Genomic DNA, 57671 nt, shown 5'->3' with positions numbered 1-57671 from the left:
GTTCGAGTCCGGATGCGTACTGGTACTACTGGCGCGGTCTGTGGAGGACTCGAATCGTATCATAGTATCTCATCCGATCCGGATCGGGGGCGGGGGTCGGTCGAAGAAGCGTCCCCAGAGCGGATCGAAGTGAGATGAACGAACAGCATCGAGCAGATTGACCGGCGGGCTTTGGTACTCCGGTCGTTTAAGACAGCGTATGAGCGGCCCTGAGCGTTCGGAATAGAAGCTATTCGGCTGTAAGAACAGGTTACCGACAGCAACCGTCTCGAGCCCCCGACCGGTAGACCCCGATTGCGATCGAGGTCTCGACCGAAGCCCGTTCGCTCGTATCCGACCCCGTCGAAAGGACGAACGTCGCCGTCGAAACCCTCGAGCGTAACTCTCGAACCGCTCGATGGAAAGCGCTCGCGCACCGTTCGTATCGAAGCAATAACAAACGACCGATCGCTCGAGGGGACTTGCACAGATGTCCGTCGGACGAGCGGTCGACATGCGAGAGGCCGAAGACGAAGCCTTCGCCAGCGCCGTGATCGGCGCGCTCATCGCCGGGTTAGTGTTCGGAGTCTTCCTGCACCGAACCGGGCGAATGACGGCGGTCGCCACCCTGTACAGGCAGGACGACGTGGCCGTCGCGTGGGCGTTTCACTTCCTCCACAGCTTCGTCGCCGGGATCGCCTTTCTCGCTGTCGTACTGTTGCTTTCGCGTCTCGATCCGTTCGGCGTGACGAGTCTCGAGCGTCCTATCGGTTTTCCGATCGCGACGGCCGTCGCCGGACTCCTGTACGGGATCGTTCTCTGGGGATCGCTCGTCGCCACGCTGGTGCCGCTGTGGGGGAGAGTCGTCGGCTTCGAGCGGCCGTTCCCGTATTTCCACCGACCGACTCTGATCGGCCTCGTGGTGTTCGGCGGGATTCTCGGATCGCTCTACGGCATTTGCTTTCTATTGTCGACCCGCCAGTGAGGGCGTCTCGGTGTGGGTCGCTCGTCGAACGGCGACGACCTCCGTCACGTTCGTTTTCCGACCAGTGACCCAACTGACTTGCACCCCGAGTCCCAATGTGGAGTATGGGCGAGGACGCGAATTCGGTGTCGGTCGACGAACTCCTCGAGTACTGCCGGACGCAGGCGGGCTTGCTCTCGGGATCCGTCGAGCGGATGGGCGCGGAAGCCGACGCATTACTTGACGAGATCGACGACGAGATGGCGGCGATCCGAACGCGCCTCGAGGAGCGTCCGGACTCGGTGACCGGCCCCGAATCCCCTTCCTCGGCTGTCGGTCCCGGCGGTCGCGAACCCGAGGTCGACCTCGAGGCGATCGAGGAACTCGAAGCAGATCTCGAGCAAAAACAGACCATCGTCGAGGCGAAACAGGCCCGAATGGACGCCTTTCAGAGTCTCGCTGCCGACTACACCGATCTCGCGACGACACTACAACAGGGCGACGAGGAGTGGCGGGACGCACTCGAGCGAGTGATCCAGTTCGAAGCCGACCACGACGCGCCAGCGTACTTTCAGGATCGCCAGACGTTACTCGAGGCCGCGGTCGCCGACTCGGACGCTGACCCGGAGTTAGGCGTGGACGAGTAGTCCTGCCGAGCGGTGTGGGTCGCCATCTCGTCTGAATACTGCGAGATCGCTCTCTCATATAAATCGAGAAACGACCGATTCGCCCACCCGGCAGGCAGTCACACGGACGTGACGAAGATCGTGTCAGGCAGTACTATATTCTAGCAGCGAAACGACACGACCATGTCCACTCGAGCAGCGAGTCTCCGCCTTCGGATGGTCGCCGCCATACTCGGGTTGTCGGTCGTGACGATCGGACTACTCGCGGGCGTCTGGATCGTTTTCTACGCGCTCTTGGCCGTCGTCGAGAGCTCTTTCGCACCACAGATTGCCTTCATCGTTACCGCTGGGGCGCTACTGACGATCGGGTATCTCGAGTACACGCATCTCGGAACGGTCGAACGGCTCGCGGACGCCCACCCCGTGGACCGAGAAACGGCACCGGACCTCTACGAGACGACGACCCGCGTCGCCGCCCAGCTCGACGTTCCCGTCCCGACCATCGCGGTCTCAGAGCGGGAGACGCCAGAGGCCCTGACCGTCGGCTTTCGGCCGGACTCTGTCCACCTGATCCTCTCGCTCGGGACGGTCGAATCGCTCGAACCCGCCGAACTCGAGGCGGTGATCGCCCACGAACTCGCACACGTCAAAAACAGGGATGCGATGGTGATGACTGTCGTTTCCCTCCCGGTCGTTCTCGCCGACGGGATGCGATCGCGGATCACGGCGATCGAGCGGCCCGGATGGACGATCGTCATCATCGTTCCGCTTGCGGCGCTGTCGGCCGTGATCTGGGTCGTCGGCAGAACGATCACGGCCCACCTCTCGAGAGCCAGAGAGGTCGCCGCCGATCGAGCGGCGGCGGAGATAACTGGGTCGCCGGCCGCCCTCGCCGATGCCTCGGGAAGTTAGACCATCACATATCCGAGACGCCCGCTCGTGACCTCCGGCAGGTCTCCGGGGTTTCCTCGTTGTCGATCCTCCCGCTCGAGCCGACGGAACTGGAGAAGGTCATGCTCGGGCCCGACGGTGAGACCGAGCCAGCCTACTGGGAGCTTCGACGGCGACTCCACCGACTCGAGCGACGACTGTTCGGCAGCCACCCGTCGACGGAGGATCGAATCGCCGCGTTGCGGGACCGACAGCGAGCGGTGGAGGCGAGCTAATTACGGGGGATACGGAGAACGCTTGGTTTCAGGGCGGGGAGGATGTCAACGCGGCCGTTTCAGAGGGTATCGCCCTGCCTCGAGTTGTCGGTGACGTCGCTCGAGGCGAAACGGCACGGTTGACGTCACTCACTGGGCCTGTGTTACGGACCCTTCTTCGTTCGGCTGGACGACGACGAACCCCTCCGATCCAGTGAACTCCATCTGAACCGATTCGCCGGAGGTCTGACCGATCTCGAACAGCTTGTTCGTCTCGAACGACGGGGAGAGATTCGCGCTCCACGCGACCGTCGCATCCGGATCCGTGTAGACCGGCGGCGTCACGACGAGCGGATCGCCGTGGGTCGAAATCGCGACTTCCCCCGGACCCGAGAGGTAGACGTTCGTCAGGCCGCCCGCCGCCATCCCCGAGATGCTCTTGACGGTGTTGATCTCGTAGTCGACGCTCGTTTCGAACGCGAGAACGTCGTTTCCGTTGACCGAGATCGATTCGTCGGCATCGAGGTCGAGTAACTGGACCTTCTTGCTCTGTTCGGCGATATACAGGTGGCCGTTTCCCGTCGCCTCCATGATAGGCGTCCCTTCCCCGCTGACGGCCTCCTTTACCATTCCGGTGAGACCACCTTCGGCAGACGATTTTCCCGTGAACGTGATGTCGCCGGTGTAGGCGACCATCGATCCGGCTTTGACCATCACGGTTCCGTCGAGCGGGATATCGAGCAACCGGTTGTTCTCCTTTTGAAATCCATCGCCGCCTTCGTCTGGTGCGTTAGACTGCGTAAACTCTTGTAACTCCATGATAACAGACGTGAGGTTTCTCGTCCGGTCATATAGGTTTTCATTAGTAGTTTCTGTGTCGGCAACAGGTGTCGGTCGCAGCTGTTACTGCTGGATCTCAATCTCCCGAAGACCGACGGATTCGCGGTCCTCGAGAAACTCAGAGAGAACGGCGATCACCCCCGGATTCCGATCCTCGTTCTCACGAGTTCGAACGCCGACGAGGACATTCTCAAGAGCTACGAACTGTCCGCCAACGCGTACCTCACGAAACCGGACTGCCCCGACGAGTTCGTCGAGATGGTCGAAACGATCGAGTCGTTCTGGTTCGACGAGGTCCACCTCCCGCCGTCGCCACCGTAGTTCGACGAGGTTCCTCCCGCCGTCGCCCCCGTAGGTTCGACGAGTTCCATCCCCCACCGTCGCCGCCGAGACACACTCGCGTCACTCGCACTGTCAGGAGACGTTCGACTCGCTCGAGGGAGCCTCGAGGCACCCACCGCTCTCGAGTAACGCTTCGAGAACGTCGCGGTCAGACGGCGCGTCGATGAGGTGTCCCGCACACTCACAGTCCGACGAACCGAACCCCCGAAATCGATCGCCGGGAATCGACCGGGCGAGTTCGCACTCTCGTCGTTCGTCCGGAAAGAAGACGGGGCTCTCGAGGGTCGCGTCGGGGCACCCGAGCAGGTAGTCGACGTGCCAGTGGCGCGTCTCGCGCTCGCCGCGGGCGAGTTCGGCGTGGCGATCCACGCGGCAGAATCCGCCGGGGCCGAACGCGCTGCCGACGTAGGCGTAGGTTCCGGCGTCGAACGCGATCGGTCCCAGCGACCCGACCTCGAGGGTCGTCGGTCGCTCAAGAGAGAGAACGAGAACGTAGGTTCCACGCATGCGTTCGAGTCGACGGTCGGTTCCGACGGCAAAAACGGAGTCGGTTCGATCGAGTCCCGATTCGGGCAATAGGTTACGTCTCGTCGGTACCGGGGTCCTCGACGGCGGGCAACCCGGTCGCCATCAGGCGGCGTGCGATCGCGACGAGGCCGTTGTCGAACCCGCGGCCGAAGACAGCTTGCTCGCGTTCGTGTTCGCCCGACGACGATTCGTGGAAGGTACTCACCAGAATCGAACTCTGGTCGACCAGAAGTAGCCGACTGATCTCCGTGTCGTCGCCCGACCAGAGAGAGCCCGAAAGCCACGCAAGACCCGACACGAAGACCTGGGTTCCCGGTAGTTCATCCTGTACGCGTTCGCGGATCGACTCCGCCGTCGTTCCGATGATGACGGTGACACCGCGCTGTTGGGCCGCCCTGATCCGCTCAATTAGTTGTTCGGTGAAAATGTCATCGTCCCCGAGGACGAAGACCAGTTCCTGATCGGCGTCGTCGATCAACTGCTGTGTTCGGCTCGTGATTCCGGCCATTCCTGACAGCGACCACACCTCATGGGTGACGTCCGTTTCGGCGTTCGTGGATAGTGAATCGATCGCCTCGAGCGAGTCTCTGAGCGAGTCCGTCCGCGAGTCGTACTTCTGCTGGAGCGTGTCGTCCGCTTCGGCGACGGAAACGGCCCGAAATCGCTGCGGGTTCGAGTGTTGGATCTCGACCAGTCCGCTCGACTCGAGCACTCGCACCGCGTCGTACACGCGAGTACGAGGAACGTCCGAAACTTCGCTGATCTCCTTTGCAGTCCCCTGTCGGAGACGGGTCAGTGCGACGAAGGCCTTCGCCTCGTATTCCTGTAGCCCGAGCTGTTGGAGCAGTTCGACTGCCTCTTCGTGGTTCGATAGCTCATCCATGGGTCCCAACCCCACCACCGGACATCCAGTAGCTGAGTACCATTTACCGCTCCACGTGAAAACACCTTCCGCTTGGCACGATCTCACGGAAACGCCATGTTAGTCCGGTCTGCTACGAACCCCAGAGAGACTCCGTTTCCGCCCCCAAGAGGGGGTCTGATACAACGCGCGAAGTCGACACGACCCTCGAATGTGTGGCGACCGAACGAATCGGTAGGTGTTTTCACTCAGATAATCACAACAGAGATATACGGGGTGACTGTGAAGTGGGAACCGGTACGCGGCTTCAAGTAGGGTCCCAACCACGCTGTCGCCGTGTACCGGACTCCCTTCGGGGAGATTTCCATACCGACGACCCATTTCGATTATGTCCCAGAATACGGGAGATGAACCAGAGTCTCGCGCCGCGACACAACTCGAGGCGTTCGGACTGAGCGCCTACGCCGCCCGGACGTTCGTCGCGCTCGTCAGCCTCGGCGACGGAACGGCCCAGGACGTGAGCGACGTCTCCGAGGTTCCGCGAACGCGCGTGTACGATGCAGCCGCGGAGTTGCGCGACCGCGGCCTCGTCGATGTACAGCACTCGAGCCCCAGGCGATTCGTCGCCATCTCCGCGGAGACCGCCGGCCGGCGGTTCAAACAGGACTACGTCCACCGAGCGAACGAGCTGACGGACGCGCTCGATTCGCTCGAGCCGAAAACGCTGTCGTCGGAACAACGAGGCGTCTGGACCGTGACGGGGCGGGAAACGATCACCGAACGGCTCCTGTCGTTCATCGAGGAGGCGACGGACGAAATCGTGTACATGACCGTCGAAGCCCTCCTCTGTGAGACGCTCACCGACGCGCTTCGGGCGGCGTCCGATCGGGGCGTTATGATTCGGGTTGCAGGGATGTCGCCGGCTGCGACCGCGGAGATTCGCCAGTCGATCCCGAACGCCGAACCGTTCGACTCGCTGTGGGACTGGTCGGATATGCCCGCCGGACGCCTTTCGATGATCGATCAAGAGAAGACGCTGGCGAGCGTCCTCGTGGCCGAAGACGGCACAGAGCCGCCCGGACATCGCGACGAGACGGCGATCTGGGGGACGGGTGAGACGAACAGTCTGGTAATGGTGCTGAAGGCGATATTCACGTGGCAACTCGACGGGAATAGAGACGAGTGAGTCACGTCGAAGACACGATTGGCGCTGTGGGAGCACTAACTCGCTAACTACTATTCGAGTCACTGACTCAGCCGCTGGTACTTGGGCCACGAACTCAGCCGCTGGTACTCGAGTCACTAACGCGACGACTACTCTTCGAGGTCACTACCGCAGCAACTACTCTTCGAGTCGCCTCGAGACGAATCCGAGGAGCGCTTCGACCCGCTCGTGAGAGCGGTACCTGACGGTCCCGGTTCGGCTATCGTATTCGATAACGCCCGCATCGGCTAACTGCGGGAGGTGAGTGTGATGAAGTTCGGCTCGAGCGATTCGCTGGTCATCCGTGTTCGAGGTCGGTGGATCGGTCTCTGTGCTCGGACTCGACCGAGCGGACCGCTCGGTGACGACGTCGGCGAGGGTTTCGATTTCGATGACACCACCGTTCTCGCGGAGTTGGCGGAGGATGGTTCGTCGCCGGGGGTCGGCGACCAAATGGAGTACTGTCTCGGTCGAGATAGTCCGTGTGTTGACGTTCATAGAAAGTCCCACCATGTTCAGACGGGACATTCGCTCGCAGGAACATGGATGTGAATATTCGGCCCCACTGGGGAAAGCAGTGGTGTTAACCCGAATCCTCACACCTCGTCATCCAGCGGTCTTCACTATCGTTTTCCCGGTGACCGTCCTTGGGACGATCATGGAACGCGCACTCGTTATCGGCGGCACCCGCTTTATCGGCCGCCACCTCGTCGAGGAACTGCTCGAGCACGACTACGACGTGACGATATTCACCCGCGGGACCCACGAAAACCCGTTCGCGGAGGACGACCGGGTCACCCACCGCGAGGGCGACCGAACGAACGACTCGGCGCTCGAGGCCACGGCCACGGCCGTCGACCCCGACGCGGTCTTCGACTGCGTCGCCTACCACCCGAAGGACGTGCGTGCGGCGACGCGGCTGTTCGCTGACGCCGACGCGTACGTCTACGTCTCGAGTGGCGCAGCGTACGGGAGCGAGGAGATTCCAAAGCGAGAGGGCGAGACGGCCCTCGAGCCCTGTACGACCGACCAGGAGACCGACGACTCGAGCGAAACGTACGGGAATCGAAAGGCCGAGGGCGACCGGGCGGTGTTCGCGGCCGCAGAGCGCGGCGTCAACGCCATGTCGGTTAGACCCTGCATCGTCTACGGGCCCCACGATTACACCGAACGGCTGGACTTCTGGATCGACCGCGTGAACGAGTACGATCGGGTCCTCGTCCCCGGCGACGGGACGAACGTCTGGCACCGAGCCTACGTCGAGGACGTCGCCAGCGCGCTACGGATCGTCGCCGAGCGCGGCGAGCCGGGCGAGGCCTACAACGTCGGTGACCGGCGACTCGTCACGCTCGAGGAATCGATCGAGCTAATCGCGTCGGCGCTGGACACGTCCGTCGAGGTCGTCGACGCGGGCCGCCGCGAACTCGAGGCCGGCGAACTCGAACCCGCCGACTTTCCGTTCTATCGGTCCTACCCCCACGTCCTTTCGACGGCGAAACTCGCCGATCTGGGCTGGGAGTCGACGCTGCTGTCGACCGCCGTCGACCGGTCGGTCGCCGACCACAGAGAGAGCGACCGTGACGGAGCGGACCACGACCCGGGGCGGGAAGCGGAAGAACGCGTCCTCGGGATCCTCGAGACGATGTGACGAGATCGATGGCGGCTCGAGACAGCGCGGACAAATCGGCGTCTACGATTCGGACGACATCGCCTAGATACCGTGGCTACACCGCGCCTACACGGGGAGCGGCAACGAACGTGCGTCGTCCGTCCCGACTCTCGCAACGACCCGAGAGCAAAGGATCGAACGTTTACGCGTTCACAACTCTCTTAACATATAGATAATTAGTCTGGTAGGAAAAGGCTTATTACGCCGTTCAAGGGTTCGAGGATCATGGCAACGCCGATCCAGCGTGCCGTCGATATTTATCGAAACGAGGGTGCCGCGACACTCTCGACCAAGGCGCTTCGGAGCCTCCGCAGGCGGGCCGCAATGGCGTACTGGCGCGCTCGCAAGTCGCGGACGTTCGAGATCGCCGGCGTCGAAGCGACATTCGACACCCGCGGTCGCGCCGCGCGATCGCTGCGGATCTTCGATAGCGGCGAGCGAATCATGGTTCGGGACCTGGTCTCGGAACTCGAGGAGTCGGACGTGTTCTGGGACGTCGGCGCGCACATCGGATTTCACTCGAGTCTCGCCGGTCAGCGAGCCCAGCGTGTCGAGGCGTTCGAGCCGACTCCACACACCGTCCGGCAGGGGCGAGCGAACCTCGAGCGAAACGAGGTCGACGGCCAGATGCACGAGTGTGCGATGTGGGACGCCGACGAAACGCTCACGCTCGATCCCGACAGTTCCGCGACTGGCGGCGGCGCGATATCGGTGCCCGCCCGCAGGGGCGACAGCCTCGTCGACGAGGGGCTACCACGACCGAACGTCGTAAAGATCGACGTGGAAGGAGCCGAACCACGCGTGGTCGACGGGATGGCCGAAACGCTGGCCGACGATGGCTGCCGGACCGTCTACTGTGAGGTTCACCGCCCCGCGGACACGCGGCCGTCGGTCGAGGACCACGGCTCCTCGGTCGAGGGATTCCTCGACTCGCTCCGTGACCTCGGCTTCGCCCTCGAGACGCTCGCGGATCGGGGCCCCGACTTCCACATCAAAGCGACGGCCCTCGAGTGAGGTGACACTCGTTCGCGACGAGAACGCCTTTATATCGCGGCCGCCCTCCACAGAGATATGTTCGATAAGTCGACGTGGATTCGCCTGCCGCGAAACGTCGTCGTCGGCAAGGGCGTTCGCTCGCGGTTCCTCGAGGTCGTCGACGACCTCCACCTTCGGGGGCGACCCCTGTTCGTGACGAGTCCGACGCCGCGGTCGATCGCGGCGGAACCGATCGCCGCCGACCTCGAGGCGGCTGGGATCGATCCGGCCGTCGTGACCGTCGAGCGGGCGAGCTTCGAAGCAGTCGAGGAAGTCATCGAGACGGCCGAGGCCGAGGAGGTGACCTACCTCGTCGGCATCGGCGGCGGGAAGGCGATCGATATCGCGAAGATGGCCAGCCATCACCTCGAGATGGGCTTTTGCTCGGTGCCGACGGCGGCGAGCCACGACGGCATCGTCAGCAACCGCGGCTCGGTACCGGACGGCGATACGCGCCACAGCGTCGCCGCCGAACCGCCGCTCGCGGTCGTCGCAGACACCGAACTCCTCGCGGACGCCCCCTGGGAGCTCACGACCGCCGGCTGTGCGGATATTATCTCGAACTACACCGCCGTGATGGACTGGCGGCTCGCCCACCGGCTCAAGAACGTCGAGTACTCCGGCTTCGCCGGCGCGCTGGCGGAGATGACCGCGGAGATCCTCGTCGACAACGCCGATCACGTCCGCCCCGGCCTCGAGGAGTCGGCCTGGATCGTCACCAAAGCGCTGGTCTCCTCGGGCGTGGCGATGTCCATCGCCGGCTCCTCGAGACCGGCAAGCGGTGCCGAACACCTCTTTTCGCACCAGCTCGACCGGCTCGAGCCCGGTACCGCCCTCCACGGCCATCAGGTCGGCGTCGGCTCGATCATGACCGCCTACCTCCACGACGGCGAGCGCGGCATCTGGCAGGACATCAGGTCGCGCTCGATAGCATCGACGCGCCGACGACCGCGGCCGAACTCGGTATCGACGACGAGACCGTCATAGAGGCGCTGACGACCTGTCACGCGATCCGCGACCGGTACACCATCCTCGGCGACGGGATGAACGAGGAGGCCGCTCGAGAGGTCGCCACGACGACCGGCGTCATCTCCTGACGCGGCTCCACCGAAGCGGGCCGGGTCACAGCCGAGAATTACACGTGCTCGTCGAGGAAGTCCGCGATTTCGGCGTAGGCCTCGATCCGGTTGTCGAGTTTCGAGAAGCCGTGACCCTCGTCGTCGAAAAAGAGCTTTCGGACGGGAACGCCCTGCTCTCGAGCCTGGTCGACGATCTGTTCCGCCTCGCCGACGGGCACCCGCGGATCGTTCTCGCCGTGGAGGACGAAAAGTGGCGCCTCGAGCGACTCGACGTTATTGATCGGCGAAATTTCCTCTAAGAACTCCCGATCGTCGGCGAGCGAGCCGTACTCCGCCTCTCGGAGTTTCCGCCGCCAGTCGCCGGTGTTCTCGAGGAAGGTGACGAAGTTGGCGATGCCGACGACGTCGATTCCGGCCGCCCAGAGGTCGGGGTACTCCGTCAGCGCGGCGAGTACCATGAACCCGCCGTAGGAACCACCCTTGCAGGCGATTCGATCGGGGTCGATCGCCAGGTGATTTTGCAGCCACTCGACGCAGGCGCGGATGTCGGCAACCGAGTCCATACGCTTTTCGACGTCGTCGAGGCTCGCGTACTCGCTGCCGTAGCCCGCTGAACCGCGAACGTTGGGTTCGAAGTAAGCGTAGCCTCGATCGAGGAAGTACTGCTTGACGCTCGAGAACGACGGCCGGCGCTGGCTCTCGGGGCCGCCGTGGATGTCGACGATGACCGGCGTCGCCCCCTGCCCGGTCGATTCGGGGAGTGTGAGAAAGCCGGGCACCTCCAGTTCATCGAAGCTCTCGACGTGTTCGATCGTCGATTCACGGAAGCGCTCGCGGGAGATGCCGGCCGTCGGTGCCGCGGTCCACCGGTCGGACTCACCGGTCTCTACGTCGACGACGAAGACGTTCGTGTTGATCGTATCGCCGGACGTCGAAACCGCGAATCGCTCCGCGTCGGGGCCGAAGCTCACGCCGCCGGCGATACCGCCCGGCAGATCCGGTTCGGGAAACGTCTCGAAGTTCGTCGGTGCGTCAGAATCGAACTCCCCGACCGTGAGGTCGGTGTAGCCCTCGACGTTTCGGGAGAAGACGAACCGGCCGGTCTCGTCGTCGACCGCGATACCGTCGACGTTCCACTCGCCGCCCGAGGCGACCGTCTCGAGCGTTTTCGTCTCGAAGTCCAGATACGCGAGCTCGAGCGTGTCGGACCCGCGATCCGTAATCAGATAGAGTCCCGGACTCTCCTCGCCCTCCGGCGGTATCGGTGCCCAGCTGGCACTCTGATAGCGAACGTTGCCCTCGTGTGGGGTGAGGTGCTCGAGTTCGGTCGAACCGGGGTCGATGGACTCGAGGTCAGTTTCGCCGTCGCCCGGTGCTAGGTCGAGCACGTAGAGGTCCTGATCGAAGTTCGAGTAGGCCTTCGAGACGAGCAGTTTCGAATCGTCGGGGCTCCAGCCCGCGAGCGTGAGCCAGCCGTCGCCTTCGAAGACGAGCGTCGCGTCGGCGGGAGACGACGACTCTTGTGCGCTCGAGTTTCGCCCGTCGACGTCGCCGCTCTCTGCACGCCGCTGGACGTACACGTCGAACACGGACTCGTCACGCCGATTTGAGGTGAACGCGAACCACTCGCCGTCGTGACTCCAGCCGCCCCAGCGGTGTTTCGCGTCGGGCGCTCGGGTCTGGTTCTGGACGAGGCCAGTTTCGGCGTCGAGTCGGAACAGTTGGGCGCGTTCGTTGCCGCCCTCGTCCATCCCGAAGAGCAACTCGGGCCGTTCGGGCGACCACGAGGCGAAGCTCACCTGTTCGTCCGTGAACGTGCGCTGTTCGGGCCAGGAGAGGGGGTCCTCGAGCGTCCAGACCTGCGGGACGCCGGTCGTGTTCATCAGAAACGAGAGGGACTCGCCGTCGGGGCCGAACGACGCGCCGTAGGCGCTTCGGATGTTGAGATAGCGTTCGATATCGTACATCGGCTACCTCGACTATCTCGGGTCGAGTCAGTAACCGTTTCCCCTCGAGACCGCGGGTATGCCGTGGCGAAACCCCCTCGTAGGTCCGGCCTAGTTCGTCCCGCCGAGACCAACGGTCTGTCACGTGGTCGTGGGAGGGCGATTATCTGATCGGGCCGCCGGACCGAGTCGCCCGAACGCGTGTTGGGTACGGTTAACGAAATACAGGAATACAGAACAGTAACGGACGATGCCAGACGAGGCCGAATCCGGCGGCGAAGAACAGCCCGCAGCAGTTACGACGGTCGTCCTCACGGTGCTGGTCGTCCTCGTCGCGTTCGGGCTGACGGTCGCGGTGATCGGCCCCGGGTTCTTCGACGAGGGAACGGCCGGCGACAACGATCCTGAATCGCTCGGCGACCTCGAGGGGTCCTCGAACGTCAATTCGACGGATAGTGCGGCCAACGAGACTACGAGCGACGGTGAGTCGTCCAGCGGCGGTGACGGTGACGAGCGCGGCGATGAACCAATAGACGCGATAGAGAATAGTTCGGGCGGAGCGCAAGCGGACGATGGAGACCCAGAGGGAGAAAGCGACGAAGACGACGGATCGGACGAGGCGGGCGAATCTGACGACGAAGACGAAAGCGACGACGAGGAAGAGACTGGCGGCGAGAACGATACCGGGGAACGTGACGAAGATGACGAAACGGACGAAGAGACCGATGCAGATAGCGAGCGAGAGAGCGGCGACGAGGAGGCAGGGGAAGACGACGAGAGCGAGGAAACTGACGACACAGAAGACGACGAAGAGAGTGCAGCGGACGAGGAGACCGGAGACGAAGCCGACGAGGAAGATGGCCTGCTCGATGGACTCGACGAGTTCATCGACGGGACCATCGAGGACGTGATGCCGGACGACGAGTGATCTGATGGACAGGCGCGACCCCAGTCGTTCCCGCGCAGGGGGCCAATCGTGCGGATTCTGCGGACGTTCAGTCCTCGAGGTGAGCCGTACCGACCGCCCGCTGATCAGATAACTTAGGTGATTTTTTAATCCGGGGCTGCGTCCCGACGGCATATGCACGTCGCGTTCGTCTCGTTCGAAACGCTCGAGCACCGAGAGAGCGAGACGAACCGGCGATTTCGCGAGGTCGTCGAGGGGATCTGCGACGGCGGACACGACGTCCACGTCTTCTGTGCGCAGTTCTGGGCCGGCGAGGAATCGATCTACGAACGCGGTGGGATCACCTATCACGCCGTCTCGACGGGTCTCGACGCACGTGCGTCCTTTCTGCTTCGACTCCCGTTCGTCCTCGCGTCCGCTCGACCGGACGTCATCCACGCGAGCGCGACGCCGCCGGGGCAGGTGATCGCCGCCAACTGGGGCTCGAGACTTGCCCGCTGTCCGTTCGTCCTCGAGTGGTACGGCGACGGTGGCGTCGCCGAGGACAGACTCACCCGGTGGGCGACGAGCCAGCCCGATCGGATCGTAACGCCCTCGGAACTCGTCGGCACCTGGGTACAGGAGACCGGGGCCGAGACCGAACAGGTGACGCCGATCCCGAACCGGATCGATACCGATCTGATACGAGATGTCGTGCCGGCAGCACAGGTGGAAGTCGTCTACGCCCGACGGCTCGACGAGGGCGCGAACCTAGAGAGTCTCCTGCTCGCACTGGCGGAGATCCGCCAGCGAGGCTGGAACGCCGTCGTCATCGGCGACGGTCCCGAACGCGAGCGCTACGAGGAGTTAGCGAGCGACCTGCGGATCGACGACCGCGTCCGCTTCGCCGGCGAATGCTCCCGCGAGGAGCGAGTCGCCGTCTACCGCGGCGCGCACGTCTTCGCTCAGACGGCCGAACGCTGTGTCTTCCCGACGGAGATGCTCTGGGCGCTGGCCTCGGGCTGTGTCGGTATCGTCGAGTACCACGCCGACTCGAGCGCCCACGAACTCGTCGAGGGCTGGGACCGCGGTTTTCGCACCACCAGCGAACAGGAGTTGACGAACGCGATCATCAGCGCGGGCGACCTCGAGTACCGCGACTTCGACGACCGCTTTACCGCGTTCGACCGAAGCGCGATCAGAGACCAATATCTCGAGCTCTACCGGACGCTACAGGACCAGTCCGGCGTGTTGTAGGGCATCGGCTGACGTTTCGGTACCAACAGTACCACAGGAACGGCTACAGCCCCTGCGCCAGCGACCAAGCGAGCGCGCCGCCGAGGACGAGAAAGGCTCCGACGCCGACTAGGACGAGGAGGTTCGGAAGAACGGGCAGGACGAGAAGTGCGAGGACGGCGACCAGAAGGACGATGACGATGTTGAGGCGACGAACGATCGCAGCTTCTGTCATTACTCGTCTAATTCGCGTACGCCGATAAATAGAGTGGGCACGAAGCGGCGCTCGCGTGAGCCGGCGACCGGTCAGAGATCGAACTTCTCGGCTGCGGTCTCCATGTCCTTGTCCCCGCGTCCGGAGAGGTTGACGAGGATGCGCTCGTGGTCTGTCTCCTCGGCGAGTTGAATCGCTCGAGCGAGCCCGTGGCTCGACTCGAGGGCGGGGATGATCCCCTCCGTTTCGCTGAGTTCCCGGAACGCGGCGAGCGCCGCGTCGTCGGTGACGCCGCTGTACTCACAGCGGCCGACGGCGCGGAACATGGCGTGTTCGGGGCCGACGCCGGGGTAGTCGAGACCTGCCGAGACCGAGTGGACCTCGACGTCCTCGTCGATGACGCGCGTTTTCATCCCGTGGATGACGTCGTCCGCGCCGCTCGCGAGCGGTGCCGCGTGGCGACTCGAGTCCGAGCCCTCGCCGCCGCCTTCGGCCCCGTAGAAGTCGACGGGATCGTCGCGGAAGGCGTGAAAGAGCCCGATGGCGTTCGAGCCGCCGCCGACGCAAGCGACCGCGGCGTCGGGCAGTTCGCCCGTCCGGTCGACGAATTGCTCGCGAGCCTCTCGGCCGATGACGCTCTGGAAGTCCCTGACCATCCGCGGGAACGGGTCCGGACCGACGACGCTGCCGACGAGGTAGTGCGTGTCCTCGACGTTCTGGGCGAAGTCCTCGAGGGCGGCGTCGACGGCGTCTGCCAGCCCTTCGCCCCCGCGGGTCATTTCGTTGACCTCGGCTCCCATCAGTCGCATGCGGAAGACGTTCATCTCCTAGCGCTGGACGTCCTTTTTCCCCATGTAGATCTCCGTCTCGAGGCCGAGCAGCGCGCCCACCATCGCCGTCGCGGTGCCGTGCTGGCCTGCGCCCGTCTCGGCGATCAGGCGATCCTTGCCGGCGCGTTTGGCCAGCAGCGCTTGGCCCAGCGCGTTGTTGATCTTGTGTGCGCCGCCGTGGAGCAGATCCTCGCGTTTGAGGTAGATCTCGGCTCCGTAGCGCTCGCTCAAGTTGCTCGCGTAGTAAAGCGGCGTCGGCCGGCCCGCGAACTCCTCGAGCAGGGAGCGCAGATCGGCCTGAAATTCGTCGCTCGTTCCGATCTCGTCGTACGCGTCCGCGAGTCCCTCGAGCGGTTCCTCGAGTGGCTCGGGGACGTGCCGACCGCCGTATCCGTCGAAGTCTCCGGAAGACATCTCTGCCACCACTTGTGACCTCACCGTAATGTATGTTTACAATAGACCGCTTGATTCGTCTGGCCAGTCACCGGCGCAGAAATCAGGCGACAGCGGAAACGGCTTACCGAGCTACCACTCGAGGTCGCCGTCAGCCACCAGATCCGGATTCGCGGGCGTCACGTTCAGGATGCCCATCACCGCCGTTCGGTCCTGCCACGGGTACTCGCTGTCGGGCTCGGACCCGCCGATCTCGAGCGTCTCGCGCAGTTCGCGGGCCACCTCGGCCAATCCGTAGGGCTGGGCCTCGAGTTTGTCGGTCAGGCGCTTGAACTGGGAAAGCGTCCCCATCAGGACGGCGTCGGTCCGCTCGTCCTCGCGCTGGAGTCCCGAGAGGGCACACTCGCCGCCGAGGCTCAGAAGCTCCTGTTTCAGGTAGGAGGCCTGTCTGTACTGCAGGTTCGTCTTGACGACTCGGTGGACGGCCTTGCCGCGCATCCGGTAGACGCCCTTTTCGGTGACGTCGGCCCCTTCGAGCGTCTCGCGGGCGTCCTCGAGGGACTGGATGCGCTTTGGCACGTCCGGTGAGGTCCATCGGGACCGGGCTTCGGCGACCGCGAAGAGCGAGCCAGTGACGACGACCGCGTCGCCGTCGCCCGCGCGCTCGAGCGCGCTCGAGAGGGCGTCCTGCACGGCCGAGTCCGTGTGGACGTCGTCGGCGTCGACGCCGGCGTCGGCGAACACCTCTGCGAGGACCGCTCGGTCCTCGGCCCGGTCCACCGTCGGCTCGCAGGTGACGACCGAGTCGGGCGTCGGCAGGGCGTCTGCCATCTCGCGGTGATCCTTGTCGTGCATCGCGCCGAACACGAGGTGAAGGTCGTCGTACTCGTACGTCGAGAGGGTTTCGGCGACCCGCTCGCACGCGCCGGGGTTGTGCGCGCCGTCGAGGACGGTAAGCGGGTCGGTGTCGAGCACCTCGAATCGGCCGGGCCAGTGGGCGTTTCGCAAGCCGCGTGCGAGTTCGGCGTCGGTCACGTCCGTGACCTGCCGGGCGAGCGCCGCCGCGATACCCGCGTTTTCGGCCTGGTGTTCGCCCGGGAGCGGGATCCGCGTCTCGACGGCCCAGTCGTCGCCGGCGAGTTCGATGTCGGCCTCGACGTGGTTCGCCCGGCCGTCGTAGGTCACTCGAACGTCCGGCTGTGCAACCGACCGGGATCGCTCGTCCATCTGGCGATCACCCGCGCCGTGCTCGACCGTCTCGCCGTCGTGGCCGACAGTCAACACGTCACCCGCGACCGCGCGGACTGACTCGAGCGTGTCGTCGGTGACGCCCGTCACGAGCGGCGCGTCCGCGGGGGCGACGTGGGCCTTGTCGCGGGCGATCTCCGCTTTCGTCTCGCCGATGATACCGGTGTGCTCGAGGCTGACGCTGGTCACAGCGCTGGCGACCGGGTCGACGACGCTCGTCGCGTCGAACTTGCCGCCGATGCCGACCTCGAGGATCGCGACGTCGACGTTTTCGCGGCCGAAATACCAGAGCGCGAGCGCGGTCATCGTCTCGAAAAACGTCGGCGATTCGCCGTCGGCACCCCGGCTGGTCACGTAGGGTTGACTCGCTTCGACGAACGAACTGACCGCACTCCGGGGGATCTTCCGACCGTCGACGCGGACGCGCTCGCGCAGGTCCTCGAGATGTGGCGAGGTGTAGAGCCCGACGGAGAGACCGGCTTCGCGAAGCGTTCGCTCTACCATTCGCGCGGTCGACCCCTTGCCGTTCGAGCCCGCGACTTGCACGAAATCGACGCCCTCGTGCGGGTCCTCGAGGTGGGCCAGGAGGTCGGCCGTCGACTCCGTCCCCGGTTTCGGACGGAACCGCCGCAGACCAAAGAGGAAATCCGCTGCCTCGTGATACTCCATATCTGATCCACAGAGTCCGTCCGCTTTAGGGTTGCGCAACCGCATTTGCCACGACACTTACGTGTCGCGAACGAGCCGTTTCGGATTGACTGATGGTCAGGTTCGACCGACGTTCGGACTTTCTTACCGTTGTCTGAGAGAGAAAACTTATGATCTGGTGTTCGAATCTGTCCCGTGTATGACGCAGTTACTCAGCCGCTTCGATTTCTATGTCTTGGCTGTCTCGGCTATCTCCGAATTCTCTAGAATCATCGGCATCTAACCGAATTTCGGTGACCGAACTATCTCCTTCTTCAGTTCCGATTTCGAAGGAGATCTCTTCTTCTTCGTCAGGATCGATAACAACGTAATTTTCACCAACGTCACTCCACTCGCCGGAATCTCCATCGTACCACGAAAGTGTGGGTGTTCCAGTGAAGTACTGAAAACCATCGTTACTGATCGTCGCGTTGACGATCAGGTTTTCTCCTTCAGCAGGGTCATTGATGTTGGTTATTTCCGACTCGAGAACGGGTTCACCGAAATTTCGGTAGGTGATCTCCTCACCATTTTGAGCGTCAACGATGGGGATCCCTTCAGTTGCCTCCGCTGCTCTGGTCTGAAGCGTTCCAGTATTTGGATTGATTTCGATCGGCGTCGATGAATCTTCGGTGATTAAATCGGGTGACTCGCCATCTGAATACACAATATGCTCTTCCGAATCTCTCACTTCAATAGGTTCGCCATTGTACTGTACAACATCTTGGCCCCTCCACCCAGAGACCACTAAGTTTTCTTCCCTAATGTTACCAGATTCGTGTCGCAAGAAGGTTTGATCCGACGTTTCATTTACTGATTTCCCACTGACGACGAGACCGTCTCCTAGGCGAACTACTACGATATTATCTGGATGGCTCGACGTTGTGGCTGTTCCCGCAAGCGTAACTTCCGTCTCGTTCGATGTCCCTACAACACCCTGCTCAATTGACCCGGTCGAGGCGTCACTAACGGCACCCGCTGCTCCGACCCCGATACCAGCCCCAAGAATTGCGCCGATCACGGCCAGAGACGCGATCAACCCGACGAGGGCGTGTTTCGGACGCTCGGACACACGACACGACCGGATCGACCGGGACCAGACGTTCGCGAACATGGTGGTGACTCCGGAGGGACGGGCGGGCGGCTTCGTTGGCTGATTCGCATTCATCGAAACGACACCGATACTCTGATTCGACTTATTTCGATGGCGTGTTGAAATACTCTCTGGGCGATTATTATAACATATCTGTTGTTTTAGCTATTGGTGGATTGGGTATTCTGCTCGAATAAACACCTATACAGTCGTTTGAGCCGGTTCGCGACGGAGAACGGGTCTCGAGCGATCGATCCGTGACGTTCTCGAACCACCGGCGGCCGGTGAGAACGACCCATTTCGGAACGGAGTCTATTCGAAAGAGGTCACGATACCACCACGCACAAGCGGCGACCCAGAGTCAGGTAGCGCCCGATCGTTCACGTTCGCATGGCTGTCCGCCGAGGGAGACGGTTTCGGCCAGTTACGATCCGTTTTCTCGCCGAAATAAGTCCGATCACTTCGCAACTACGTCCCGTCAAGCGATCGCTCGGAAACCGTACCACGGTGTATCCATCATGTTCTGTCGTGTATCTCTCGGTGAACTCGATGGTGATAGAATAACGTCATATTGGCTCGATCATAACATAACAGGTGTTATGTACGTTCCGTCTGTCCTGACGAACGAATGTTGACCGGATGGCGCTATCGACTCGTCAGCGCGGCCGGCGTGGTCGGAGTGACCACTCTCTCCGTGCTCATAGCGAACCATCCAGCGGTCCAACAGCAGTTTACCACCTACGTTCCGCTCTTCAACCGCCTGGACGTACACACGCTCTCCGGCGGGATGCTCCTGTGGGCCGTCGGCCTTTGTTCGATCGTCATGGTCGGCTGCCTGCTTCCGCTTTACAAACCGCGACCACGGCGCGTACTCGATACGGTGTTCCTCGCGCAAAAACGCGTCGTAACCGGCGGGCTCGCGATCGCGGCGTTCGGGTTTTTCAAGTGGTCCCACCGGCTCCCGCGAGCGACGCTCGTGATGGTGGTCGGCCTGCTTTCGGTTTCGATTCCGGCGTGGTTCGTCCGAATGCGCCGGCGTCCGGCGAACGATTCGGGTCGGACGCTGCTTGTCGGCGACGATCCGGAGCAGATCGAACAGATCTCCGTACAGCTCGAGGGTCCTATCCTGGGGTATCTCTGTCCGACCAGTGCCCTTTCCAGTCAACTCGTCGCGGAGGGGGACTCGACGGGCATCGAGGCCGTCCCCGACGGCGGGTCCATCCCCAGGGACGGCCTCGTCCTCAAGTACGACGAATTCACTGACCTCGACCGACTCGGCGGCCTCTCGAGGATCGAAGACGTACTGGTCGAGTACGACGTCGACACCGTCGTGTTGGCGTTTCGACGAGCCGACCGCGCCGAGTTCTTCGGTTCGCTCGACGCCTGTTACGAACACGGCGTCGACGTGAAAGTCCACCAGGAGTACACCGACTCGGTCCTGATTTCCGACGACCAGATTGGCGAACTGGTGACCGTCGATCTCGAACCGTGGGATCCGATAGACCATCTGTTCAAGCGCGGCTTCGACGTCCTGTTCTCGCTGACTGCGCTCGTCGCGCTCGCGCCGGTGATCGCGCTGATCGCCGTCGCGATCAAACTCGATAGCTCCGGTCCCGTCCTGTACAAACAGGAGCGAACGGCCGTGTTCGGCGAGTCGTTTCAGGTGTACAAGTTTCGAAGCATGGTCCAGAACGCGGAGTCAGAGACTGGAGCGAAGATCAGCGACGAGGACGCAGGCGGCGTCGATCCGCGCGTCACGCGTGTCGGGAAGATCCTCCGAAAGACCCACCTCGACGAAATCCCGCAGCTGTGGGCGATTCTCGCCAGTGATATGAGCGTCGTCGGCCCACGGCCGGAGCGTCCGGAACTCGACAGTGAAATCCAGAGCGACGGGGTCGACTGGAGCAAACGGTGGTTCGTCAAACCCGGACTGACCGGACTCGCGCAGGTCAACGACATTACGGGCCACGAAGCCGAGAGCAAACTTCGATACGATCTCGAGTACGTCCGCCGCCAGTCGTTTAGGTTCGACCTCAAAATCGTTATTCGCCAGATCTGGAAAGTGTTATCCGATGTCAGGGAATTCGTCGCTAGTAGATGAGTGACGAGTCGCCGGTGGCGATTTCTGGACAGGACGTTCTGGTGACGGGCGGGGCGGGGTTTATCGGAAGCAACATCGTCGAAGCGCTCGTGCCCGAAAACGACGTTCGCGTGCTCGATAATCTCTCGAGCGGGGCTCGATCCAACGTTCCCTCGGGCGCGACGTTCATCGAGGGCGATATCAGAGACGACGCCACCGTACGTCACGCGACGGAGGGTATCGACATCATTTTTCATCAGGCTGGACAGATAAGCGTCGAGCGGTCGTTCGAGGCGCCGGAGTTGACCCACGAGGTAAACGTCACTGCGACGCTAAAACTCCTCGAGTGCGCTCGACGTGAATCCGCGCGGTTCGTGTTCGCCTCGAGTGCGGCGGTCTACGGGCATCCCGAGTCGATTCCGCTGTCGGAAGCGGCGCCGACCGAGCCGACGTCGCCGTACGGGGCGTCGAAACTCGCCGCGGAGCAGTACGTGCGGTTGTACGACGACCACTACGACCTGCAGGCGGTTTCGTTGCGGTACTTCAACGTCTACGGAGCCGGGCAAGTCGGTGGCGATTACAGCGCCGTCATTAGCGTCTTCGTCGACCAAGCGCTGAACGGCGATCCGATTACGGTAGACGGCGACGGCTCCCAGACGCGGGATTTTGTCCACGTCCGAGACGTGGTGCGAGCGAACCTCCTCGCCGGGGCCGCAGACGACTGCGACACCGTGTTCAACGTCGGGACCGGTGAGAGCCACTCGATTCTGGAGTTGGCAGAAGTCGTCCGATCCGTCGCCGGATCGGAGTCGGAAATCGTCCACCGGCGCGAGCGGACCGGCGATATCTCCGACAGCGAGGCCGATCTCGCTGCGATCAGGTCCCAGCTGGGATACGAACCGACGATTTCGATCGAATCGGGAATGGAGGAACTGATCACATCACTGGAGTGATCACACAGCGGCTACGACTATCGATTTTTACCTGTACTGACTTATCTATCAGGCTGACTTATATGCTGCTCTCACTCTTACACCTCGAGACGACGTCCTGCGATTTAAGACGGCGCTCGCGGTAGGACGTATCGACCGCAGTTCCCGCTGCTCGAGGATCGATGGCTCCCTCACTCGTACACTTCCTCGCAGGCGCGACGCTCGCGCTGTTCGTAGCGACGCCGCTCGCGCTCCGCGGTCGGCTTGCGCGGCGACACCTGTGGCTCGTCGCCATCGGTGGCCTCTGGGGAATGCTCCCGGACGGAAACTACGTGACGCCCGTCTTCGAATCGCAATTGGCCGCCCTGCACGGTTCGCAGTGGGCGAACGTCTTCGCCGGCCACCACGCGCTCGACCGACCCGCGTTCGCGACTCGAGGCCTAATCAGTACCGGCGTCGCCGTCACGGGGTTCGTCGTCGGCGTTTTCGGATTTTCCAGCGCCGCGATCGTCGGCGAGCGAGATCGCCGCGGCACTCGCTCGCCGCGAAATCGGTTGCTGACTCGAGCACTGCTGTCCGGGTACGCAGCGATCCTCTCCGGTGCTCTCGCGGGCGTCTGTGCGGGTCTCGTACTCGCACACGCCGGTCGAATGGAGCCGCTGGCCGCGCTGTGGGGTCGCGAGAGCGCGACCGCGGGCTGGGTGTTCCTGCTCGCCTGCAGCCTCGGAGCCAGCGGCGTCTTCGCACTCGTTCTTGAGGTACTCGATCGCCGATGGCCGGTTCTGCACCCGACGTTCGGTGTAGGGATGGGGCTCGCGGGCGCGGTGATCGCCTGGGGGATGGTCGTCGCGGTGGCCGTTCCGATCTGGATGCGCGTCGCGTTGGATCTTCCGCGTCCGATTCCATCCCTTCATCTAGCGAGCCTGGCCGGACTCGTCGTCTTCGGGCTGGTGATCGGTCTCGTCTACCCGACCACTCGACGGGTTCTCGACTCGCCGGTCCCGTCTCGCTAGCGATTTCCGAACCGACGAAGCTGGTAGGGCTCCGCTCGAGCAGCTATCGCTTCGATCGAAAACCGAAAACGGAAACTGCTCACGGCTATCGCCGCCGTCGGTATCAGGCCGTGTCGACGGCATTGCCCTCGAGCACGTCGGCTTCGTCGACGGTCACCGTCTGTCCGTCGACGGTGTACTCGCCGCTGTAGGGGACCGTCACCTCGAGGGTGCCGTCTCGTGGCTCGACCTCGCGTTCGTAGGTGATCGACTCGCCGTCGATTCGCTGTTCGGTCGTGACCGTCACCGGGCCGTCGGCGTCGGTGGTCGTCTCGATAGTGGCACCGGGGACGACCGCGAAGGCGCTCGCGTCGTCGCTCGTCGCGAGGAGCCGGTAGTGTGAGAGTCCGTCGCCGTCCTCGCCACCGGTACCGAGTTCGTCGTGGAGTTGGGACTGGGTCGCGTTCTCTGGCACCGAGGCCCCGGTGTCGCCGACGACGACGTACCCCACGTCGTCGCTTCGGAACTGCTCGTACCAGCTATCCGGATCGTCGGCCGCCTGGAACTCGTCGTAGTGAGCGTTCGCGTACGCGAAGCTGTCGGCCTCGCCGTTGACCAGATAGTTGTACAGTCGGTTGTCCGGCCACTCGCTCAGGACGAAGTTCTGGGGATACTCCCGGTCGATCGCTTCGGCGTGGTCGTCGATCGCCGTTGCGGCCTCGTACTGACCGTCGGTGTGGGCGGTCTGGGCGACCAGCGAGGGGACGAAGATGAGACTCATTCCGCAGACGATCAACGCGATGACGGTCAAATAGGCGATCGTCGAGGTGTCGGTCGGAAGGATAATGGTCGGATCTGACTCGCCGCCGTCGGTATCCGCCCTGCGAGCCCCGCCTGCGGTGGACGGCCCGGCTCGAGTCGACTCGCTATCCTCGCGAAACGGGACGGGGAGGCGGGCCAGATCGACCCAGGCCGTCAGGTGGACGAGTCCCAGCCCACCGAGTACCGAGAGCGGGATCGCAAGCTGTGCGGCGAAGCGAACCTGAATCGCGGCCATAGCGACCCAGAAGACGACGTAAACGCTGAGTAACAACCAGGCGGGTTCGTAGCGCTTGTAGGCCACCCAGCAGGTCCACAGGAGGACGACGAGCGCGACGTAGAACTGGATGCCGAGCTGGGACATCGGGCCGTGGATCACGGCGAGGTCCGCCGAGAACAACGACGCGGATTCGGTGAACCCCTCGCGGAGGAAGAGGTCGTCAGCGCGTTCGGTCAGGCGTGCCCAGTCTGCCGGTCGCAGCTGTCGGAAGATAAGGAGTCCCGCCACTGCACAGAGCACCTCGAAACCGACTAGTCCCGTCGTTGGCCACTCGAGGCGCGCCCACCCCTCGGCGAGCGCTGCGATCACGAGGGTGGCGGCGACGGTGAGGACGGGAACGATGGCGACAAACGAGTCCTGCCAGCCCCACCGGAAGTGAAAGAAAGCAGTGAGCCCGCACGCGACGAGCAGGCCGGCGACGATCGGCGCGACGGCCGCCGCGGGGGAGACGCCGTCTCGAGCATCCATCGCGACTTTCAGACCGATGTAGCCCGCTGCGGGGACGAACATGAGGATCGAACCACCCCAGGCGAGCGCGGAGAAGCTGAGTCCGACCCCGAGCGCAACGGCCGCGACCCAGGTCCAGGGCGTTCGAAGGTGTGCGGAAAGCGGTGCCGAGAGCGGTCGATTCGGATCCGAATCCGGCTGCTGGAGTCGCCGACGGCGAATGTCGACGGCGAGCCAAGCGAACGCGACCAGCGTCACGCCGAGCCAGAGGTACTGATGGAGGCGGTGCTCGAGGAAGCCGACGCCGGAGTAGACCGCGTGAACGGGCGTCAGCGCGAGCAAGACGACTGCGGCGATACCGACACGAACGTCGTCGGTGACGATCACGGCGAGCCAGTAGATGAGCACGCCGAGGAGCAGCGTCGCGACGACGGGGAGCCAGGCGGCGACCACGTCCGGGCCGACGAACTCCGCGAGAAACCAGTTCGTCGCATGTGTGAGCGGACGTCTGAGTGCAGCGTCGCCGGGCATATTCGCGAGGAGGCCCACATCAGTTGGACCGTTCGATTCGGCGAGAAATCGGTCCATCCAGTAGCGATAGTAGTACGGGTCGTTTCCCGGCGAGAGGATCGTCCCATCGCGGAACACCGCCGGCGCGTTCAACAGACGCATCGCGACGAGAAAGACCAGCGAGGCGAGGACGGCTCCCACGGTTCGGCGCTCGAGCGAGACCGGGAGCTCGAACTCGAAACCGTCGTCTGCGTTCGACGACGACGCGACGGACTCGCCCGTCAGACCCGCCCGGATCCCCTCCCGGCTCTCGACGCGGTACTCGCCGTCGACTTTCGTCACGAGATCGCGAGAGACGAGTTCGCCGAAGGTACCCGAATCGACGGGAAGGTCGTCGAACGTCCACGTCTCGTGGGCGTCGTCGACCTCGAGCAGCGTCTCGAGGGTCGCTTCGCCGTCGGACCGCTCCTCGCAAAAGCGTGCCGCCCGTCGTGCGACCTCGGCAGGATCTGCGGCCATTATCGCGTACGTCCGAGTGTGGCCTGATTATCCTTTCGCTCTGTTTGACTGTTTGAGAAGGGTGTGACTCTGGTTCTCGGATTCGGTAGCGGGTCGGGCGACGGACGTTCTCAATACAGATGAACGAAGCCGTGGTCCCCGTTTCTCGTTTCCGCACCTGATCTCTCTGCGCTTCGTTCGAAGCCAGCAACATCGTGTATCAGGACAAAACACCTATAGTACTGCAAAAGACGTACCACGAACATGAACTCCCCGGGGAAACTATGGAATTAATCGACGAAAACGGGAACCTCTTCGGCGTCGTGAACGTCATCGACGCGCTCGTCGTCGTCCTCGCGCTCGCGGTCGTCGCCGCCGGAATCGCCGTCATCGGCGTCCTCGGTGTCGGAGGCGGACCCGCTGGGAACGACGACGAAGCCGGAGCGTCCTCGACCGAGACCAAGTACGCGACGCTCTCGCTCGGCACGCAGTCAGTCGAGACCGCCGAGTCAATCACCGCTGGCGACGAGATGATGGCCGGTGACGAACGACTCTCGATCACCGACGTGTACGCGATACGGACCTCGAGTGACACCGCCGACGTCACCGTCCGAACCGAAGTCGTGGCCACCCACCACGAGAACGGAACCGTCACGTTCGACGGCGATCAGTTTGCATCCGGCCGGAACGTCTCGGTCCAGACCGACGAGTACGACGTGAACGGCAGTGTCGACGCCGTCGAATCCAATACGACGACGCTCTCGACCACCGAAACGGAAGTACTGTTCGAAGATACCGTCGGTCGGGAGACGGCCGAACAGATACGGGCCGGGGACGAGTCCGCAATCGGCAACGAAACGGTTGCGACGCTCGAGTCGACCTCGGCGTATCCGATCGGCGACGATAAGTATCGCGTCACCGCCGGGGCGACGCTCACGACGCTCGAGACCGACGACGGCGTTCGATACGGACAGCAACCGGTCGAATCCGGCGCGACGATTCCGTTCGCGACCGACTCCTACACCCTCGAGCCGGCGACCCTCGAGACCGGAACAACAGACGAACCTGGCGAAGCCACGACGACCACAGTCGAACTCGATCTGGACGAACTTTCAGACCGTGAAGCCGACCTGTTCGAACCCGGACTAACCGAGACGACCAGCGGGGAGACTCGGGCAACGGTCACGAGCGTTGACCGCGAGCCCGCCACCGTCGTCGTCGAGGCCGAAGACGGTTCGCTCAACGAGCAGGCCCACCCGACGAAAGACGACGTGACGCTCACCGTCGAACTCGAGACTCGCGAGACGGATCTCGGAACGGAGTTCAAAGGCGAGACGTTGCGTACCGGTGACACCGTCTATCTCGACTTCGGCGTCACGACCGTCGAAGAACGCGCCTGGGTCGTCGACTGAAGCGGCGTCGTTCTCTTTGGCAGTAACCGCTCGAGACCAGCCAAGAGCGCATCTTTCGCGAGGACACGATCGGTGAGTAGCGAAGCGAGTTGGATAGGTCTCCTCGTTCGAGACATCGCGTTCGCAGTTGCGATTCGAGCGGATACGACTCGAGTACAGATCCCACAGAGCAGTCTGTCTCTGTGGGCAGCCTCGGCCTGCTCCTCCTGTTGATCACTGGTTTGAAAAACACCGACACCTGTTGCCGACACAGAAACTACTAATGAAAACCTATATGACCGGACGAGAAACCTCACGTCTGTTATCATGGAGTTACAAGAGTTTACGCAGTCTAACGCACCAGACGAAGGCGGCGATGGATTTCAAAAGGAGAACAACCGGTTGCTATTAGCATCTGCGCTCGCCGCTCGAGATCACGGCGATGCGCGTCGGGCGCTGGATATTCTTCGATCGGCTGGAAAGCTGGCCGAAAAAGGTAATAGTAATCAGGTGAACGAAGAACACGTTCGCGAAGCTGACGAGTACAGCGACCTGAATCGATCCGTTCAGATCATTAAAAACGGGACGCCACATTCGCGTTATGCACTGTATGCGCTCGCGTATCTAACGAAGACGAAACTCAAAGATTCGTTTTCGACGGGCGAACTCTACGATACCTACTGTATCGTAGCCGAGGTTATGACCGGCGAGTCGTTAACCCACCAGCGGATTCTCAGTCTGATGAAAAAGTGGACACTTCCCGAGATTACCGAAAGTCGACACACGGGCGGTGGCAAAAGTGAGGGGAGCTACCGGACCCACCGGTTACTGCACGATCCGGATGTCGTGATGAGTACGTGTATCGAGTCAGCTGACGATCAGCGGACCGTATTGGACACACTCTCGAACTCGACCATATGAGTGGAGGTTTCACTGAAAACGAGGGGTGTCCGTCTCGCGTTTTTCATTGAAAACGAGGGGTGTCTCCCAATCGAGACACACCCACACAGGGGCGAACACTGCCCCTCGAGCACTCGCAAAGAGTAACCGACCCAAGACAGTACACACCGCCGACGGGTCCGTGGCGGGATTTTGGCGGTCGGATCCGTACGAACACGTATGCCCGACGACCGCCCAACCGACGACACCCTCGAGCGCGAGGACCAGGAAATCGCCGCCGAAATCGCAGGCGACGCCGAGTCGCTGCTCGATGCGCTCCCCCACTACTACAGAGGTGAAGTCGCCCAGACGACCACCGCGCAGGATCGGATCGACCAGACGACCAACTGGGCGATCACGGTGCTCGCGGCCCTGCTCTCGGTCGTCTTCTCGAGTCCCGACATGCCCGCCTACCTCTTGCTGGTCGGCATGGTCATCCTCGCTATCTTCCTCTCGTTTGAGGTTCGCCGGTACCGGTTTTACGACCTCTATCGGTCTCGAGTGCGATTCGTCCAGGAGAACGTCTTCGCGAACGCCCTCAATCCCCGGGGCGTCGAGCACGCCAACTGGCGCGAGGAGCTGGGCGAGGACCTCCGATATCCGACGTTCAAAGTGACGCTACTCGAGGCGCTCTCCAGACGCGTGCGTCGCATCTACGCGCTGTTGTTCGCGGTGCTCGGGGTCTCGTGGGTCGCGAAGGTCACGCTGTTTACCCCGGAATCTCGGTGGACAGAGGCCGCCGAACTACCGGGTATTCCCGGACCCGTCGTGGCCGGGCTCCTCGCTCTGTTTTTCCTCGGGCTCGTCGTGCTGGCGAGGTGGCCGGGGGCGCGCGAGGCGAAAGGGGAGATACACGGCGAGGAGCCCGGCGAGTGGAAAGAGACGGATGAAAACGAACCGAAACCCTGACTCACTTGCTGTTCATCGACTCGCTGGCGATGTTTCGTCCGCGGGGTTTCAACGCGACCTCCCGACGGATTCGGACCTCCTCTAACACGTCGAGTTCGATCATGCGCTCGTACATCTCCTCGACGTCATCGGTATCGATGTCGAGGAACTCGGGCACTTCGAACGGCGACACGCCGGAGTAGATCGCCATCAGCACCTCCTGTTCCTGACTCGAGAGGTCGATCTGCGAGGCGTTTTTCTCCGCTCCTCGGTCGAGGACGGACTTGAGCATCGCGCAGTTTTGCGCGCCTCCCGAGAGGTACGTCTGGACGCTGGTCCCCTCTTCCGTGTGTTCGGCTTCGACAACTGGGCGCTCCTGGCCCCGGACGGCTCGTTCGTCGCTCTCGACCGTGCCGATGTCGTCGACTTCGATCTGGACGAAGTTGCCGTTCTCGACGGCGAAGTTCGCCACGCCCTCGTTGATCTTGACGCGGGCTTTCTTCCAGGAGGAATCCTGCACTACGCCGCCTTTGACCGCCGGGTGTTTCACCAGGACGATCTCGCCGTCGAGGATCGCCTTCTGGATCTGGAGTTCGAACTCCTCGACCTCGCCCATCGAGACCAGGTACACGTTCTGGCCGGCGTTGACGCTGATGTAGTCCGATACTTTCGCGATCGTTCGGTTGACGTCGTACCGACCGCGGATTGACTGGATCTGTGCGAGCGGGATCGTCCGCTTGCCGCTGTTGCTCGCGATCACCAGCCGCTTGTTCGAGAGGACGATCCGACCGTTCGACCAGTCGGTGTCGGAGAGCTTTCGCCCGTCCTTGACGACCTGGGTGAACTGGCCGGTCACGTCCGCGAGTTTGGTCTCGGATTTGCTCATGCGAAGTCACCAGTCGGCGCGCCGACGCCGCCGAGTTTCGACAGCGCCGAGAAGCCACGCTTTCGCAGTCGGTCATTTTCGACTCGGTCGACGAACCCCGAGAGTCGGTCTCGCGATACGTCCCCGCCGATCTTCCCGAGGACGAACAGAGCCCGGACGCGCGTCTCAACGTCGACGTACTCATTCTCGACGAGGTCGAGCAGGCGCGTCTCTAACCCGTCTCCGTCGAGCATCGAGAGACTCGTCGCCGCGAACTTCGAGGTCATCGTATCGTCGTCGCCGAGCGTGTCGATCAGCGCGTCCTGTGCCTGGCTTTGGTGATCGACGTCGGCTACGCGACCGAGCAACCAGGCGGCGTTCCGGCGCTGGGCGGTCTCGGTGCTCTGGGTCAAAATGTCGACCAGCGGCTGGACGGACTCACTCGCATTGGCTTGCTCTAGCTCCCCGACGATCTTCTCGCGGACCTGGTGGCTCGCGTCCGCCGGCGCTTCCGAGAGCAGTTGTACGAGCGAGAACATCGCCGTCCGGCGAACGGTCTCGGAGTCGTCGCGCAACGCTTCCGCGAGCAGTTCGACCGCCTCGACGCTCCCGAGGCGGCCGAGCGCGTCGACCGCGATCCGCCGGAGCGTCTCGTCGTCGGCGTCTGCGACCCCCGAGAGTTCTCGGATCGCGTTGTCGGTCCCGATGTCCGCGAGCGCGTAGGCCGCCTCGACGCGGACGTCGTACTGATCCTCGTGGAGGATCTTCGAGAGCCCCGGAACGCTCTCTGCGGCACCGATGCGACCGCAGGCTCGAGCGACCCGTTTTCGCACCCGCGGGTCGGGATCGCCGAGCTGATTCACCAGCGGCCCGACGACGTTGTCCTCGCCGATCTTGCCGAGTCCCGTCGCGGCGGCCATCCGCAGTTCGGGTCGGTCCGCGCTCAGACTCTGTGCCAGCGCCTGGGCCTTCTTCCACTCGGCGACATCCTCGAGCGGCTGGCCGATGATCTCGCCGATGAGCTGTTCGAGCGCCGCCTGTCCGTACTGATCGAGCGCGTCGATCGCGGTTGCGCGGACGTCCTCGCTCTCGTCTTCGTTTGCCGCCCCCACCAGGGCGTCGACGATCTCACCTCTGGGAAATTTGCTGTCTGCCTGCTCGGATTCGAGACTCCCGATGATTTCGGCGGCTCGGCTCCGAACGCTCGGATTCGAGCTCGACTCGAGGAGCTCGACGAGTTTCTTGAAATCCGCGTTCCGCTCGAGTTCGAATAGCGTCATTGTTTCCTTGTTACCTTCCCCGCGGGGAGTGTCCCACCAGCCGATACACGGCCAATTATTCCCCCCACCGATCCTTAATCTTGCCTTCGACAGTTGACACGCCCGGACTGACGTAGCTGCCGACCAACCGCTTTCTGGACCGACCGTGCCGGAAAGCGTTATTCCACATCGCTCTCGTTGTCAGCCGATCCGCCGTCTGCCGACGAGTCGCTTTCCTCGGACGAGTCGGTCCCGTCGGCCGAGTCAGCATCGTCTGTCTCGTCGGACGTCTCGTTCCCGCTCGATGCAGACCCATCGTCATCCATCGACGGATCACTTTCATTCGAAGTCCCGTCTGACTCGTTGCCGTCATCGTAGGCTTTCGACTCCACGATCGTCCCCCACAGCTCGTTTTCGTCGATTTCGCCGTCGAGGTACCGCTCGACCCACTCGGTGTCGACGCCCCAGCCGCGGGCTTGTTCGTCGAACGGATCGACGATTTCGGTGTAGAGGTTCTCGAGCGAGGAGCCGTGGTCGATCAGTTCCTGATAGGCCTGATAGATAACGACGATCTCCTCGTCGGATTCGGCGACCGTCTCCGCGCTCGAGTTGTAGAACAGATCGAGTCGATTTTCCTCCGGCGTGTGATAGAGTTCGTCGACGACGATATCGTGTTCTTCGATTAGGTGATAGAACTCGCCCGGCGTCGCGTCCGGATTCTCGCCAGGGTCCTCCGGCTCGACAAGTCGCTGTCCTGATGCGTTCTCGAGACCTAGAACGGATCCGAGACAGCCGGCGACTGCTCCCAGCGAAAGCGCTCCGAGACCCGCAAGTGCTCCGCGGCGACTGAGCGAGTCTGTCGCTCGAGTCGTCTTGGTCGTTCCGCTCGGCCGTGACGACCCAGAATCGGCGCCCAGCTCGCTACCGTCGTCGTCCCTGCTGGGAGAGTCGGCTTCCCGTGACATCTATACGTCAGCGTAGCACCAACTACGTGAAAAGCGCGTTGGCCGTTCGAGAGCTTATTGTCAAGAAAAACATACCAATCGCCCAGAGAGTATTTCAACACCCCATCCAAACTACTCGAAACATACGATTGGTGTCGTTTGGATGAACTCGAACCCGCGCTCGCACTCGCTAGTCAGTTCCGACAGGTACGCCGCTATAAGAGAACGTCTTCGATCGAAAAGACGTGGGCTACGAGCGGTCCGGCCCCGATTAGCGATCGGTGTCTTGTTGACTGTCGTCCTTTGCGGACTGGTACTCACGGTGGGTATCGGCGCTGTGGCAGGCGCGGAGACTGGTAACACGACCGGCGACCTCGAGTCCGTTGAACTGCTCGAGACCGAGAATCAGATCGACGCGTCACTGGCCACGATATCGTTCGACGACACGGGATACAGCGATTACCACGCGGTGGTGACGTTCGATGGCGATATCGTACGCGGCGAGAACGCGGCGGCGGACGAAACGCCCGAGGACCCGACCATCACCGTCGACGGCGAGAAACTCATGGTCGCAGACGACGGCACCGTCGAAACGATACCCGACGGACGGGACGTGACGACGAGCGATGGCGGCGAAACCGTCACCATCGACGACGAGCTCGTCGTCACCGGCGACGGAATCGTGGAGTTAGCGGACGGTACCTCCCTCGAAGTCGATGGGGTCTCGATCGAATACGACGCCTACGATCGGGGAATCCCGTCCGCGAACGTGTCCGCGGGTGGGGATTACTCCGAGGGCGAGCAACTGTCAGTCACCGCCGACATCACGAACGTTGGATACGGAAATATTCGAGACGAGATCGAGCTATACGGGGTTGCTACCGACGGAGACGCGAGGATCGACGAATCGGTGAGCGAGAATTCGTCAACGCCTCCGGTGGCAGTACCGAGTCGCTGACGTTCGAGCGCGAACTCGTAGCGGGAGACCACCGGATCGACGAACTCCGCCTCGAGGTCGGCGCCGAACAGTTCACGATGCCGATCACCATCACGGAATCGGAAATCGCGATCACGAGACTCGAAACCAACGATCCGGTCGCGGGCGAACCACTCATCGTCGAAGCCGACTTCGAGCGACGCGGTGCGCTGGATCTCGGCGATCGGACCGTGACACTCTCGGTCGACGGGACCGAGGTGGAGTCGCGGTCGATCGCCCTCGCACAGGGTGCGAGCACCACCAAGGAGTTCAGCTACGATACGGACGAGATCAACGCCTCGGAAATCGGCGTGGAAGTCGCGGTCCCGGCGGACTCGAACGCCGAGCAAGCGACCGCGACGGTCGTCTCGCAGGATGCTCACAACGAACGCATGTCCGCAACGATCACCAACGAGCCGACCGCGACCCTCTCGACGCAACTCGAGGTCGTCGCGAGCATCGACTACGACGGGACGGTTCCGGGCGGCGAGACCGTCGTGCCCACGACCTTCCGCATCGACGGTTCGGTCGAAGACGAGCGCAACGTCACCGTCGAGGACGGCTCGGCCACCGAAACGACGTTCTCAACGTATCTCGACGACGCGTCCGTCCCGCTGACGAACGTCTCGGTCGAAACGCCGGGTCGGAGCGACGCCCTCGAGTTCGAGCGAAACCTGTCAACGACGTTTACCGAGGTCGACGAGTCGTTCGGATCCGAAGAATCGCTGGATGCACTCGTCACGATCGAGAACGACGGCGAGACACCGGAGGTCGTCGAACTCACGGTGTCGGTCGGCGATCCCAATGGTGTCGAGGGCGACGGCAGCGAGACAGAGACGGTGTCGGTGAACCCGGGCGAATCGGTCGAATCGGAATTCTCCTTCGAACCGACCGAAGACGCACCGTCGAATCTCGAACTCACCGCGGAGGCGAACGGCTCGAGCGATACGACGACGGCGACGCGACCGGTGTTCACCGTCGAAGACGCCGTTCTCGAGGGAGCCGACAGCGCGAATTCGGAACTGAACATGAGCGGAAACGTGACGAATTCGGGCGAACTACTCGATACACAGACCGTGCAGTTCACGCTGGACGGCGAACTCGTCGGCGAGGAGAGCGTGACGCTCGCGGCCGGCGAGTCGAAGACGGTCGAAACCGCGATCGAGCCGCCGGCGGAAAACGGCGAGTACGAATACGGGATGACGGCGAACAACGAGAGCGCAGGCGCGGCCGAATCGGCCGAGGGAAGCGCACAGATCGACGTCTCCGGTCAGTCGGTCCTCGATCGACTCGCCTCGTTCGCCCTGCCGCTGGCGCTGCTTGCGGTGCTCGCATTGCTCGCGGCCGGTGCGGTCGCACTCAAATACCGTGACGATCCCGACGCGCTTCGGGCGCAACTACTCACGGCGAAGTCGCGTGTCCAAAGCGCCGTACAGGGAATCGTTGGAGGTGGCGGCAGCGTTATCGTCGAAAACGGTCTGCCGAGGGACTCGACGGTCCGACTGCAGATCAAAGACGAGAGCGGAGTCGTGTTCCAGGAGGACCTCCAGCTCGCGGACGGAGAACAGCGCGAGTTCCCCTCGCTTCCGGGCGACGGACGATTCGAAGTCGGCGTCGGCGTTGACGATGTCGCGTCGCACTCGGAGGTCTTTCAGGACACCGCAAGCGACATCGGCGTCGTCCTCCAGCCGGACGGCATTCGGATCGGGGAACTATAACCCAGTCGAGGTCAGACTCGCGTTCTATCGAGACGCTCGAGAGGCACCGCGACCGACTCGTCGGGCGGCCGCTCGAACCGGTCGGGAGAGATAATCGGTGCGAGGGTCTCGAGCGTCTCGACCAGCCGGGGACCGGGACGGTTGAGATAGTGGTTGCCGTCCATCGCCCAGACGCGGTCGTTCCGAACGGCAGAAAGCTCTGCCCACCCCTCGAGTGCCGTCAGATCCGACAGGTTCGCGGCCGTCTGCGCGAGGTCGAACCCGCACGGCGCGACGACGATGACCTCGGGATCGTACGCGCGGATCTCGCCCCACTCGCGGGGCCTCGAGGCCTCGCCGGGGTCTGCGAGTCCGTACTCGCCGCCGGCCCACTCGACGAGGTCCGCCGTCCAGTGGCCCGCGACCATGACCGGATCGGTCCAGTCGAAGACGGCGACGCGCGGTCGGTCGCTCGAGCCGCTCGGTTCAGTGCTCGAGTGGGTTACAGTGGCGCTCGAGTCGGTGACGGCGTCACTCGAGTCGCGGCGTTCGTCGTTCGCCCGGGAGCGGACCGATTCGATCCGATTCTCGAGGTCGTCGACCACTGCGCGGGCTCGTTCGGCCTTTCCAGTCGCCTCGCCGATGCGCTCGACGTCGTCCAATACGTCGCCGACGGTGTGGGGATCGGTCGTCAGAATCTCCGGCTCGGCGTCGATCCGTTCGACCGCTCGCTCGACGACGACCTCGTCGACCGCACAGACATCGCAAACGCCCTGCGTGACTATCAGCTCGGGCTCGAGTTCTTCGAGCGTCTCGAGGTCGACATCGTAGACGCCGTCGCCTTCGGCGACCGACTCGAGGACCTGTCGGTCGATCTCGGAGCTGCCGGCGTCGGCGTCGACGCTCGAGGCCGTGACCGCGGGCAGCGATCGAACAGACGGCGGATAATCGCACTCGTGGGAGACGCCGACCGGCTCGAGACCGAGCGCGGTCACGATCTCGGTCGCCGACGGCAGCGTCGTGACGATTCGCATAGCTGGGTCGTCGGTTTACAGGCTTAAAAACGGGACCCTCGACGTCGACTCGAATCTCGAGCCGACGACACTGCCAGCACTTACCGCTCCGGAGAGTTCGCCTCGATGTCGAACTCGTCGGTCTCGAGTTCGTCGCCGCCGACGTCGACGGTGCCGTCCTCGATCTCGATGACGACGCCCTCCTCCGAGGGTTCGCCGCGCCCGAGAACGCGCATGGCGGCCGACTCGGTTTGCTCGTTGATCGCCCACACGAATCGCAGGACAGTCTCGAAGTCGGTTCCGGCGGCGCGACCGACGCCGTCGTTCGCGAGTTCGCCGAGGCTCTGTGCGCCCTCCGGATGGAGGTACTGGATCGGGTGATCGTTCGGCACCTCCTGCAGGTCGACGTCGAACGACCAGAGGTACGGTAGCAACTGGACGGCGTACCCGTGCGGTTTCGGCGCTCGTCGCCCGGCGGCGGTCAGCGCGACCGTCGCGGCCGTGCTTTCTGCGCTCGTGTCGTAGTAGACTCCCTCGAGGCCCGGAATTGAGACTTTCACGGGAGAACCCTAGGGGCACCCGCTCGAGAGTCTGTACCCGGCACAGCCAACCTCGTTTTATCGGGGTGAGTACGCCGAAGATTGCTGTACGTTCGACGGTTGCCGTACGTTCAGAGATTGCTGTACGTTCGGCGGTTGCTCGACGGCGATGGCTCCGCGGCCGGCCTACTCGAGGTCGTAGAGGTCGCCGTACTTCGCGTCGACGTACTCGAGAAAGTACTCCGCTGTGAACGGCTCGCCGGTCGCCGACTCGATCAGGTCGGGCGTGGTGTAGCGCTTTCCGTGCTGGTGGACGTTCTCGCGGAGCCAGCCGTTCAAGTCGTCGAACTCGCCCGCACGAATCCGGTCGTCGAGATCGCCGAGTTCGTCCTCGGCGGCCGCGTAGAGTTGGGCCGCGAGCACCGATCCCAGCGAGTACGTCGGGAAGTAGCCGAAGGAGCCGTGCGACCAGTGGATGTCCTGCAGACAGCCCTCGCGTCGGTCTCGGGTCGCACGCCGAGGTACTCCTCGTACTTGTCGTTCCAGACCGCGGGGACCTCGGAGACCTCGAGGTCGCCGGAGATCAGGTCCCGTTCGATTTCAAAGCGGATCACGATGTGGAGGTGGTAGGTCAACTCGTCCGCGTCGACGCGAATCAGGTTGTCGTCGTAGACCTGATTCGCGGCCTCGTAGGCCTCCCGCGGGGAGACGTCCTCGAGTTCGGGGAACCGCTCTCTGGCGGTCGGCAGGAAGCGATCCCAGAACGGCCGGGAGCGCCCGACGTGGTTCTCCCAGAGTCGCGACTGAGACTCGTGGACCGTGAGGTCTCGAGCCTCGCCAAGCGGCGTGGCGTACTCCTCGTCGGGGAGGCCGATCGTGTAGTTCGCGTGGCCGAACTCGTGGATGACCGACGTGATCGAGCCGAGCAGGTCCGCCGGCTCGAACCGGGTCGTCACCCGCGCGTCGAACTGTGTCCCCGACGAGAACGGGTGCGGCGCCGTATCGAGGCGGCCACGATTCCAGTCGTAGCCCAGGACATCGAGGGCGTCCCGAGCCAGCGCCTCCTGATCGTCGTCGTCGAACTGGCCGGCGAACGCGTCGGTCGCGAGGGCCGCGTTGCTCTCGTCGATCGCCTCGAGCAACGGCACGAGCGTATCGCGCAACTGCTCGAGGATTTCCTCGGCGGTCTCGAGGTCTATGTACGGCTCGTATTCGGCGAACAGGACTTCGTAGGGATCCGCGTCGGGGTCGATATGGGCGGCGTACTCGCGTTTGAGGTCGACGAGTTTCTCGAGCGTCGGCGCGAACTGCTCGAAGTCGTCCTCCTCGCGAGCCTGCATCCACGTCGGGTGCGCGTTGGAGGTCGTCTCCGAAATCTCCTCGACGAGTTCCTGTGGCACGCTCGTCGCGCGGTCGTACTGCCGACGGACCTCGCGGACGACCGCCCGCTGGTCATCGGTGAGATCCGCATCCGCGGCCTCGAGTTCCGCGAGACGGTCGCCGGTCTCCTCGTCGGTTAGCAGTTCATGGCTGAGCGCAGAGAGCGTTGAAAGCTGTTTCGCTCGCGCCGGGGTCCCCGCGTCGGGCATGATGACCTCCTGATCCCACCGCAGAATGCCCGCGGCGTTGCCGATGTTCGAAATCCGCTCGATACGCTCCTCGAGGCGGCCGTACGCCTCGGTTGCGTCGGTCGCCGTCTGTGTCTGATCTGCTGTCATTAGAACACAGTATGAGTGACTCACCCATCAACGTCCGGGTTCCGGTGGAAGCGGCGAACCGACGAGACTCGCCGTCACTCGTCGATATCGTGTTGATAAATCGCGAGGTATATAGAGCCGATCGCACAGAGAATACCGCCGGCAAAGAGCAGCGAGTACGGCGATTCCTCGGGCGCGAGCCACGAGTCAGTCAGCGTCAGCCCGATGAATCCGATGGGAAGCAGGACGAGCGCCCCGTTTTGCATCGCCATCGCGATGCGCCAGAGCCACCCCCTCGAGGCCGACGAACTCGTCGAATCGTCGAGTCGCTTACGGTCGGTTCCACCGGCGTCCATTGAACGAGTTGACAGTCTCGAGGAGCGTAAATCCACCGGAGAACGACACTCGCGGACGACTGACTCATCAGGTGTCGTGGACGACCACGACCGTCATCGGCGCGGTACGGACGACCGATTCGGAGACGCTGCCAAAGAGGAGTCGCCCGGCTCGTTTGCGGCCGTGACTGCCGATCACGATCTGCTCGACGTCGTTTTCGACGGCGTACTCGACGATCTCGTGTGCCGGTTTGCCCGTTTCGACGACCGTCTCGACGTCGCGGTCGGCGTCGGACGCCTGCTCGACCGTCTCCTCGAGCAGGTCCGTCGCGTGACGGTTCGCGCGCTCGTAGCCGGGAAACTCCTCCGCAGAGGAGGTAAACGCCGCCCAGTACCCCTCGGGGAGTTCGATCACGTGTATCGCCGTGATCGACGCCTCGGGAAACTCCGCGAGCGCGTACTCGAGCGCGGCCGTCGCCTGCGGCGAATCGTCGATCGGAACCAGAATTTGCTCGACCATGTGATCACCCACCACGGACGATGGCTTAAACCATCCCTACCGGACGAATCGACCGCACCCGACAGGGCGACGTTCCACATCAGCCCTACCCGGGTGGGGCGTCGTCGAACTCACACCCACCGCGCTGCGAGTCGCCGATAGGTCTCGAGACACCGCTCGAGGACCGAGATCGAGACGCTCTCGGTTTTCGTGTGCGCCTCGCCGGGCTCGGACGCGCCGTAGATGACACACTCCGTGCCGGCCCGCGAGAGCCACCCCGCGTCCGTCGCGTGGGGTTTCGTCGCGAGTTCGGGAGCGGCCGATTGGGACCGGCCTGCGGCCTCGCGGACCGCGTCCGCGAACGCGCCGTCGTCACACCGCATCGGCGGCAGGTCCTGGTCGACCGTCCATTCCACGCCCTCGAGGTCCGCCACCGTCTCGAACGACGCCCGCTCGCCTGGCACCGTTCGCTCGTCGACCGTGATCGCACAGTTCTCGGGGACGACGTTCCACGCCGAGCCGCCCTCGATTTCGGTGACGACGAGACTGCCCTCGAGTCGGTCGCCGGCAACCTCGAGCGACGGAGCCTCGAGATCCCGAATCGCATCGACGGCGTCTGTGGCGCGGTAGATCGCGTTCTCGCCGGCCTCGGGTTCGCTCGCGTGGGAAGCGGTGCCGCGGGCGGTGATCGTGCTCGCGCGCCGACCCTTGTGGGCGACTGCGACGTCCGTGACATCGGGCCCGGAGTAGTTCGTCGAGCCTTCGCCGACGACGGCGTAATCGGGCGCGAAGCCGTTCTCGATCGCGTGGCGAGCGCCGATACCGCCGTCTTCCTCGCCGACGAAACTCGCGAAGACGAGTTCGCCGGGCCAAGGGTCGGCGTCGGCGTTCGAACCGGAGTTCGCACCCGAGGTCGAGTCAGCACCGGGGGCCGAGTCAGCATCCGAGGCCGACTCGAGGCCAGTGTCTGGGGCCGACTCGAGGTCGGCGTCTCGGAACGCGATGGCCGCCGCCGCGAGCGAGCCTTTCATGTCCGCGGTCCCGCGGCCGTAGAGTCGGCCGTCGCGTTCCTCGACGACGTACTCGCCGTCGTCGACCTGGGCGTCGTCCGGCGGAACGACGTCGTGGTGGCCGACGAGCGCGAGCGTTCGCAGGTCAGCCGCTCCGGTCTCAGCAGTATCGACTGCGTCGCTCGAGCGTCGCCGGGCGATGACGTTTCCGATTTCGTCCCGCGTGACCGCCGCGTCGGTTTCGGTCCGCAGCCACTCCTCGAGGGCGTCGCCCGCCGCGGTCTCGTCCTCGTGGCTCGGGATCGAGACCAGCGTCCGGGTGAGATCGACGACAGACATAGCGAGCGGTACGGTCTCGAGGGTGTTCGTTCCACCGGAACACATCGAAGTGAGACCGCATCGACTCAGCCTACCGCCGTTAGTTGGCGACTCGACTTCGACGGTTCGTGAGTAGCGCTCGAGCCCGCCAACCACCGTCCCGCTCGTTGAACACCCTTATTGGCGTCGGGTACCGTAGATTGACACATGAACGTCGTGCCGGACACGAGCGTGGTCATCGACGGCCGCGTCTCGAAGACGATCGAAGACGGGCAGTTCGAGGGAGCGACGGTTTCGATACCGGAACCCGTCGTCGCGGAACTCGAGGCGCAGGCCAACGACGGCTACGATAGCGGCTGGGATGGACTTTCCGAGCTCAAGCGGCTGGCCGACCTGGCCGACGACGGCGTCGTCGATATCGAATACGTCGGCGAACGCCCGAGCGCCATGGAACGCGGCCACGCCTCCGAAGGCGAGATCGACGCCTTGATCCGGGATCTGGCCGAGGACCTCGAGGCCACCTTCATCACGAGCGACATCGTCCAGGCCGAGGTCGCGCGAGCCAAAGGCCTCGAGGTCGAGTACGTCTCGCCGGAGACTCGAGAAGTGGGCACCCTCACCGTCGAGGACTACTTCGACGAGGAGACGATGAGCGTCCACCTCAAGACGGACACGGTGCCGATGGCCAAACGCGGCGCACTCGGCGAGATGCGCTACGAGGAGATCGCCGACGAGCCGCTCGATGAGGCGACGATGGACGAGTACGCCCGCGAGGTCGTCGATGGAGCCAAGGAGTCGAGCGACGGCTTTATCGAACTGAAAGAGCCAGGTATGCAGATCGTCCAGTTCCGGGACTTCCGGATCGCAATCGCCCGACCCCCCTTCTCGGACGGCATCGAGATCACCGCCGTTCGGCCGATCGCCCAGACCGACATCGAGGACTACGAGCACGCCGACGAGTTGAAAGATCGGCTGCTCGAGCACCAGCGCGGGGTCCTGATCTCCGGTGCGCCAGGAGCGGGCAAATCGACGTTCGCGCAGGCAGTCGCTCGGTACATCTCGGATAACGACTACTCGGTGAAGACGATGGAAAAACCCCGAGACCTGCAGGTCGGCCCCGAGATCACCCAGTACACCGAACTCGGCGGACAGATGGAAAAGACCGCGGACGCCCTGTTGATGGTCCGACCCGACTACACCATCTACGACGAGGTCCGCAAGACCAACGACTTCGAGGTCTTCGCGGACATGCGACTCGCGGGCGTCGGCATGCTCGGCGTCGTCCACGCCACGCGACCGATCGACGCCCTCCAGCGGCTCATCGGTCGGGTCGAACTCGGAATGATCCCGCAGGTCGTCGACACGGTGGTTTACATCGAGGCCGGCGAAGTCGCGAAGGTCTACGACGTCCGGACGGAGGTCAAGGTCCCAGCGGGACTCACCGAGGAGGACCTCGCCCGGCCGGTGATCCAGGTCACGGAGTTCGAAACCGGCGTGCCCGAGTACGAGATCTATACCTTCAACCGACAGGTCGTCACCGTCCCGCTCGACGACGACGAGGGCGGCCCCGGTTCGGAATCCGGCGTCGACCGCATCGCCAAACAGGAGATCGAACGGGAGATTCGCTCGATCGCCCACGGCTACGTCGACGTCCAGCTCAAGAGCCAGGACCGGGCGGTCGTCTACGTCACCGACGACGACATCTCGAGCGTCATCGGGAAGGGCGGCGGTCGGATCAACGACGTCGAGAACCGACTCGGCATCGACATCGACGTTCGGACCCACGACGAGAACCCCCACGCCGGGGCTGGCGGAGGCGGCGGAACCAAACACGCCGGCGGAAGCGGTCCCGCGGGCGGACGCGGCGGGGCGGACGGCGGCCAGTCCGCCGGCCAGATCGTCCAGCCCGAGATCACCTCGAGGCACATCGTCGTCCCCGTCGACGGCCACCAGAGCGAGACCGTCGAAGTGCAGGCAAACGGCGAGTACCTGTTCACGGCGACGGTGAGCCGCGGCGGCGAAATACAGGTGTCTCGAGGGAGCGCCATTGCGGACGAGTTAGAGCAGGCGATCGATCAGAAAGACCCGATTACTGTCGTCCCGTCGTAAGAACTCCGACCGCGAGTGAGCGAAAGCGAACGAGCGGCCTTTTTTAGCGTAGATTTTTTGGAGGAGGGTGACCCCGAAGGGGGAACCCGACGAGAAAAAAGGTACGCGTGTGAGAGACAGGTGTCTCGAGGGAGTGCGATCGCCGACGAGCTAGAGCAGGTGATCGATCAGAAAGACCCGATTACCGTCGTTCCCTCTTAAGTAGTTCTCGAGCGGGTGAGCGCCCACTCACAGCAGCGTCAACCGCCGGCCGGATGTTTTTCGGAATCCGTACATGTTCTCGTCACCGAGGGCGATCAGGCGGTCCTCGAGCGCGAACAGGTCGCCGGAGCAGCCGGGTTCCTCGGGCACTGAAGCGGTCCAGGCCACCGTCCCGTCGCGATCGATAGCGAACAGCCCACAGTCGTCCATCTCCGGGGTCGTTCCGCGAGCGTAGAGACGGTCGGTGTCGGCCACGATATCGCCCCGGATCTCGCATCCCTCGAGCGTCCAGTGGCGCTCGCCGCTCGAGCAGTCGATCGCCCGAATTGTCCCATCAATGGCGCGATAGGCGCGGTTCGCGACGATGGTAGGGGAACTACCCGAGCGGTCGATCGAAAGCCTACCGCGCTGGGTGCCGGCAGCGTCGACGAACCACAGTTCGTCCTCGCCGCTTTCGGTTTCGATGCCGAGAACCGCGACCGATCCCGCGGTCTCGAGCCAGTAGGGCGTCGACGGGAGCGCACGCGAGACGGTTCGTGTCCCCTCGGCGTCGTACCCGAGCAGCGTGGGGTCGCTTCCGCCGACGATCCAGACGTGATCGGCTCCAACCGCTCCGTCGTCGAGATCGTCGATCGGAGCGTCCTCGCGGTCGATCGAGAACAGTTCCTTGCCGTCGGCCAGTGCGAACGCGACCACGCCCGCTTGGTGAACGCCGACGGCGAGGGTCGGCGAGGCGCGGAACCTGAGTCTGGGGCCGTCCCACTCGGTCGTCCAGACGGTGTCCGGGTCGTCGCTGTCCCGGCTCGTGACGCTCTCCGCGCCTCCATCCGCCTCGTCGGGGTCCGGTTCGAGCGCGACTACGGTTTCGTTCTCGAGCGAGCAGACGACCCGCCCGTCCGCAACGGCGGGGAGACCGGCGTACTGACTGGCGGTCTCACCCTCCCAGACTCTCGACCCGCTCGAGTCGTAGGCGGTCACCTGCGCGTCGTCGAGTTCGACGAAACCGCCGCTTCCGAAATCGATACCCTGCCCGCTTCGGTTGCGAATTCGATACAGCAGGCGTCGACCGGACCGCCACAGCGAGCCCCCCGTGTCCGCGCTCGGATGAATGCCGGTGGGCAGTGACTCCTCCCAGACGAACTCGCCACCGCCGGGCTGGTAGCCACAGCCGGCGACGAGCGCCGACGCTCCGGTCGCCACCGTACCGAGCACCCGCCGTCGTGACCACCGGGATCGGTTTTCGCTCACCGCTGGATCCTCTCCTGTTCGAGATCTCGAAGGTACTCGAGGCGCTCGGCCGTCGGCGGGTGCGTATCCGGGAAGATGTCGGTGCTGATCAACTCCGCCGAACTGAACGCGCGGGACTCGAGTGGGGCGAGATAGAGCGCTTCGACGCCGCCGTCGAGGTCTCGAAGGTCGTCGTCCGGCACGTCGGGCATCGTCTCGTCGATCTTCTCGAGGGCGCTCGCGAGGGCGGCCGGAGAGCCGGTGATCGTCGCCGCGGCCCGATCGGCAGCGTGTTCGCGGTACCTCGAGAGGAGCCGATAGAGGAGGACGCTCGCGAACCAGAACATCGCTGACACGGCGAGCGTGAGGACCGCGGTAACGACGATGACGACGATAGCGACGAGGAGTCCGCGACCGTCGCGATCGCCGCCCGACGAGCCGCCTCCCGCGCCGAGAACGCGAACGAACCCGTACAGGACGTAGAACGCGACGATCGCGAGGTAATAAGTGATCGTCGGCAGGAGCCACGCCGCCGTCATCACCCTCGCGTCGCGGTTCGCGAGGTGTGCGAGTTCGTGGGCCAGCGTCGCCTCGAGTTCGTCCTCCGAAAGGAGTTCGAGCAGGCCGGTCGTAACGACGACGGCTTCGGTGTTGCCGCCGGCGACCGCGAAGGCGTTCGGAACCTCGCTGTCGATCACCGCGACATCCGGTTTCGGAACGTCCGCCTGCGCGGCGAGGCGGGTGACCGTCGCGTGAACCGTGGGATACGAGTCCGCGTCGACCCGGCTCGCGCCGACCGAGCCGAGCACCGCGCTGGGTCCGTACAGATACTGGATGGCGAGGCCGCCGAGAACGACGACGACCAGGAGGAGCGGACCGACGTAGAACTCGCCGGTGTACGGGCGTTCGTTGGCCCACTCGAGCAACGCGATGCCGACGGTGTTCAGGAGGAAAACGAACGTATAGACGAACGCGAACGGGAGGACAGTGATGAAAAATAGCGCCAACGCCATCCGCAGGCGTAGCTCGCGATCCGGTTCGAGGTCGATCGAGTCGGCGAGCCGGGAGGACATGTGAAGGCGGGGAGTATCCTGACTGGTACTGGGACTGTCTGAAAAATAAACCTGTCCGTGTGTACACAAAAGAGGTACTCGACCGAGTGGAACGATTCGATCGAGTGTGGCAACTCGAGCAAATCGAGTGAGAGCCCGACGCCCTTTCTCGCTACTAGTTGTTTAAGGTGCACTCCTTTATACGAGTAGCATCTCGGTTCAGTCATCAAATGACGAACTACGTGCTGCGCTGCAGCGGTGAACTACGTGACCACTGACGACGGCGGCCTCGAGTCGGACGGACGGCCGTTTCTGACCGACCGGGAGAGTCTGGCCGCGGTGTACGAACGGATAACGTCGTCCGTCGAGTCGCTGGTCGCCGACGCGAACGCCGACGGGGTCGTCGTCGCGATGAGCGGCGGCGTCGACTCGACGCTGACCGCGACGCTGGCCGCCGACGCGGTCGGGAGCGAGAACGTCCTCGCGCTGGGGATGCCCTACCACAAGACCGAACAGGCGGGGATGGTCGATGCTCGATCGGTCGCCGAGGATCTCGAGATCGACTTTCGCGAGATCCACCTCCGATCGCTGATCGACGCCTTCGACGAGTCCATCTCACCGGCGCTCGAGCCGGACCGAGAGTCGCTGTCCCGCCCGAACCAGCGAAATCACGCGCTCGGGAACGTCGCCGCTCGAATGCGGATGGTTACGCTGTACTACGCGGCCAATCGCCAGTCGCAGATCGTTCTGGGAACGGCGAACCGCTCCGAGTCCCTGCTGGGGTACTTCACGAAGTACGGCGACGGCGCCGCCGACTGTTATCCGATCGGCGACCTCTACAAGACCGAGGTGCGCGCGCTCGCGGACTACCTCGACGTTCCTGACAGGATCATCGATAAGGAGCCGACGGCTGGGTTTTACGTCGGCCAGACCGACGCGGACGAACTCGGAGCCCCCTACGCCGTCATCGATCCCCTCCTCGAGCGGGTGGTCGATCGAGGCCAGTCGCTCGAGGACGCCGCCGACGAGATGGGTATCGATCGGAAGACCGCACGAGAAGTGCTGGGGATGTGCGACTCGTCCGAACACAAGCGGACCGTCCCACAGACGCCAGGGATCGACGACAGAGATCGAGCCTAACGCGAACGTGCTTGTGGTCCGATTATCTCGGGTCGTCGTCGGTCCGGTACAGGTCGGTGTTTCGCCAGTAGAACGTCCCCCAGGCGGTCACGAATCCGGCGATCATCCCGAGCAGTTCGCGAACAAGTCGACCGAGCCCAATCTCGAGGGTCACCGCGATGGCGAACCCGGCGGCGATGGCCGAGCCGACCACTACGAAAAAGACATCGCCGAAATAACTCGCCGAAGAGCCCTCCCAGTAGGCGGCGCGGTCGTCTTCGTACCAGACGCTGACGTAGATGACGACCAGTGACATCCCGGCGATGAGCGTCACGACGTAGTATTCCGGCGGGAGGCCGATTCGACCGAGTACGACGGCGTTGAGCAGTTGCGCGAAAACCGCTACCGCGAACAACCCGAGTAACAGCCAACCCCACTGAGGAAGGCGCTCTTTGTCCATAGACGAGAACGTCACCGCGCGAAAATAATCCTACCGCTCCGCCGGTTACGCTCGAGGCCGATTACTCGGCACAGCAGGCGTCTTTCTCCGCAGGGGCGTCCTCGACGCCGTTGCCGTCGGCCGCGACCGGCTCTTCGATCCGATACAGGCTCTGGCGCGCGTCCGCGAAGTAGATGTCCTCGTCGACGATGCCGATGTCCTCGAGTCGCTCGAGGGCGTAGCGAACGGTTCGAGCAGAGAGCATCGACTCCTGAACGATCTGTTTCTGGGTCAACGGACCATCGTACTCGAGCACCTTGAAGACGAGTTTGGCGCTCGGCGGCAGATCTTCGATTTCCTCTCCGTCGGTCTCTTCCATACTACGAATCGAAAACTCCCAGACGCATAAAAGTTGAGCCTTACTCACGTGGATCGGACGTAAGTATTCGAAAGAAACGTTCGAAAAATACCGTTATGGATCGTTACGACCGAGATATTGAGCTAATTGACCAGTCAGTCAGGTGTCGGAATGACCGTGCGCGATCACCGGATCGAATCGTGTCGGGCGAAATTTAGACGGGACAGCGAGAGTGCAGTTCGGAGACAGAGAGCGGACGACCGAGGACGCTCCGAGAACTGCACTCGTTGGACGGACGTGAAACGACGTACGGGGCCTCTCCTAGCCCGCGAAGACCGGATTACCCTTCACCGATCAGTCGATCCTCGTCGGCCCACTCCCGTTCTCTGAGTTCGTACTTCTGGGTCTTCCCGGTCGCGGTTTTCGGGAGCGTCTCGACGTACTCGATTCGCCGAACGGCCTTGTAACTCGCGAGTTCCGCTCGCGTGTAGGCGGTCAGTTCGTCGGCCGAAACCGGCGGGTTCGCGACGTCGCCCGACGACGGAACGACGAACGCCTTCGGCGTCTCGCCCCACTCGTCGCTCGGTGCCGGGATCACCGCCACGTCCGCGACCGCGTCGTGGTCGAACAGCGCGTCCTCGAGCTCGATGCTCGAGATGTTCTCGCCGCCGGAGATGATGATGTCTTTCTTCCGGTCGCGGATCGCGATCATGCCGTTCTCGTCGACGGTCGCCAGGTCGCCCATGTGGTAGTAGCCCTCGAGGCGGTCCGAGAACGCCTCCTCGGTCGCCTCGGGCTTGTTCCAGTAGCGATCCATCACCTGATTGCCACGAACGACGACTTCCCCGAGTGTCTCGTCGTCGCGGGGAACGTCCTCCCCGTCCTCGTCGACGACGCGAACGTCGCTCCCGAGGATGCCAAAGCCCTGGCGTTTCTTTATCTCGAGACGGTTCTCCTCGTCGATGAGGCGTTTGGCGTCCGAAATCGTGATCAGCGGGCCGGTCTCGGTCGCCCCGTAGAGGTGTTTGAGATACCAATCGAACTCGTCTTCGACGGCGCGGATCGTGGCCTCCGGCGGCGCGCTGCCGGCGGTCGTCACCCGGACATCGTTCGCCCCGGACATCGCTGGCTGGCCCTCGGACTCGTAGTAGTCGAGCAACTGGTTGAGTACGGCGGGGGCGGCACACAGGAACGAGACATCTTCGCCCGTTATCGTCTCGACGATGGAGTCGGGCGAGACGCCGCGCGTGCAGACGTGCGTCGCGCCGATCCCGGTGACGGCGTAGATGTGTCCCCAGCCGTTGACGTGGAACATCGGCAGGGTCCAGAGGTAGACGTCGTCGTCGGTGAGTTCGTGATAGATCGAGACGAGGTACGCGTGCATCGTTTCGGTCCGATGGGTTCGACAGACGCCCTTCGGATCGCCCGTCGTCCCCGAGGTGTAGTTGATCGTGATGACGTCGTCCTCGGCCATCTCCGGTCGGTCGTACTCGGGACTCGCCTCCTCGAGGGCGTCGTCGAACGATTCCCAGCGACCGACAACCGCGTCTGCGTCGTTCGTGATGAACGTCTCGGTCGGCACGTCCTCGCGGATCGCCTCTATTTTCTCCGCGTACTCGTAGTCGGCGACGACGACGTCGACACCAGCATCCGAGAGGATGTACTCGTAATCCGACGGCGTCAGTCGGTAGTTAAGCGGCGTGTGGACCGCACCGATCTGCATGGCCCCGTAGGCCGCCTCGAGGTGGTAGTGGGTGTTCGGATCGAGCACCGCGACCCGGTCGCCCTTCTCGACGCCTCGATCCTGTAACACCGCGGAGAACCGATCGGCTCGCTCGCCGAGCTCCCCGTAGGTGAACCGATCGCCGTCCGCGCCGACGATCGCCTCCGCCTCCGTGTAGTACGTCCGCGCCTGATCCAGAAAATCCGTGACGAGCAGTGGCGTCTCCATACAACACGGTCTCTAAACAGTAATGATTAATATTGCGGTTCCGGAGCGTCCTCGAGACGCCTCGGAGACGACTCGGGCCACCAGACGCGTCCCAGCCAATGCGAACGGCTTTTCACCGACGGCGACTGAGTTCGGCGTATGTCGACGGAATCGATTAGCGACCGATACGAGCACATACGCTCGGTCAGCGTGACCGCGCTGTCGGCGTTGCTCGGGGTCGCCACCGCGTTCGTCTGCCTCTCGCTGTACGGGACCGGCGAGGCGGGCGCGCAAAATCAGGAGGCGCTATTGGTCGTCCTCGGAGCGATCGTGATTCAGTTCCCGGTCATCAAGCTCTCCGGAATCTACAACGAGGGCGAGTTCGGAGCCAAACACTACCTGTTCATCGCGTTCATGACCTTCTCCCTGTGGTTCGTGACGTGGGGAATCCTGCTCACCACGGGGGTCACGATCTGACGATGGCAGACGATAGCATCGCCGTCGTAGACTTAGACCGATGCCAGCCGGATCGGTGTAACTACGAGTGCAAGAACTACTGTCCGCCGAACCGAACGGGCAAGGAGTGTATCACGCTCCGCGGCGAGGAACCCGATCAGGGCCAGCCCGAACAGGTCCGCATCTCCGAGGAGATCTGTCTCGGCGAAACCTGCGGTATCTGCGTCGAGAAGTGTCCCTTCGACGCAATCGAGATCATCAACCTCCCGCAGGAACTCGAGGACGATCCGGTCCACCGCTACGGCGAGAACGCCTTTTCTCTGTACGGACTTCCCGCCCCACAGGAAGGGCAGGTAACCGGTATCCTCGGCCCGAACGGCATCGGGAAGACGACCGCCGTTCGCATCCTCGCGGGCGAACTCGAGCCGAATCTCGGCCGCTACACCGAATCGCCCGGCTGGGAGGAGGTGCTCGACGCCTATCGTGGCACCGAACTGCAGGACTACATCGCTGACGTGCGCGACGGCGACGTGACCGTCTCGAGAAAGCCCCAGTACGTCGATCAGATCCCCCAGCAGTTCGACGGCAACACGCGGGAACTGCTCGAGCGAACCGACGAACGCGGCGAACTCGACTCGCTGGTCGAACGGCTCTCGATCGGCCCGGTGATGGACCAGTCTATCGACGACCTCTCGGGTGGTGAACTCCAGCGGGTGGCCATCGCGGCAACGCTCGCTCGTGACACTGACTTTTACTTCCTCGACGAGGTGACGCCCTATCTCGACATCGGCCAACGAGTAACCGCCGCACGGCTCACCCGCGAACTCGCCGAAGAGGAGGGCAAATCCGTCCTGGTCGTCGAACACGACCTCGCGATTCTCGACCTGCTCTGTGACACCCTCCACGTCGCCTACGGTGAACCCGGTGCCTACGGTGTCATCACGACGCCCAAATCCGTCCGCAACGGTATCAACGAGTACCTCTCGGGCTACCTCGAGAACGAGAACATGCGGATCCGGCCGAGCCAGATCGAGTTCGAAGAGCACGCGCCGCGAAACGCGACTCACCGCGACACGCTCGTCGAATATCCGGATATGACGAAATCCTACGGCGACGGCGAGTTCGAACTCGCAGTCGAGGGCGGCAAGATCATGGAAGGCGAAGTGCTCGGCATCGTCGGCCCGAACGGTATCGGGAAGTCGACGTTCGCCAAGTTGCTCACCGGCGACTTAGAGCCCACGACGGGCGAAACAGATCTGGATCTCGACATCTCGTATAAACCCCAGTACGTCACCATCGACCAGCACATGCGCGTCGACGTGTTCCTCTCGTCGATCACAGACCAGTTCGGTTCTTCACACTGGAACACCGAAATCGCCCAGCCGCTGCAACTCGAGCGGATCATGGAACAGAACCTCTCGGATCTCTCGGGCGGCGAGCGCCAGCGCGTGGCCATCGCGGCCTGCCTCTCCGATACCGCCGACCTGTACTTGCTCGACGAGCCGTCGGCCCATCTCGACGTCGAACAGCGGGTGCAAGCGACGAGCGCGATCCGACGCCACGCCGAGATGCACGACGCCACCGTGCTCGTGATCGACCACGACACGTACGTGATCGACCTGCTCGCTGACCGGCTGATGGTCTTCGACGGCGAACCCGCCATCGAGGGCCGTGCCGGAACGCCACAGCCGATGCGCGAGGGGATGAACGACTTCCTCGAGAACCTCGAGATCACGTTCCGACGCGACGAGCGGACCTCGCGCCCGCGGATCAACAAGCCCGACTCGCAGTTAGATCGCGAGCAGAAACGCGAAGGCGAGTACTACTACTCAGTCTGATCGCAACACGACTCGAGCGGACCGCGACCTATTTTCCGGTGCCGTTTAGCGAATACGCGACGAGAAATCCCGCGATCGCGAGCACGACGCCAGGCAACGCGTACACAATCACGGCGCTCGAGACGGCCACGCCCCCCGTTGCGCCGAACACTGCCCCGGCGGCAGCAACGAGGACGCCGGTAAGAACCAGCCCGAGAGCGATCGAGACGCTCAGGGCGTCGAAGCCGTCTTTCTCGACGGGGTCAGGACGTTCCAGCGGATCGACGAGCCGCCACGTCGGCCCCGTTTCCGTCCGCTCGAAGCGCCCGCCGAGCGAGGCCTCGAGCAGCGAGTTCACCGTTCGACCCGCTGCTCGAGCGGCGGTCCCCCGAAGGCCGTCCCACTCGTCGGCGTCGTGCTCGCGGTCTGCACGCGCGAGGTACACCGATTCGCCGACGAGGTGGCCGACGGAGGCAGCGTCGTAGCCGACGTCCTCGACGATCCGGGCCAGCAGATACTCCTCGGACCAGGGGATCGGCTTCTCAAGTTCGAACGACGTCGTCCGGCCGTGGGGTAGCGCGACCTCGAGACGCACCGTCGTCTCGTCGACGGTCTCGAGGTCGGTGACGCGACCCTCGACGTAGCCTCCGGCGTCGACATGACGTCGACCCGGCCGAGTTCGTCCGCGAGGTCGCGCGGCCGTGACTCATCGCGGTCCTCGAGTGGAGCCGAATCGCGACGCCACGGCGCGGTCTCGAACTCACCTTCGGACGGCATCCCGTCGTCCGACGACTCGTCGCCGGAACGGTCGCCCTCGGTTTCGACGTCGATTTCGATCTCCCGCTCGTCGTCCGTCATCGGCGCTCACCTCCGCACCAGCCGCTACTCGAGGCCGAATCAGCCGTACCGTTCCGCGAGAAGATGGCGGACATCACGGCAGTGATCGTAGGCGACCGTACGAGGTTAGTGCCTAAATCGTTGTTCCCGACGGTGAGACGCGGAGCCCGTCGGAGTGAGCGAGCTACTCGAGTGTGGCGCGAACGACGCCGAACAGTCCGTCGCCGTGTCCCGATCGAACGCGGTCGGTCGCCGTCGGTTCGGCCGCCAGTTCGTCGCCGTCCAGTTCGTTGCCGTCCAGTTCGTCGCCGTGCGGTTCGTCACCACCCGATTCATCGCCGTCCGATTCGTCGTCACCCGATTCCTCGAACACCGTCTGGAGCCGATCGCGAACGACGAATCCCGCGTCCTCGAGCGCATTACAGACCTCCGCACCGGTGACGAACCGCGCGTCCGCGTAGAACGGGCTCTCGTCTTTGGTCGCCTGATAGCCCTGCCCGAGCGGACTCGAGCGGTCGAGAAATGCGACGACGAGTTCGCCGTCGGCCGCGAGCACGCGCCGGGTTTCCGCGAGCGCGCGCTCGAAATCGTCGAGGAAACACCAGACGGTGACGAACACGACCCGCTCGAGCATGTCATCGCGGACAGGAAGCCGTTCGGCGACGCCCCGAATCGGCTCGACGCCTCGATCTCGAGCCGCAGATAGCGGGTTCGCCGCCGGATCGATTCCGACCGGAATCCCGAGCGGACCGGCAAAGCGGCCGGTGCCGACGCCGACCTCGAGCGTAGTGGGAGCGGCGAGGGCATCACCGGCGTCGGTGTCGTCCACGGCATCTGTAGGCGGTTCATCTTCAGGGGGTACGCGATCGAGTGCGGCCAGTTCCGCTCGGTAGGCATCACGGTTCGATTCGAACCACGCGTCGTACTCGTCGGTGAGCGTCTCGAAGGGGGCAGTGGTGGGCATTGGTTCGAATACGGCGTGCCAGTAAAGAAATGTTAGGTCCGCTCGCGAAGAGAGCGGTTGACGTGCAGACTACGTTATCAGCCGCTGACAGCTCCCACAGAGATTCTCCTCTTTGATGTCGACCTCGCGCACCGTCGGAGAGAAGTTCATCACGCAGCGGTTGTTGTCGCAGTGTTCGAGCCCGTAGGTGTGGCCGATCTCGTGGACGATCTCCTTTCGGACCCGATCCTGAAAGATGTCGGCGGCGCTCTTGTTCGAGAAGCCGCCGTCCGAGGACGTCTGGAGCCGATAGGTCGAGACGACGCTCCCGCTGCCGTCTAGGTACGCGAGTCCGAAGACGTAGTTTCGGCGCCGGTAGAACAGATCGTGCGGCGTGATCGCGATGTTCTTCTCGCCCCGGCCGGTTCGTTCTGCAAGCTGGATAAACGCCTCCGCAGAGTACTGGTTCCGTCCGTCGTCGTAGGCGCCGCTTGGAATCGACTGCGAGTCGTTGATCGCGACGTCGCAGTCGTAGACGGAACGCAACGCCGTCGAGGCCGCCCGCTTGACCTCCGCGGAGACCGACCCCACCGGAACGATATCGACGAGCATAGAAACGACTATGGCCGCAGGTGCCATAAACGTCCCGCCATGGCATACTCTCGTCGGAATACGGAGGCAATCCGCGATTACCTCTCGAGCGCGGATCGGGTGGTCGAGGTGGGGATCGGCCGCCGAACCGATCTGGCGAGCGTGCTGGCGAAATCCGGGGTTTCCGTCACCGCAACCGACGTTCACGATCGATCCGTTCCCGACGCCGTGACGTTCGTTCGCGATGACATCGTCGAACCGGAAATGGGCGTCTACGAGGGGGCCGACGCCGTCGTCGCCCAGAACCTGCCGCCGGAACTCCACCGGCCGACGCTCGCGGTCGCTCGAGCGGTCGACGCCACCTTCGTGTTTACGACTCTGGGTGGCGACCAGCCGACCGTTCCGGTCGAACGGAAGACGATTCCAGGCGGGACGCTGTTCGTCGCGGACTGACCCGGCCGGGGAGCCGAGACGCCGATCCAGAACACTGAGGTCGAGGTACTCTCGTTATAGGATATGCTCGTGCTCATCGGGTTTCTCTTCAGTCTGCTGACGATCCCCGGCGTGGTGGTCCACGAGTTCGCTCACAAGAAGGCCTGCGACCTGATGGGGGTTCCCGTTGTCGACGTCGCGTACTTTCGACTCGGAACGCCCGCCGGCTACGTCACCCACCGCGAACCCGACCGCTATCGGGAATCGTTCGTCGTCAGCGTCGCGCCGTTTGCGTTCAACACCGCGGTCGCGTTCTCTCTGTTCGTCGTCCTCGCCGCCGTCGTCCGCTCGAGCGGCGCGCTCGAGGGCGGTATCGGGCCCGGTATGACGCTCCCGGGCGAGGAAATCGTCGCAACGGCGGTCGCGTTGGGCTGGCTCGGCTTCAGCATCGGCTCGCAGGCGTTCCCGAGCACGGGCGACGCGAGGACGCTGTGGAACCGGACGCGATCGGAGTGGCGTCGCTCGCCGTCCGTGCTCCTCGGTATCCCGTTCGTAGTCGCCATCTACGTGGCAAACCTGCTCTCGTGGTTTTTCCTCGATACGCTCTACGCGATCGGGCTGGGAGTCCTCGCGGCGTGGTTGACGCTCTCGCTCGGCTTGTGAACCGTCTCGGAATCAGCCCCGAGGCGCTCGGCCTGCTCCGTCCGTAGAACCGCTCGTCAATCCGCGTCTGTCGTCGAACCGGGACGATACCGCCGGCTCACGGCCTTCCAGCGACCGGAGCGAAAGAGCCAGTAGTTGATCCCGCCCGGGACGAACGTCTCGAGCAAGAACGCGAGATAGAGCGCCGAGACTCCGAGCGGCGTCACCAGACCCAGGGCCGCGGCGGGGAGCGCGCAGGCGTACCGTCCGATCAGCGAGGCGACGAACGGCCAGCGGGTCGCGCCGGCACCTAACAGCGCGCCGGCGGCGCCGCCGTCGATCCCGAACCCGATCGCGCTTATCGCGCCGACCGCGACGAAGGTGCCGGCCTGGCCGACCTCCGCGGGACTGCTCACGAACACGCTGGCGATCGGATCGGCGAACATCAGGACGATCGCGGCCGCGCCGACGTAGAGCAGCGTCGACAGCCGGACGATCGCCTCGCCGTAGGCCTCGGCCTCGTCCTCGTCGTTCGCGCCGAGGTGCTGGCCGACCAGCGAACTCGAGGCCAGAGACATCCCCCAGTTGATGCTGTTGATCAGGCCGCGGACGCGTCTGCCGACCTCGTAGGCGGTGACGATGACCGGACCGAACGCGGCGGCGATCCAGAGCAGCGGGAAGACGACGACGCCCTGTGCGAGCCGCCGGCCGATCTCCGGCAGCGAGATCTCCATCAGCTGGCGGACGATACCCGCGTCGAACAGCGGCCCGGTCCGGGTGAGCGGGACGGGACTCGGTTCCATTCCCAGCGCCCCGTAGCTCCGTCCGAACATCCCCCACGCGAGCACGACGGTGACGAACCCCGTCGAGAGTGTGGTACCGATCGCTGCGCCGGCGACGCCCATGTCGAACCCGAAAATGAAGAGCGCGCTGAGGACGACGTTGAGAACCGCGCCGCCGCCGCGGGCAATCATCTCCGTGAACGTGTCGCCGATCCCGGTGTACGTTCGGCTCGCGATGAGGTTCAACAGCTCGAAGAGGACCGCCGGCGTGACGAAGGTCAGGTAGGTGCTCCCGTGACGGATCGAATCCGGATCGTTGCCGAGGAGATCGATCAACGGCTCCGTAAAGAGGGTGAAGACGGCCATCACCGGGAGCGCGAACGCGATCGCGACCAACGCGCTCTGTTTGACCACGATCGAGGCCCGGCCGGTCTGCTCGCCACCGTAATTCTGGGAGACGAGGGTGACGGTCCCGCCGGCGAGGCCCAGTCCGAGCATGGTCACGACTTCCCAGTAGGCCAGCGCGAACGCGAGCCCGGCGGTCCCCGTCGTGCCGACGGCGATGCCGACCATCGCCAGATCGGCCGTCTGCTTGGACATGATCGCGAAGCCGGTCCCGATCCGAGGCAACGCGAGTTCCATCGTCGGGCGGAACCGGTCGGCGGAGATGATGCCGAGGCGCTCGAGTCCGCGCGCGACAGCATCGACGATCGTTCGCTGTCCCCCGCTCATTGAGTGTCTGTAGCGGAGACGCCGACTTCCATCTGCTGGTTCGAGCGCGAATCCCGGCAGTCGCCGGGAGACGGTCATGACCGACCGAGCGACCGGACGGATTCGGCGCGTTTTATCACCTCGAGCCCGTTGCTCGACGTATGACTACAGCCGAGAGTGCGAACGAAGACGACGGCGGGAGGACCCCGACCGAGGGCGACGATGTGACCGCGAGCGTCGCCATCGACGCCGACGCGGTCGTCCTCGATATCGACGGCGTGCTCGTCGACGTCGAAAACTCCTACCGGCGCGCGATCATCGAGTCCGTCGAACGGGTCTACGACCGGACCATTCGGAAGGCGGACATCCAGCAGTTCAAGGACGCCGGCGGGTTCAACAACGACTGGGAACTCACGTACGCCGCGGCGCTGTACGTGCTGGCGACCGAGGAAGGCTACCGCGGCTCGATCGACACCTTCACCGACGAGATCGCCGAAAACGGCGGGGGCCTCGAGGCCGCGACGACGGTCGTCCGCGAGGGGATCGGCGCGACGGCGACCCAGCGCGTGACCGACCGCTGGGATCGCGACCGCCTCCGGGACGTTTTCCAGCAGCTCTATCTCGGGAGCGACCTCTACCGCGGGCTCGAGGGCGGCGAGCCCGAGAGCGAAACGCGCGGGTTCATCCACGACGAACCGGTCTTGCTCGAGAACGACACTCGAGAGCGGCTGACCGACGGCTACGACGTGGGCGTCGTGACCGGGCGACCGGAGGCCGAAGCCGAAATCGCCCTCGAGCGGGTCGGCCTCGAGATCGATCCCGGCGACCGGTTCACGATGGACGACTGGGAGGAAGGCAAACCGCACCCGCACGCGCTGACGACCCTCGCGGCGCAGTTCGAGGCCGAGACCGTCGTCTTCGTCGGCGACACGCTCGACGACGTGCGGACGGCCGTCAACGCGAGCGAGGCGGACCCGGATCGGACCTACCACGGGATCGGCGTCCTCACCGGCGGGTTGACCGGCGACGACGGGCGACGGAAGTACGAGAGCGAGGGCGCATCGCTCGTCCTCGAGTCGGTAAACGAAGTGCCGGACGCACTCGAGGAGTAGCGGATTCTCGGTGAAAGATCGATTTCAACTCGTGGCCACGAATCGATTGATACCTACAAGAGCGGGCTACCAGTCCGCTGCGACGAACAGCCCGTAGAGGACGAGACCCCCGCCGAGGACGATACCACTGAGCCACCTGCCGGTAGCGCCCGAGCTCACGACGGCGAGGCCGACGATACCGAGCCCACAGAGCGACCAGAACAGGCCGGTCCAGTAGCGGTTCAGATCCGCGAACAGGGGCGACAACCGCGGCGCGAGTGCATCCGCAACGCCGATACCAACCAGTGCGAGACATGGGATCACCTCGGCGATTGTAGCCGAGTCCCCGTGAAACTCGAAGAACCACAGTGCCACCAGCCCGAGCCCGATATACGAGAGGCCACTCCAGAGCCCTCGCTCGCCCAAGTGGCCATCCCCAGCCATTGCCGTTCTGTTGGAGACGTGACGGAAAATAGCTCCGAACCGCGGTTACGAACGGCGAAGTTCCCAATATCAGGCAATGTTTCGGCAGTCCGATCACTGCACCCCGCTGTAGCGCGCCCCGTCCGTTTTTGCCGTCCGCCGTGGTATCGCCGGGTCAGATGCCCGAGACTTTCAGGCGGCCCGACGACGATCTCCCCGGCGAGCCGACCTCTCCCTGGCTCGCGAGCCCGCTCGAGACGACATTCGACCCCCTCGAGTCGAATCCCTCGGTCGACGCGGCCGTCGTCGGCGCGGGAATCGCCGGCCTCTCGACGGCGATGGAGCTTCGAGAACGCGGGCGGTCGGTCGTCGTCCTCGAGCGCGACCGAATCGCCGCCGGTGTCACCGGGAAGTCGACGGCGAAGCTGACGAGCCAGCACGGACAGATATACGACCACCTTCGCCGGGAGTTCGGCCGCGAGGCCGCCCGACAGTACGGGTCGATAAACGAGCGAGCGATCGACATCGTCGAGGGCAGGATCGACGACCTCGAGATCGACTGCGGGTTCGAACGCCGGCCGTCGTACCTCTACGGCGACGAACCGGATGCGATCGAACGGGAGGCCGACGCGGCCGCGATGGCGGGGCTCGAGGCGACCGAGGTGCGGTCGGTGCCGCCGTTCGAGCGGGCGGCCGCGGCGCTTCGATTCGACGACCAGGCGTGGTTTCACCCGCGTCGATACCTGCTCGCGCTCGCCGAGGAAATCCACGAGGGCG

49 protein-coding genes and 6 pseudogenes (1 of these 55 only partly in view) are annotated in these 57671 nt (G+C 63.8%); 26 read left to right on the top strand and 29 right to left on the bottom strand.

Features of this window, described 5'->3' with window-relative positions:
• Positions 1-469: 469 nt before the first annotated feature.
• From EL22_RS04355 to EL22_RS04345, 3 genes and pseudogenes are all read left to right on the top strand, one after another.
• Positions 470-964, top strand: coding sequence for a hypothetical protein (locus EL22_RS04355; protein ID WP_050050318.1), 495 nt, complete (start codon positions 470-472; stop codon positions 962-964).
• A gap of 104 nt (positions 965-1068) precedes the next feature.
• A complete protein-coding gene (locus tag EL22_RS04350; protein ID WP_050050317.1) occupies positions 1069-1590 on the top strand; it encodes a hypothetical protein in 522 nt (173 codons plus the stop codon).
• 195 nt (positions 1591-1785) lie between these two features.
• Positions 1786-2735, top strand: a pseudogene (locus tag EL22_RS04345) (M48 family metalloprotease).
• A 129-nt stretch (positions 2736-2864) separates the two neighbouring features.
• Here EL22_RS04345 and EL22_RS04340 read toward each other — a convergent pair.
• Positions 2865-3533, bottom strand: a complete 669-nt coding sequence (locus EL22_RS04340) for an AIM24 family protein (protein ID WP_050050316.1) — start codon at positions 3531-3533, stop codon at positions 2865-2867.
• Between the two features lie 72 nt (positions 3534-3605).
• Here EL22_RS04340 and EL22_RS15860 point away from each other — a divergent pair.
• Positions 3606-3875 (top strand): annotated as a pseudogene (locus EL22_RS15860) (response regulator); the annotation flags it as partial.
• A 93-nt stretch (positions 3876-3968) separates the two neighbouring features.
• Here the strand turns inward: EL22_RS15860 and EL22_RS04330 are convergent.
• A complete protein-coding gene (locus tag EL22_RS04330) occupies positions 3969-4403 on the bottom strand; it encodes a DUF123 domain-containing protein (RefSeq protein ID WP_050050510.1) in 435 nt (144 codons plus the stop codon).
• A gap of 73 nt (positions 4404-4476) precedes the next feature.
• Positions 4477-5307, bottom strand: coding sequence for a TrmB family transcriptional regulator (locus EL22_RS04325; RefSeq protein WP_197075841.1), 831 nt, complete (start codon positions 5305-5307; stop codon positions 4477-4479).
• Positions 5308-5674: 367 nt separating this feature from the next.
• Here EL22_RS04325 and EL22_RS04320 point away from each other — a divergent pair, with 367 nt between their 5' ends.
• Positions 5675-6472 carry a TrmB family transcriptional regulator gene (locus tag EL22_RS04320; protein WP_050050314.1) on the top strand — a complete coding sequence of 266 codons (798 nt, stop codon included), beginning with the start codon at positions 5675-5677 and terminating at the stop codon, positions 6470-6472.
• A gap of 156 nt (positions 6473-6628) precedes the next feature.
• Here the strand turns inward: EL22_RS04320 and EL22_RS04315 are convergent, their stop codons facing one another.
• Positions 6629-6988: a hypothetical protein gene (locus tag EL22_RS04315; protein WP_050050313.1), complete on the bottom strand. Its 360-nt coding sequence runs from the start codon at positions 6986-6988 to the stop codon at positions 6629-6631.
• A gap of 160 nt (positions 6989-7148) precedes the next feature.
• Here EL22_RS04315 and EL22_RS04310 point away from each other — a divergent pair, with 160 nt between their 5' ends.
• The 3 genes and pseudogenes from EL22_RS04310 (at position 7149) to EL22_RS04300 (ending at position 10291) form a co-directional block, all read left to right on the top strand.
• Positions 7149-8138: an NAD-dependent epimerase/dehydratase family protein gene (locus EL22_RS04310; RefSeq protein ID WP_050050312.1), complete on the top strand. Its 990-nt coding sequence runs from the start codon at positions 7149-7151 to the stop codon at positions 8136-8138.
• Positions 8139-8384: 246 nt separating this feature from the next.
• Entirely contained in the window at positions 8385-9173 is a 789-nt protein-coding gene (locus EL22_RS04305; RefSeq protein ID WP_050050311.1) for an FkbM family methyltransferase, read from the top strand.
• A gap of 57 nt (positions 9174-9230) precedes the next feature.
• Positions 9231-10291 (top strand): annotated as a pseudogene (locus EL22_RS04300) (NAD(P)-dependent glycerol-1-phosphate dehydrogenase).
• A gap of 38 nt (positions 10292-10329) precedes the next feature.
• Here the strand turns inward: EL22_RS04300 and EL22_RS04295 are convergent.
• A complete protein-coding gene (locus EL22_RS04295) occupies positions 10330-12240 on the bottom strand; it encodes a S9 family peptidase (RefSeq protein WP_050050310.1) in 1911 nt (636 codons plus the stop codon).
• 229 nt (positions 12241-12469) lie between these two features.
• Here EL22_RS04295 and EL22_RS04290 point away from each other — a divergent pair, with 229 nt between their 5' ends.
• Entirely contained in the window at positions 12470-13147 is a 678-nt protein-coding gene (locus EL22_RS04290) for a hypothetical protein (RefSeq protein ID WP_050050309.1), read from the top strand.
• Between the two features lie 153 nt (positions 13148-13300).
• The gene (locus EL22_RS04285; protein ID WP_050050308.1) at positions 13301-14362 is read left to right on the top strand and encodes a glycosyltransferase family 4 protein; all 1062 of its coding nucleotides are present in this window, start codon (positions 13301-13303) and stop codon (positions 14360-14362) included.
• A 43-nt stretch (positions 14363-14405) separates the two neighbouring features.
• Here EL22_RS04285 and EL22_RS17020 read toward each other — a convergent pair whose 3' ends face one another.
• From EL22_RS17020 to EL22_RS04270, 4 genes and pseudogenes are all read right to left on the bottom strand, one after another.
• Positions 14406-14576, bottom strand: coding sequence for a hypothetical protein (locus tag EL22_RS17020; RefSeq protein WP_156184040.1), 171 nt, complete (start codon positions 14574-14576; stop codon positions 14406-14408).
• Positions 14577-14647: 71 nt separating this feature from the next.
• Positions 14648-15799: pseudogene (gene trpB / locus EL22_RS04280) on the bottom strand (tryptophan synthase subunit beta).
• Between the two features lie 153 nt (positions 15800-15952).
• Positions 15953-17695 (bottom strand): annotated as a pseudogene (locus EL22_RS04275) (bifunctional folylpolyglutamate synthase/dihydrofolate synthase); the annotation flags it as partial.
• A gap of 187 nt (positions 17696-17882) precedes the next feature.
• The gene (locus tag EL22_RS04270; RefSeq protein WP_156184039.1) at positions 17883-18785 is read right to left on the bottom strand and encodes a hypothetical protein; all 903 of its coding nucleotides are present in this window, start codon (positions 18783-18785) and stop codon (positions 17883-17885) included.
• Positions 18786-19434: 649 nt separating this feature from the next.
• On the opposite strand from EL22_RS04270, the gene EL22_RS04265 reads away from it, so the two are divergent.
• The 3 genes from EL22_RS04265 (at position 19435) to EL22_RS04255 (ending at position 22831) form a co-directional block, all read left to right on the top strand.
• Positions 19435-20907 (top strand): sugar transferase, encoded by a 1473-nt coding sequence (locus EL22_RS04265; RefSeq protein ID WP_050050305.1) that lies wholly within the window; start codon positions 19435-19437, stop codon positions 20905-20907.
• Positions 20904-21839 carry an NAD-dependent epimerase/dehydratase family protein gene (locus EL22_RS04260; protein WP_050050304.1) on the top strand — a complete coding sequence of 312 codons (936 nt, stop codon included), beginning with the start codon at positions 20904-20906 and terminating at the stop codon, positions 21837-21839. The genes EL22_RS04265 and EL22_RS04260 overlap by 4 nt, the downstream gene beginning before the upstream one ends.
• Before the next feature lie 161 nt (positions 21840-22000).
• On the top strand, positions 22001-22831 hold the full coding sequence (locus EL22_RS04255; protein WP_050050303.1) for a hypothetical protein: 831 nt from the start codon (positions 22001-22003) through the stop codon (positions 22829-22831).
• Between the two features lie 103 nt (positions 22832-22934).
• Here the strand turns inward: EL22_RS04255 and EL22_RS04250 are convergent, their stop codons facing one another.
• Positions 22935-25385 carry a hypothetical protein gene (locus EL22_RS04250; RefSeq protein ID WP_050050302.1) on the bottom strand — a complete coding sequence of 817 codons (2451 nt, stop codon included), beginning with the start codon at positions 25383-25385 and terminating at the stop codon, positions 22935-22937.
• Positions 25386-25648: 263 nt separating this feature from the next.
• Between EL22_RS04250 and EL22_RS04245 the strand changes: the two genes are divergently transcribed.
• The 3 genes from EL22_RS04245 to EL22_RS04235 all read left to right on the top strand — a co-directional run bounded on the left by EL22_RS04245 (position 25649) and on the right by EL22_RS04235 (position 28603).
• Positions 25649-26776, top strand: coding sequence for a DUF4330 family protein (locus EL22_RS04245; protein WP_050050301.1), 1128 nt, complete (start codon positions 25649-25651; stop codon positions 26774-26776).
• 306 nt (positions 26777-27082) lie between these two features.
• Positions 27083-27676, top strand: a complete 594-nt coding sequence (locus EL22_RS04240) for a hypothetical protein (RefSeq protein ID WP_231587873.1) — start codon at positions 27083-27085, stop codon at positions 27674-27676.
• Positions 27677-27874: 198 nt separating this feature from the next.
• Positions 27875-28603: a DUF2270 domain-containing protein gene (locus EL22_RS04235; protein WP_050050300.1), complete on the top strand. Its 729-nt coding sequence runs from the start codon at positions 27875-27877 to the stop codon at positions 28601-28603.
• Position 28604: 1 nt separating this feature from the next.
• Here EL22_RS04235 and EL22_RS04230 read toward each other — a convergent pair whose 3' ends face one another.
• The 3 genes from EL22_RS04230 to EL22_RS04220 form a co-directional block, all read right to left on the bottom strand.
• Positions 28605-29468 (bottom strand): CheF family chemotaxis protein, encoded by an 864-nt coding sequence (locus tag EL22_RS04230; protein WP_050050299.1) that lies wholly within the window; start codon positions 29466-29468, stop codon positions 28605-28607.
• Positions 29465-30727: a HEAT repeat domain-containing protein gene (locus tag EL22_RS04225; RefSeq protein ID WP_050050298.1), complete on the bottom strand. Its 1263-nt coding sequence runs from the start codon at positions 30725-30727 to the stop codon at positions 29465-29467. Before EL22_RS04225 ends, EL22_RS04230 begins: the two co-directional genes overlap by 4 nt.
• Positions 30728-30885: 158 nt before the next feature.
• Positions 30886-31671: a hypothetical protein gene (locus tag EL22_RS04220; protein ID WP_050050297.1), complete on the bottom strand. Its 786-nt coding sequence runs from the start codon at positions 31669-31671 to the stop codon at positions 30886-30888.
• Positions 31672-31939: 268 nt separating this feature from the next.
• Here EL22_RS04220 and EL22_RS04215 point away from each other — a divergent pair, with 268 nt between their 5' ends.
• Entirely contained in the window at positions 31940-32608 is a 669-nt protein-coding gene (locus tag EL22_RS04215; protein WP_156184038.1) for a hypothetical protein, read from the top strand.
• A gap of 77 nt (positions 32609-32685) precedes the next feature.
• The gene (locus EL22_RS04210) at positions 32686-34344 is read left to right on the top strand and encodes a CARDB domain-containing protein (RefSeq protein WP_050050295.1); all 1659 of its coding nucleotides are present in this window, start codon (positions 32686-32688) and stop codon (positions 34342-34344) included.
• An 11-nt stretch (positions 34345-34355) separates the two neighbouring features.
• Here the strand turns inward: EL22_RS04210 and EL22_RS04205 are convergent, their stop codons facing one another.
• The 6 genes and pseudogenes from EL22_RS04205 to EL22_RS04180 form a co-directional block, all read right to left on the bottom strand.
• Positions 34356-35357 carry an ABC transporter substrate-binding protein gene (locus EL22_RS04205; RefSeq protein ID WP_050050294.1) on the bottom strand — a complete coding sequence of 334 codons (1002 nt, stop codon included), beginning with the start codon at positions 35355-35357 and terminating at the stop codon, positions 34356-34358.
• 80 nt (positions 35358-35437) lie between these two features.
• Positions 35438-35896, bottom strand: a complete 459-nt coding sequence (locus EL22_RS04200) for a hypothetical protein (RefSeq protein ID WP_050050293.1) — start codon at positions 35894-35896, stop codon at positions 35438-35440.
• A gap of 165 nt (positions 35897-36061) precedes the next feature.
• Positions 36062-37593 (bottom strand): annotated as a pseudogene (locus EL22_RS04195) (carboxypeptidase M32).
• 74 nt (positions 37594-37667) lie between these two features.
• Positions 37668-37928, bottom strand: coding sequence for a hypothetical protein (locus tag EL22_RS04190; protein ID WP_050050292.1), 261 nt, complete (start codon positions 37926-37928; stop codon positions 37668-37670).
• A 67-nt stretch (positions 37929-37995) separates the two neighbouring features.
• Positions 37996-38427 carry a universal stress protein gene (locus EL22_RS04185; RefSeq protein ID WP_050050291.1) on the bottom strand — a complete coding sequence of 144 codons (432 nt, stop codon included), beginning with the start codon at positions 38425-38427 and terminating at the stop codon, positions 37996-37998.
• 110 nt (positions 38428-38537) lie between these two features.
• Positions 38538-39755: a M20 family metallopeptidase gene (locus tag EL22_RS04180; RefSeq protein WP_050050508.1), complete on the bottom strand. Its 1218-nt coding sequence runs from the start codon at positions 39753-39755 to the stop codon at positions 38538-38540.
• 186 nt (positions 39756-39941) lie between these two features.
• Between EL22_RS04180 and EL22_RS04175 the strand changes: the two genes are divergently transcribed.
• Positions 39942-41843 (top strand): PINc/VapC family ATPase, encoded by a 1902-nt coding sequence (locus tag EL22_RS04175; RefSeq protein ID WP_050050290.1) that lies wholly within the window; start codon positions 39942-39944, stop codon positions 41841-41843.
• A 228-nt stretch (positions 41844-42071) separates the two neighbouring features.
• Here EL22_RS04175 and EL22_RS04170 read toward each other — a convergent pair whose 3' ends face one another.
• Positions 42072-43292, bottom strand: coding sequence for a PQQ-binding-like beta-propeller repeat protein (locus EL22_RS04170; protein ID WP_082146657.1), 1221 nt, complete (start codon positions 43290-43292; stop codon positions 42072-42074).
• Positions 43289-44344, bottom strand: coding sequence for a M48 family metalloprotease (locus EL22_RS04165; protein WP_050050288.1), 1056 nt, complete (start codon positions 44342-44344; stop codon positions 43289-43291). Before EL22_RS04165 ends, EL22_RS04170 begins: the two co-directional genes overlap by 4 nt.
• Positions 44345-44590: 246 nt before the next feature.
• Here EL22_RS04165 and EL22_RS04160 point away from each other — a divergent pair, with 246 nt between their 5' ends.
• Positions 44591-45463, top strand: coding sequence for an NAD+ synthase (locus EL22_RS04160; protein WP_231587872.1), 873 nt, complete (start codon positions 44591-44593; stop codon positions 45461-45463).
• 22 nt (positions 45464-45485) lie between these two features.
• Here EL22_RS04160 and EL22_RS04155 read toward each other — a convergent pair whose 3' ends face one another.
• The 3 genes from EL22_RS04155 to EL22_RS04145 all read right to left on the bottom strand — a co-directional run bounded on the left by EL22_RS04155 (position 45486) and on the right by EL22_RS04145 (position 48190).
• On the bottom strand, positions 45486-45902 hold the full coding sequence (locus EL22_RS04155; protein WP_050050286.1) for a hypothetical protein: 417 nt from the start codon (positions 45900-45902) through the stop codon (positions 45486-45488).
• 61 nt (positions 45903-45963) lie between these two features.
• On the bottom strand, positions 45964-46260 hold the full coding sequence (locus EL22_RS04150; RefSeq protein ID WP_050050285.1) for a winged helix-turn-helix transcriptional regulator: 297 nt from the start codon (positions 46258-46260) through the stop codon (positions 45964-45966).
• Positions 46261-46579: 319 nt separating this feature from the next.
• The gene (locus EL22_RS04145) at positions 46580-48190 is read right to left on the bottom strand and encodes a long-chain-fatty-acid--CoA ligase (protein WP_050050284.1); all 1611 of its coding nucleotides are present in this window, start codon (positions 48188-48190) and stop codon (positions 46580-46582) included.
• A gap of 138 nt (positions 48191-48328) precedes the next feature.
• On the opposite strand from EL22_RS04145, the gene EL22_RS04140 reads away from it, so the two are divergent.
• Together EL22_RS04140 and EL22_RS04135 are read left to right on the top strand one after the other, a co-directional pair.
• Positions 48329-48646 carry a hypothetical protein gene (locus EL22_RS04140; protein WP_050050283.1) on the top strand — a complete coding sequence of 106 codons (318 nt, stop codon included), beginning with the start codon at positions 48329-48331 and terminating at the stop codon, positions 48644-48646.
• A 2-nt stretch (positions 48647-48648) separates the two neighbouring features.
• Positions 48649-50463, top strand: a complete 1815-nt coding sequence (locus EL22_RS04135; RefSeq protein WP_050050282.1) for a ribosome biogenesis/translation initiation ATPase RLI — start codon at positions 48649-48651, stop codon at positions 50461-50463.
• 28 nt (positions 50464-50491) lie between these two features.
• On the opposite strand, the gene EL22_RS04130 is transcribed toward EL22_RS04135, so the two are convergent.
• The 3 genes from EL22_RS04130 to EL22_RS04120 form a co-directional block, all read right to left on the bottom strand.
• Positions 50492-51037, bottom strand: a complete 546-nt coding sequence (locus tag EL22_RS04130) for a hypothetical protein (RefSeq protein WP_050050281.1) — start codon at positions 51035-51037, stop codon at positions 50492-50494.
• 426 nt (positions 51038-51463) lie between these two features.
• Positions 51464-52243 (bottom strand): class I SAM-dependent methyltransferase, encoded by a 780-nt coding sequence (locus EL22_RS04125; RefSeq protein WP_050050280.1) that lies wholly within the window; start codon positions 52241-52243, stop codon positions 51464-51466.
• A 69-nt stretch (positions 52244-52312) separates the two neighbouring features.
• Positions 52313-52834, bottom strand: a complete 522-nt coding sequence (locus EL22_RS04120) for an archaemetzincin family Zn-dependent metalloprotease (protein ID WP_050050279.1) — start codon at positions 52832-52834, stop codon at positions 52313-52315.
• Between the two features lie 39 nt (positions 52835-52873).
• On the opposite strand from EL22_RS04120, the gene EL22_RS04115 reads away from it, so the two are divergent.
• Together EL22_RS04115 and EL22_RS04110 are read left to right on the top strand one after the other, a co-directional pair.
• Complete coding sequence (locus EL22_RS04115) at positions 52874-53266, top strand: UPF0146 family protein (protein ID WP_050050278.1); 393 nt, start codon at positions 52874-52876, stop codon at positions 53264-53266.
• 63 nt (positions 53267-53329) lie between these two features.
• The gene (locus EL22_RS04110; RefSeq protein ID WP_050050277.1) at positions 53330-53908 is read left to right on the top strand and encodes a metalloprotease family protein; all 579 of its coding nucleotides are present in this window, start codon (positions 53330-53332) and stop codon (positions 53906-53908) included.
• A 56-nt stretch (positions 53909-53964) separates the two neighbouring features.
• On the opposite strand, the gene EL22_RS04105 is transcribed toward EL22_RS04110, so the two are convergent.
• Positions 53965-55401 (bottom strand): MATE family efflux transporter, encoded by a 1437-nt coding sequence (locus EL22_RS04105; protein WP_050050276.1) that lies wholly within the window; start codon positions 55399-55401, stop codon positions 53965-53967.
• 221 nt (positions 55402-55622) lie between these two features.
• Here EL22_RS04105 and EL22_RS04100 point away from each other — a divergent pair, with 221 nt between their 5' ends.
• A complete protein-coding gene (locus EL22_RS04100) occupies positions 55623-56492 on the top strand; it encodes a TIGR01548 family HAD-type hydrolase (protein ID WP_050050507.1) in 870 nt (289 codons plus the stop codon).
• Positions 56493-56558: 66 nt separating this feature from the next.
• Here the strand turns inward: EL22_RS04100 and EL22_RS04095 are convergent, their stop codons facing one another.
• Positions 56559-56915 carry a hypothetical protein gene (locus tag EL22_RS04095; RefSeq protein WP_050050275.1) on the bottom strand — a complete coding sequence of 119 codons (357 nt, stop codon included), beginning with the start codon at positions 56913-56915 and terminating at the stop codon, positions 56559-56561.
• A gap of 158 nt (positions 56916-57073) precedes the next feature.
• On the opposite strand from EL22_RS04095, the gene EL22_RS04090 reads away from it, so the two are divergent.
• Positions 57074-57671, top strand: the 5' end (the start) of a protein-coding gene (locus EL22_RS04090; protein WP_050050274.1) for an FAD-dependent oxidoreductase. Its footprint extends 1007 nt past the window's final position; only the first 598 of its 1605 coding nucleotides appear in the window; the start codon lies at positions 57074-57076; its stop codon lies off the right edge, out of view.

Source organism: Halostagnicola sp. A56, assembly GCF_000691505.1.
Taxonomy (GTDB): domain Archaea; phylum Halobacteriota; class Halobacteria; order Halobacteriales; family Natrialbaceae; genus Halostagnicola.
The sequence above is the reverse complement of the archived record's forward strand: the minus strand, read 5'-3'. Positions and strand labels throughout refer to the sequence as shown.

What these genes read in the sequence shown, in the direction of transcription:
- EL22_RS04190 (WP_050050292.1), bottom strand. Translation starts at nt 37,928, where the DNA reads ATGGACGCCGGTGGAACCGACCGTAAGCGACTCGACGATTCGACGAGT.
- EL22_RS04110 (WP_050050277.1), top strand. Translation starts at nt 53,330, where the DNA reads ATGCTCGTGCTCATCGGGTTTCTCTTCAGTCTGCTGACGATCCCCGGC.
- EL22_RS04180 (WP_050050508.1), bottom strand. Translation starts at nt 39,755, where the DNA reads ATGTCTGTCGTCGATCTCACCCGGACGCTGGTCTCGATCCCGAGCCAC.
- EL22_RS04220 (WP_050050297.1), bottom strand. Translation starts at nt 31,671, where the DNA reads ATGTCACGGGAAGCCGACTCTCCCAGCAGGGACGACGACGGTAGCGAG.
- EL22_RS04250 (WP_050050302.1), bottom strand. Translation starts at nt 25,385, where the DNA reads ATGGCCGCAGATCCTGCCGAGGTCGCACGACGGGCGGCACGCTTTTGC.
- EL22_RS04105 (WP_050050276.1), bottom strand. Translation starts at nt 55,401, where the DNA reads ATGAGCGGGGGACAGCGAACGATCGTCGATGCTGTCGCGCGCGGACTC.
- EL22_RS04240 (WP_231587873.1), top strand. Translation starts at nt 27,083, where the DNA reads ATGGAGTTACAAGAGTTTACGCAGTCTAACGCACCAGACGAAGGCGGC.
- EL22_RS04225 (WP_050050298.1), bottom strand. Translation starts at nt 30,727, where the DNA reads ATGACGCTATTCGAACTCGAGCGGAACGCGGATTTCAAGAAACTCGTC.
- EL22_RS04295 (WP_050050310.1), bottom strand. Translation starts at nt 12,240, where the DNA reads ATGTACGATATCGAACGCTATCTCAACATCCGAAGCGCCTACGGCGCG.
- EL22_RS04355 (WP_050050318.1), top strand. Translation starts at nt 470, where the DNA reads ATGTCCGTCGGACGAGCGGTCGACATGCGAGAGGCCGAAGACGAAGCC.
- EL22_RS04305 (WP_050050311.1), top strand. Translation starts at nt 8,385, where the DNA reads ATGGCAACGCCGATCCAGCGTGCCGTCGATATTTATCGAAACGAGGGT.
- EL22_RS04325 (WP_197075841.1), bottom strand. Translation starts at nt 5,307, where the DNA reads ATGGATGAGCTATCGAACCACGAAGAGGCAGTCGAACTGCTCCAACAG.
- EL22_RS04265 (WP_050050305.1), top strand. Translation starts at nt 19,435, where the DNA reads ATGTTGACCGGATGGCGCTATCGACTCGTCAGCGCGGCCGGCGTGGTC.
- EL22_RS04235 (WP_050050300.1), top strand. Translation starts at nt 27,875, where the DNA reads ATGCCCGACGACCGCCCAACCGACGACACCCTCGAGCGCGAGGACCAG.
- EL22_RS04340 (WP_050050316.1), bottom strand. Translation starts at nt 3,533, where the DNA reads ATGGAGTTACAAGAGTTTACGCAGTCTAACGCACCAGACGAAGGCGGC.
- EL22_RS04115 (WP_050050278.1), top strand. Translation starts at nt 52,874, where the DNA reads ATGGCATACTCTCGTCGGAATACGGAGGCAATCCGCGATTACCTCTCG.
- EL22_RS04125 (WP_050050280.1), bottom strand. Translation starts at nt 52,243, where the DNA reads ATGCCCACCACTGCCCCCTTCGAGACGCTCACCGACGAGTACGACGCG.
- EL22_RS04290 (WP_050050309.1), top strand. Translation starts at nt 12,470, where the DNA reads ATGCCAGACGAGGCCGAATCCGGCGGCGAAGAACAGCCCGCAGCAGTT.
- EL22_RS04350 (WP_050050317.1), top strand. Translation starts at nt 1,069, where the DNA reads ATGGGCGAGGACGCGAATTCGGTGTCGGTCGACGAACTCCTCGAGTAC.
- EL22_RS04185 (WP_050050291.1), bottom strand. Translation starts at nt 38,427, where the DNA reads ATGGTCGAGCAAATTCTGGTTCCGATCGACGATTCGCCGCAGGCGACG.
- EL22_RS04135 (WP_050050282.1), top strand. Translation starts at nt 48,649, where the DNA reads ATGGCAGACGATAGCATCGCCGTCGTAGACTTAGACCGATGCCAGCCG.
- EL22_RS04150 (WP_050050285.1), bottom strand. Translation starts at nt 46,260, where the DNA reads ATGGAAGAGACCGACGGAGAGGAAATCGAAGATCTGCCGCCGAGCGCC.
- EL22_RS04330 (WP_050050510.1), bottom strand. Translation starts at nt 4,403, where the DNA reads ATGCGTGGAACCTACGTTCTCGTTCTCTCTCTTGAGCGACCGACGACC.
- EL22_RS04310 (WP_050050312.1), top strand. Translation starts at nt 7,149, where the DNA reads ATGGAACGCGCACTCGTTATCGGCGGCACCCGCTTTATCGGCCGCCAC.
- EL22_RS04165 (WP_050050288.1), bottom strand. Translation starts at nt 44,344, where the DNA reads ATGTCCTCCCGGCTCGCCGACTCGATCGACCTCGAACCGGATCGCGAG.
- EL22_RS04140 (WP_050050283.1), top strand. Translation starts at nt 48,329, where the DNA reads ATGTCGACGGAATCGATTAGCGACCGATACGAGCACATACGCTCGGTC.
- EL22_RS04320 (WP_050050314.1), top strand. Translation starts at nt 5,675, where the DNA reads ATGTCCCAGAATACGGGAGATGAACCAGAGTCTCGCGCCGCGACACAA.
- EL22_RS04175 (WP_050050290.1), top strand. Translation starts at nt 39,942, where the DNA reads ATGAACGTCGTGCCGGACACGAGCGTGGTCATCGACGGCCGCGTCTCG.
- EL22_RS04285 (WP_050050308.1), top strand. Translation starts at nt 13,301, where the DNA reads ATGCACGTCGCGTTCGTCTCGTTCGAAACGCTCGAGCACCGAGAGAGC.
- EL22_RS04120 (WP_050050279.1), bottom strand. Translation starts at nt 52,834, where the DNA reads ATGCTCGTCGATATCGTTCCGGTGGGGTCGGTCTCCGCGGAGGTCAAG.
- EL22_RS04155 (WP_050050286.1), bottom strand. Translation starts at nt 45,902, where the DNA reads ATGGACAAAGAGCGCCTTCCTCAGTGGGGTTGGCTGTTACTCGGGTTG.
- EL22_RS04260 (WP_050050304.1), top strand. Translation starts at nt 20,904, where the DNA reads ATGAGTGACGAGTCGCCGGTGGCGATTTCTGGACAGGACGTTCTGGTG.
- EL22_RS04245 (WP_050050301.1), top strand. Translation starts at nt 25,649, where the DNA reads ATGGAATTAATCGACGAAAACGGGAACCTCTTCGGCGTCGTGAACGTC.
- EL22_RS04315 (WP_050050313.1), bottom strand. Translation starts at nt 6,988, where the DNA reads ATGAACGTCAACACACGGACTATCTCGACCGAGACAGTACTCCATTTG.
- EL22_RS04095 (WP_050050275.1), bottom strand. Translation starts at nt 56,915, where the DNA reads ATGGCTGGGGATGGCCACTTGGGCGAGCGAGGGCTCTGGAGTGGCCTC.
- EL22_RS17020 (WP_156184040.1), bottom strand. Translation starts at nt 14,576, where the DNA reads ATGACAGAAGCTGCGATCGTTCGTCGCCTCAACATCGTCATCGTCCTT.
- EL22_RS04255 (WP_050050303.1), top strand. Translation starts at nt 22,001, where the DNA reads ATGGCTCCCTCACTCGTACACTTCCTCGCAGGCGCGACGCTCGCGCTG.
- EL22_RS04145 (WP_050050284.1), bottom strand. Translation starts at nt 48,190, where the DNA reads ATGGAGACGCCACTGCTCGTCACGGATTTTCTGGATCAGGCGCGGACG.
- EL22_RS04210 (WP_050050295.1), top strand. Translation starts at nt 32,686, where the DNA reads ATGCCGATCACCATCACGGAATCGGAAATCGCGATCACGAGACTCGAA.
- EL22_RS04230 (WP_050050299.1), bottom strand. Translation starts at nt 29,468, where the DNA reads ATGAGCAAATCCGAGACCAAACTCGCGGACGTGACCGGCCAGTTCACC.
- EL22_RS04205 (WP_050050294.1), bottom strand. Translation starts at nt 35,357, where the DNA reads ATGCGAATCGTCACGACGCTGCCGTCGGCGACCGAGATCGTGACCGCG.